At 62.7% G+C, this 53,300-nt stretch carries 56 protein-coding genes, 1 tRNA gene and 4 pseudogenes; 26 read left to right on the plus strand and 35 right to left on the minus strand.

The window, feature by feature from the left end; genetic code table 11:
• Positions 1–138: 138 nt before the first annotated feature.
• The gene (locus FHS81_RS15805) at positions 139–615 is read right to left on the minus strand and encodes a hypothetical protein (RefSeq protein ID WP_197057541.1); all 477 of its coding nucleotides are present in this window, start codon (positions 613–615) and stop codon (positions 139–141) included.
• On the opposite strand from FHS81_RS15805, the gene FHS81_RS15810 reads away from it, so the two are divergent.
• Entirely contained in the window at positions 614–1,075 is a 462-nt protein-coding gene (locus tag FHS81_RS15810) for a c-type cytochrome (RefSeq protein ID WP_028034407.1), read from the plus strand. The two genes, FHS81_RS15805 and FHS81_RS15810, sit on opposite strands and share 2 nt — an antisense overlap.
• A 106-nt stretch (positions 1,076–1,181) precedes the next feature.
• Here FHS81_RS15810 and FHS81_RS15815 read toward each other — a convergent pair whose 3' ends face one another.
• Genes FHS81_RS15815 through FHS81_RS15835 form a run of 5 tightly spaced genes read right to left on the minus strand, consistent with a single transcriptional unit; the run spans position 1,182 to position 5,829 of the window.
• Positions 1,182–1,388, minus strand: a complete 207-nt coding sequence (locus FHS81_RS15815) for a hypothetical protein (protein ID WP_028034408.1) — start codon at positions 1,386–1,388, stop codon at positions 1,182–1,184.
• 2 nt (positions 1,389–1,390) lie between these two features.
• Positions 1,391–1,906, minus strand: a complete 516-nt coding sequence (gene cueR / locus FHS81_RS15820; RefSeq protein WP_012092680.1) for a Cu(I)-responsive transcriptional regulator — start codon at positions 1,904–1,906, stop codon at positions 1,391–1,393.
• 20 nt (positions 1,907–1,926) lie between these two features.
• Positions 1,927–2,943 carry a 2Fe-2S iron-sulfur cluster-binding protein gene (locus FHS81_RS15825; RefSeq protein ID WP_012092681.1) on the minus strand — a complete coding sequence of 339 codons (1,017 nt, stop codon included), beginning with the start codon at positions 2,941–2,943 and terminating at the stop codon, positions 1,927–1,929.
• 11 nt (positions 2,944–2,954) lie between these two features.
• Complete coding sequence (locus tag FHS81_RS15830; protein ID WP_012092682.1) at positions 2,955–3,218, minus strand: glutaredoxin family protein; 264 nt, start codon at positions 3,216–3,218, stop codon at positions 2,955–2,957.
• A gap of 52 nt (positions 3,219–3,270) precedes the next feature.
• Complete coding sequence (locus FHS81_RS15835) at positions 3,271–5,829, minus strand: heavy metal translocating P-type ATPase (protein ID WP_028034409.1); 2,559 nt, start codon at positions 5,827–5,829, stop codon at positions 3,271–3,273.
• Between the two features lie 159 nt (positions 5,830–5,988).
• On the opposite strand from FHS81_RS15835, the gene FHS81_RS15840 reads away from it, so the two are divergent.
• Together FHS81_RS15840 and copM are read left to right on the plus strand one after the other, a co-directional pair.
• The gene (locus FHS81_RS15840; protein ID WP_012092684.1) at positions 5,989–6,183 is read left to right on the plus strand and encodes a heavy-metal-associated domain-containing protein; all 195 of its coding nucleotides are present in this window, start codon (positions 5,989–5,991) and stop codon (positions 6,181–6,183) included.
• A gap of 14 nt (positions 6,184–6,197) precedes the next feature.
• Positions 6,198–6,602, plus strand: a complete 405-nt coding sequence (gene copM, locus FHS81_RS15845; protein ID WP_012092685.1) for a CopM family metallochaperone — start codon at positions 6,198–6,200, stop codon at positions 6,600–6,602.
• A 104-nt stretch (positions 6,603–6,706) separates the two neighbouring features.
• Here the strand turns inward: copM and FHS81_RS15850 are convergent, their stop codons facing one another.
• Positions 6,707–6,883, minus strand: coding sequence for a hypothetical protein (locus tag FHS81_RS15850; protein WP_156122387.1), 177 nt, complete (start codon positions 6,881–6,883; stop codon positions 6,707–6,709).
• A 64-nt stretch (positions 6,884–6,947) separates the two neighbouring features.
• On the opposite strand from FHS81_RS15850, the gene FHS81_RS15855 reads away from it, so the two are divergent.
• From FHS81_RS15855 to FHS81_RS15865, 3 genes are read left to right on the plus strand one after another with little or no spacing between them, the layout of a single operon-like run.
• On the plus strand, positions 6,948–7,337 hold the full coding sequence (locus FHS81_RS15855) for a metal-sensitive transcriptional regulator (protein ID WP_012092686.1): 390 nt from the start codon (positions 6,948–6,950) through the stop codon (positions 7,335–7,337).
• Between the two features lie 18 nt (positions 7,338–7,355).
• A complete protein-coding gene (locus FHS81_RS15860) occupies positions 7,356–8,123 on the plus strand; it encodes a glutaredoxin family protein (protein WP_012092687.1) in 768 nt (255 codons plus the stop codon).
• A 22-nt stretch (positions 8,124–8,145) separates the two neighbouring features.
• Entirely contained in the window at positions 8,146–8,649 is a 504-nt protein-coding gene (locus FHS81_RS15865) for a DUF305 domain-containing protein (protein WP_012092688.1), read from the plus strand.
• A 131-nt stretch (positions 8,650–8,780) separates the two neighbouring features.
• Here the strand turns inward: FHS81_RS15865 and FHS81_RS15870 are convergent, their stop codons facing one another.
• The 4 genes from FHS81_RS15870 to FHS81_RS15885 all read right to left on the minus strand — a co-directional run bounded on the left by FHS81_RS15870 (position 8,781) and on the right by FHS81_RS15885 (position 12,767).
• Positions 8,781–9,581 carry a TlpA disulfide reductase family protein gene (locus FHS81_RS15870; protein ID WP_012092689.1) on the minus strand — a complete coding sequence of 267 codons (801 nt, stop codon included), beginning with the start codon at positions 9,579–9,581 and terminating at the stop codon, positions 8,781–8,783.
• Between the two features lies 1 nt (position 9,582).
• The gene (gene dsbD, locus FHS81_RS15875) at positions 9,583–11,391 is read right to left on the minus strand and encodes a protein-disulfide reductase DsbD (protein ID WP_049768453.1); all 1,809 of its coding nucleotides are present in this window, start codon (positions 11,389–11,391) and stop codon (positions 9,583–9,585) included.
• A 41-nt stretch (positions 11,392–11,432) separates the two neighbouring features.
• Positions 11,433–12,041, minus strand: coding sequence for a DsbA family protein (locus FHS81_RS15880; protein WP_037092232.1), 609 nt, complete (start codon positions 12,039–12,041; stop codon positions 11,433–11,435).
• 186 nt (positions 12,042–12,227) lie between these two features.
• On the minus strand, positions 12,228–12,767 hold the full coding sequence (locus FHS81_RS15885; RefSeq protein ID WP_012092692.1) for a thioredoxin family protein: 540 nt from the start codon (positions 12,765–12,767) through the stop codon (positions 12,228–12,230).
• Positions 12,768–13,102: 335 nt separating this feature from the next.
• On the opposite strand from FHS81_RS15885, the gene FHS81_RS15890 reads away from it, so the two are divergent.
• Positions 13,103–13,759, plus strand: a complete 657-nt coding sequence (locus FHS81_RS15890) for a L,D-transpeptidase (RefSeq protein ID WP_109707754.1) — start codon at positions 13,103–13,105, stop codon at positions 13,757–13,759.
• A 107-nt stretch (positions 13,760–13,866) separates the two neighbouring features.
• Here the strand turns inward: FHS81_RS15890 and FHS81_RS15895 are convergent, their stop codons facing one another.
• The 5 genes from FHS81_RS15895 to FHS81_RS15915 form a co-directional block, all read right to left on the minus strand.
• Complete coding sequence (locus tag FHS81_RS15895) at positions 13,867–15,207, minus strand: ATP-binding protein (protein ID WP_012092694.1); 1,341 nt, start codon at positions 15,205–15,207, stop codon at positions 13,867–13,869.
• A complete protein-coding gene (locus FHS81_RS15900; protein ID WP_012092695.1) occupies positions 15,207–15,869 on the minus strand; it encodes a response regulator in 663 nt (220 codons plus the stop codon). Before FHS81_RS15900 ends, FHS81_RS15895 begins: the two co-directional genes overlap by 1 nt.
• Positions 15,870–16,414: 545 nt before the next feature.
• A tRNA-OTHER gene (locus FHS81_RS15905) sits at positions 16,415–16,505 on the minus strand.
• Positions 16,462–16,746, minus strand: a complete 285-nt coding sequence (locus FHS81_RS15910) for a hypothetical protein (RefSeq protein ID WP_183754639.1) — start codon at positions 16,744–16,746, stop codon at positions 16,462–16,464. The genes FHS81_RS15905 and FHS81_RS15910 overlap by 44 nt, the downstream gene beginning before the upstream one ends.
• A gap of 436 nt (positions 16,747–17,182) precedes the next feature.
• Positions 17,183–18,055 carry a LysR family transcriptional regulator gene (locus FHS81_RS15915; protein ID WP_183754598.1) on the minus strand — a complete coding sequence of 291 codons (873 nt, stop codon included), beginning with the start codon at positions 18,053–18,055 and terminating at the stop codon, positions 17,183–17,185.
• Positions 18,056–18,215: 160 nt separating this feature from the next.
• On the opposite strand from FHS81_RS15915, the gene FHS81_RS15920 reads away from it, so the two are divergent.
• The gene (locus FHS81_RS15920; protein ID WP_108462684.1) at positions 18,216–18,935 is read left to right on the plus strand and encodes a hypothetical protein; all 720 of its coding nucleotides are present in this window, start codon (positions 18,216–18,218) and stop codon (positions 18,933–18,935) included.
• 388 nt (positions 18,936–19,323) lie between these two features.
• Here the strand turns inward: FHS81_RS15920 and FHS81_RS15925 are convergent, their stop codons facing one another.
• From FHS81_RS15925 to FHS81_RS15945, 5 genes are all read right to left on the minus strand, one after another.
• On the minus strand, positions 19,324–20,268 hold the full coding sequence (locus FHS81_RS15925; protein WP_036751092.1) for a zinc metalloprotease HtpX: 945 nt from the start codon (positions 20,266–20,268) through the stop codon (positions 19,324–19,326).
• Positions 20,265–20,696 (minus strand): phosphate-starvation-inducible PsiE family protein, encoded by a 432-nt coding sequence (locus FHS81_RS15930; protein WP_183754600.1) that lies wholly within the window; start codon positions 20,694–20,696, stop codon positions 20,265–20,267. The genes FHS81_RS15925 and FHS81_RS15930 overlap by 4 nt, the downstream gene beginning before the upstream one ends.
• Before the next feature lie 163 nt (positions 20,697–20,859).
• Entirely contained in the window at positions 20,860–21,351 is a 492-nt protein-coding gene (locus tag FHS81_RS15935) for an Hsp20/alpha crystallin family protein (RefSeq protein WP_086466662.1), read from the minus strand.
• 20 nt (positions 21,352–21,371) lie between these two features.
• Entirely contained in the window at positions 21,372–21,770 is a 399-nt protein-coding gene (locus FHS81_RS15940) for an Hsp20/alpha crystallin family protein (protein ID WP_183754602.1), read from the minus strand.
• Positions 21,771–21,784: 14 nt separating this feature from the next.
• Positions 21,785–22,210 carry an Hsp20/alpha crystallin family protein gene (locus tag FHS81_RS15945; RefSeq protein WP_183754604.1) on the minus strand — a complete coding sequence of 142 codons (426 nt, stop codon included), beginning with the start codon at positions 22,208–22,210 and terminating at the stop codon, positions 21,785–21,787.
• A gap of 202 nt (positions 22,211–22,412) precedes the next feature.
• On the opposite strand from FHS81_RS15945, the gene FHS81_RS15950 reads away from it, so the two are divergent.
• The 10 genes and pseudogenes from FHS81_RS15950 (at position 22,413) to FHS81_RS15995 (ending at position 33,088) form a co-directional block, all read left to right on the plus strand.
• On the plus strand, positions 22,413–22,844 hold the full coding sequence (locus FHS81_RS15950) for a MarR family winged helix-turn-helix transcriptional regulator (RefSeq protein ID WP_183754606.1): 432 nt from the start codon (positions 22,413–22,415) through the stop codon (positions 22,842–22,844).
• A gap of 14 nt (positions 22,845–22,858) precedes the next feature.
• Positions 22,859–24,691: an ATP-dependent zinc metalloprotease FtsH gene (gene ftsH / locus FHS81_RS15955; protein WP_183754608.1), complete on the plus strand. Its 1,833-nt coding sequence runs from the start codon at positions 22,859–22,861 to the stop codon at positions 24,689–24,691.
• 63 nt (positions 24,692–24,754) lie between these two features.
• Complete coding sequence (locus FHS81_RS15960) at positions 24,755–27,661, plus strand: ATP-dependent Clp protease ATP-binding subunit (RefSeq protein ID WP_183754610.1); 2,907 nt, start codon at positions 24,755–24,757, stop codon at positions 27,659–27,661.
• Positions 27,662–27,739: 78 nt separating this feature from the next.
• On the plus strand, positions 27,740–28,876 hold the full coding sequence (locus FHS81_RS15965; RefSeq protein WP_183754612.1) for an RNA polymerase sigma factor: 1,137 nt from the start codon (positions 27,740–27,742) through the stop codon (positions 28,874–28,876).
• A gap of 50 nt (positions 28,877–28,926) precedes the next feature.
• A complete protein-coding gene (locus FHS81_RS15970; RefSeq protein ID WP_183754614.1) occupies positions 28,927–29,448 on the plus strand; it encodes an NADH dehydrogenase ubiquinone Fe-S protein 4 in 522 nt (173 codons plus the stop codon).
• 36 nt (positions 29,449–29,484) lie between these two features.
• A complete protein-coding gene (locus FHS81_RS15975; RefSeq protein WP_183754616.1) occupies positions 29,485–30,237 on the plus strand; it encodes a rhomboid family intramembrane serine protease in 753 nt (250 codons plus the stop codon).
• Positions 30,228–31,070 (plus strand): SDH family Clp fold serine proteinase, encoded by an 843-nt coding sequence (locus FHS81_RS15980; RefSeq protein WP_028035865.1) that lies wholly within the window; start codon positions 30,228–30,230, stop codon positions 31,068–31,070. Before FHS81_RS15975 ends, FHS81_RS15980 begins: the two co-directional genes overlap by 10 nt.
• Before the next feature lie 52 nt (positions 31,071–31,122).
• A complete protein-coding gene (gene trxC, locus FHS81_RS15985; protein WP_183754619.1) occupies positions 31,123–31,545 on the plus strand; it encodes a thioredoxin TrxC in 423 nt (140 codons plus the stop codon).
• Positions 31,546–31,593: 48 nt separating this feature from the next.
• Positions 31,594–32,738, plus strand: a pseudogene (locus FHS81_RS15990) (cation:proton antiporter domain-containing protein).
• 188 nt (positions 32,739–32,926) lie between these two features.
• Positions 32,927–33,088: a hypothetical protein gene (locus FHS81_RS15995; protein ID WP_183754621.1), complete on the plus strand. Its 162-nt coding sequence runs from the start codon at positions 32,927–32,929 to the stop codon at positions 33,086–33,088.
• A gap of 93 nt (positions 33,089–33,181) precedes the next feature.
• Here the strand turns inward: FHS81_RS15995 and FHS81_RS16000 are convergent, their stop codons facing one another.
• The 7 genes and pseudogenes from FHS81_RS16000 to FHS81_RS16030 form a co-directional block, all read right to left on the minus strand.
• Entirely contained in the window at positions 33,182–33,730 is a 549-nt protein-coding gene (locus FHS81_RS16000) for a YcbK family protein (RefSeq protein ID WP_183754623.1), read from the minus strand.
• A gap of 49 nt (positions 33,731–33,779) precedes the next feature.
• Positions 33,780–33,992, minus strand: a pseudogene (locus FHS81_RS16005) (acetate/propionate family kinase); the annotation flags it as partial.
• A gap of 119 nt (positions 33,993–34,111) precedes the next feature.
• On the minus strand, positions 34,112–34,489 hold the full coding sequence (locus tag FHS81_RS16010) for a hypothetical protein (RefSeq protein ID WP_160787801.1): 378 nt from the start codon (positions 34,487–34,489) through the stop codon (positions 34,112–34,114).
• A 14-nt stretch (positions 34,490–34,503) separates the two neighbouring features.
• Positions 34,504–35,193 carry an ABC transporter ATP-binding protein gene (locus FHS81_RS16015; RefSeq protein ID WP_183754625.1) on the minus strand — a complete coding sequence of 230 codons (690 nt, stop codon included), beginning with the start codon at positions 35,191–35,193 and terminating at the stop codon, positions 34,504–34,506.
• A gap of 1 nt (position 35,194) precedes the next feature.
• Positions 35,195–36,328 carry an ABC transporter permease gene (locus FHS81_RS16020; protein ID WP_009450593.1) on the minus strand — a complete coding sequence of 378 codons (1,134 nt, stop codon included), beginning with the start codon at positions 36,326–36,328 and terminating at the stop codon, positions 35,195–35,197.
• The gene (locus FHS81_RS16025; protein WP_246375069.1) at positions 36,325–37,470 is read right to left on the minus strand and encodes an efflux RND transporter periplasmic adaptor subunit; all 1,146 of its coding nucleotides are present in this window, start codon (positions 37,468–37,470) and stop codon (positions 36,325–36,327) included. The genes FHS81_RS16020 and FHS81_RS16025 overlap by 4 nt, the downstream gene beginning before the upstream one ends.
• Before the next feature lie 3 nt (positions 37,471–37,473).
• The gene (locus FHS81_RS16030) at positions 37,474–38,070 is read right to left on the minus strand and encodes a TetR/AcrR family transcriptional regulator (protein ID WP_183754627.1); all 597 of its coding nucleotides are present in this window, start codon (positions 38,068–38,070) and stop codon (positions 37,474–37,476) included.
• A 150-nt stretch (positions 38,071–38,220) separates the two neighbouring features.
• On the opposite strand from FHS81_RS16030, the gene FHS81_RS16035 reads away from it, so the two are divergent.
• The 4 genes from FHS81_RS16035 (at position 38,221) to FHS81_RS16050 (ending at position 42,912) form a co-directional block, all read left to right on the plus strand.
• The gene (locus FHS81_RS16035; protein WP_183754629.1) at positions 38,221–39,144 is read left to right on the plus strand and encodes a LysR family transcriptional regulator; all 924 of its coding nucleotides are present in this window, start codon (positions 38,221–38,223) and stop codon (positions 39,142–39,144) included.
• Between the two features lie 185 nt (positions 39,145–39,329).
• On the plus strand, positions 39,330–40,565 hold the full coding sequence (gene chrA, locus FHS81_RS16040; protein ID WP_009450587.1) for a chromate efflux transporter: 1,236 nt from the start codon (positions 39,330–39,332) through the stop codon (positions 40,563–40,565).
• A 116-nt stretch (positions 40,566–40,681) separates the two neighbouring features.
• Complete coding sequence (locus FHS81_RS16045) at positions 40,682–42,643, plus strand: heavy metal translocating P-type ATPase (RefSeq protein WP_183754631.1); 1,962 nt, start codon at positions 40,682–40,684, stop codon at positions 42,641–42,643.
• Between the two features lie 35 nt (positions 42,644–42,678).
• Positions 42,679–42,912 (plus strand): hypothetical protein, encoded by a 234-nt coding sequence (locus tag FHS81_RS16050; protein WP_137390480.1) that lies wholly within the window; start codon positions 42,679–42,681, stop codon positions 42,910–42,912.
• Here FHS81_RS16050 and FHS81_RS16055 read toward each other — a convergent pair.
• Complete coding sequence (locus tag FHS81_RS16055; protein ID WP_137390479.1) at positions 42,903–43,682, minus strand: acetoin reductase; 780 nt, start codon at positions 43,680–43,682, stop codon at positions 42,903–42,905. The genes FHS81_RS16050 and FHS81_RS16055 overlap by 10 nt on opposite strands.
• Before the next feature lie 292 nt (positions 43,683–43,974).
• On the opposite strand from FHS81_RS16055, the gene FHS81_RS16060 reads away from it, so the two are divergent.
• On the plus strand, positions 43,975–45,363 hold the full coding sequence (locus FHS81_RS16060) for a mercuric reductase (protein ID WP_009450584.1): 1,389 nt from the start codon (positions 43,975–43,977) through the stop codon (positions 45,361–45,363).
• 35 nt (positions 45,364–45,398) lie between these two features.
• Entirely contained in the window at positions 45,399–47,750 is a 2,352-nt protein-coding gene (locus FHS81_RS16065; protein ID WP_183754633.1) for a heavy metal translocating P-type ATPase, read from the plus strand.
• Positions 47,751–47,800: 50 nt separating this feature from the next.
• Here FHS81_RS16065 and FHS81_RS16070 read toward each other — a convergent pair whose 3' ends face one another.
• From FHS81_RS16070 to FHS81_RS16085, 4 genes are all read right to left on the minus strand, one after another.
• Positions 47,801–48,031, minus strand: a complete 231-nt coding sequence (locus FHS81_RS16070; protein ID WP_024849396.1) for a hexameric tyrosine-coordinated heme protein — start codon at positions 48,029–48,031, stop codon at positions 47,801–47,803.
• Positions 48,032–48,128: 97 nt separating this feature from the next.
• A complete protein-coding gene (locus FHS81_RS16075) occupies positions 48,129–48,773 on the minus strand; it encodes a DUF924 family protein (protein WP_024849395.1) in 645 nt (214 codons plus the stop codon).
• Positions 48,774–48,865: 92 nt separating this feature from the next.
• The gene (locus FHS81_RS16080; protein ID WP_246375070.1) at positions 48,866–50,815 is read right to left on the minus strand and encodes a heavy metal translocating P-type ATPase; all 1,950 of its coding nucleotides are present in this window, start codon (positions 50,813–50,815) and stop codon (positions 48,866–48,868) included.
• An 86-nt stretch (positions 50,816–50,901) separates the two neighbouring features.
• Positions 50,902–51,123 (minus strand): heavy-metal-associated domain-containing protein, encoded by a 222-nt coding sequence (locus FHS81_RS16085; RefSeq protein ID WP_009450579.1) that lies wholly within the window; start codon positions 51,121–51,123, stop codon positions 50,902–50,904.
• 102 nt (positions 51,124–51,225) lie between these two features.
• Between FHS81_RS16085 and FHS81_RS16090 the strand changes: the two genes are divergently transcribed.
• Positions 51,226–51,501: a hypothetical protein gene (locus tag FHS81_RS16090; RefSeq protein WP_139208220.1), complete on the plus strand. Its 276-nt coding sequence runs from the start codon at positions 51,226–51,228 to the stop codon at positions 51,499–51,501.
• Here FHS81_RS16090 and FHS81_RS19370 read toward each other — a convergent pair.
• Both FHS81_RS19370 and FHS81_RS16100 read right to left on the minus strand, forming a co-directional pair.
• Positions 51,484–52,188 carry a hypothetical protein gene (locus FHS81_RS19370; protein WP_425287023.1) on the minus strand — a complete coding sequence of 235 codons (705 nt, stop codon included), beginning with the start codon at positions 52,186–52,188 and terminating at the stop codon, positions 51,484–51,486. The genes FHS81_RS16090 and FHS81_RS19370 overlap by 18 nt on opposite strands.
• A gap of 79 nt (positions 52,189–52,267) precedes the next feature.
• Positions 52,268–52,480 (minus strand): annotated as a pseudogene (locus tag FHS81_RS16100) (MucR family transcriptional regulator); the annotation flags it as partial.
• Between the two features lie 115 nt (positions 52,481–52,595).
• On the opposite strand from FHS81_RS16100, the pseudogene istA reads away from it, so the two are divergent.
• Positions 52,596–53,204, plus strand: a pseudogene (istA, locus tag FHS81_RS16105) (IS21 family transposase); the annotation flags it as partial.
• Between the last annotated feature and the right edge of the window lie 96 nt (positions 53,205–53,300).

Here is a 53,300-nt window from a genome sequence, read left to right on the forward strand (position 1 = left end):
TGAAACGCGCCCCTCGCAGCCTTCAACACCATGTTTTATATAGGAAATATAATGGTCAGGACAGCGAAATCAGCGCCTTACTTGGGAAATGTGGGCTCAAAGCTGTCGGAAGGCCGCGGGCCGAATGCCCGGGCGCGATCAGAGGAGACGGATCTTCGGAGGGCGTTCGTTCAGTCCGAGCGCCCGACCGGGAATGCTGGCATCAGGCGGCAGAACATAGGCGGTTGACGTGTATTGGTTTCCAGAACCACCGCTCGGTGATACGAGAAAGATTGAAAAACCTGCACAAACCAGTTCACAGGTTCCCGCATCCATGTCTGCCGATCCGCAGTGTTTGCTGGTGCATGCAGGCTCAATGCCGGCTGCAGAGTTTGTAATCTCGCCCACATGCACAGCCTGTTCCGGCGGTATGCTCATTCGTGCCGCGTGCGCGGAGAATGCCATCGTCATGACGGCGACGCCGATTATGGCAAGCATGGAGACAACGCGCGCAAACATACTGGAACGATAGGTACTACTCACCGGAATGTCTATTGCAAATGGTGTCGCACCACTGGCAAATCCTCCTTGCCATCTCGTGCGTTGCAATTCCTCGTTACTGAACATGCGTGCCATGCGAAAGAAGCTCCTAAATACATTCTGGGCAGGGTCGCTCCTCGCAGGTGCGATCGTGGCGACATTGGCTGGGTGGCATTACGCCCGTTCCGAATCCATCGCTGCGGCATCAGCGGAGGTCGTCGAGCAGGGCCGACAAGTCTATGCGGATCAATGCGCGTCTTGCCACGGTGCGAATCTCGAAGGGCAGCCGGACTGGCGCTCGCCGCCTCCCTCCGGTCGGCTGCCCGCACCGCCGCACGACGAGAGCGGCCACACCTGGCACCATGCCGATGAGATGCTGTTCCGCATCGTCAAGGAGGGTACAGCGGCCATCGTCGGAGGGAGCTATGAGAGCGACATGCCTGGTTTTGCCGATGCCCTGAGCGACGGCGAGATCCGGGCTGTCCTCGCTTTTATTAAGAGTACTTGGCCGGAACGAGAGCGCGGATATCAGGAGGAGGTCTCCCGCCGCCGCTGAGTTTCGGAGTCCCGCCTACGCGGGCAGTTGTTGACCTGCGAAGTCGGCATTGACCCGTCCCGTTTCCGGCTCATCCATCCTTGGGCCTCATTGAACGGATGATGTCCTAGTGATGCCGCTGACATTTTTTCGGAGGCACAGGAAGTTCTCCGATAGCCAGATAAGCTTGAGACAACGGCTTGTGCGAAGCTGCGACGCCGAGCCCTCGCGCATCAATCAGTTCAAGAGCCTGCAATAGCTTCTCGGCAACTTCCATGTCGCCGTCCGAACATGCCCGTTTGAACAGGTGCAGGATTTCGCCGGCAAGCGTCATGGCTATTGCTCCCTGGCACCGTGACCGCTTCTTTCCGCCTTCGCCGACACGACGGGCCTCGTGTGCTCGAACCTGTTCCCTGTCGCGCCGGAACGATCGCGGGTGTGTGTGGGGCTGGTCTCAGGGTCATCAGTCGTCGCCAACTCATCGATGATCGGGCAGTCCGGCCGGGCATTGCCCCGGCAGTTCTCGGCAAGGTGCTTGAGCGTCATGCTCATCTCCCTGAGTTCACGCGCCTTCCGTTCAAGTTCTTCGACATGCTCGAGCGCCACGCGCTTGACGTCCGCGCTCGCCCGGTCTCGGTCTCGCCAGAGCGCAAGCAGTTCCGTCATTTTCTCGACCGAGAAACCGAGATCGCGCGCACGCCTGATAAAACGCAACGTATGCACGTCCTTATCGGAGTAATCCCGGTATCCGCTATCCGTCCGCGACGCTTCCGCGATCAATCCGATCGATTCGTAGTAGCGGATCATCTTCGCCGAGACGCCTGATGCCGCCGCTGCTTTACCGATGTTCATCGCTGGTTCCTTTCTTCGACTTATGTAGGCGCTTCTTCGGGCGTAAAAAACACGTCCGCATGTATGTCCTCGCCGCGCAAGCCCAGTTCGCGAAGCATGATGCCGGAAGCATCGATCATGGCAGGCGGTCCGGCCATATATGCCTTCCAGCCATTGAGGTCCTGCACGTCACTCACGATCGCATCCGTTACCAGGCCGGTTCGGAAGTGATCGGATCGGCTCACCTCCGAAAGCACGGGCATGAAGGTGAGGTTGTCGTAGGTGCTCGCCAGAAGACTGAAATGATCGACGAGATAGAGATCACGTTCCGTCCGTGCCCCGAAATAGAGATGGATCGGCTGCCGCAGGCCGCTTGCCAGCGCCGTTTCGACAATCGACTTGATCGGCGCCAGTCCCGATCCGCCGGCGACCGCCAGAATTGGACCCGTATGCTGTTCGCGCAGAAACGAACTGCCGAGCGGCCCGCGAACCGAAACCTCGTCGCCGACCTTGAGTGACCTGGCGACGTGTTCGCTCGTCGCTCCACCGGGCACATGCCTGATGTGGAATTCGAGATGGTCTCGACCCGGCTGGTTCGCCATCGAATAGTCGCGCGCCGGAACGCCATCGAACGTCACCTGCGCATACTGGCCCGCCTTGAACGCGACGGCCTCTCCCGTTTCGACCTCCAGCCTGATTTGCCGGATGTCGTGGGTTGCGTCATCGATCGCGACAACCCGCGTGCGATAGGTGCGGACGGGAAGATCAAGCTGTTCTTCCTCCTCATCGAGCCATGCGACCGTGCAATCCGTGAGCGGCTGCGCGCGGCATGCAAGGATCAGTCCCTGAGACCGCTCATCGTCCGTCAGGGCAAAGCGCGTGTGCGGCAGAAGATCGACCTCGCCGCTGACCAGTCGGGACTTGCACGAGCCGCAGCGGCCCGAACGGCATCCATGAGGATATGCGATCCCTTCTTCTAGCGCTCTCTCCAGAATGGTTCGGCCATCCGGCACGTCGATGATGCGCCCCGCCTGCCGAATTTCGATTTGTCTTCCCATGACAATCTCCCTCAGGCGGCGCCCGATGACAGGGCTTCCGCCAGACGAGGTTTCTGGTCAGCAAAGGTGCCATAGAAGACCTGTTCGTTGACAATCGTGATCGGGGCAACGCGCACGCCGGTCCGCGCTTTCGCCTCTTCGGCGATCTGCGGATCTGACAGGTCACGCTCTTCGAATGGGACACCCTGGTCAGCAAGCCATCGCTTGACGGCATGGCAATCGGGGCAGGTTGGCGTGGTATACAGCACCACTGACGGAGTTCCCGTATTGGTCATCGCTTCATTCCTTTACATGTGGCGAGCCTGCCGAAGCAGGCTCGCCTGTTTCTCATTCCGCAGGCGCAAGTTCAGGCTGACGGGGCCGGACTGCGCCGCTTTCCGCCTGCGCGGGCGCGCGGAAGGTCTTGAGCCTCAGCGCGTTGCCGAGGACGAAGACGCTCGACAGGGCCATCGCGCCGGCGGCAAAGACCGGCGACAGCAGGATGCCGTAGGCCGGATAGAGCAGACCGGCGGCAACGGGGATCAGAGCCGTGTTGTAGGCAAAGGCCCAGAACAGGTTCTGCCGGATGTTGCCGATCGTCGCCTTGGACAGTGCGATCGCGTTCGGCACGCCTTGCAGGCTGCCCGACATCAGCACCACGTCGGCTGCCTCGATGGCAATGTCCGTACCCGTGCCGATGGCAAGGCCCACATCCGCTTCGGCCAGCGCCGGAGCGTCGTTGATGCCATCGCCGACGAAAGCGACCTTGCCATGCTGGGCTTTGAGGCGGCGTACAGCGTCGACCTTGCCGTCCGGCAGCACTTCCGCCACCACCTCGTCGATCCCCAGCCGAGCCGCGATGGCTTTTGCCGTGCGGGCATTGTCGCCGGTGATCATCGCGACCTTGAGGCCGAGATCGTGCAGCGCCTTGATCGCTGCGGGCGTCGTCTCCTTGATCGGATCGGCCACGGCGATAATCGCCGCGAGCTTGCCGTCGATGGCGGCATAGAGCGGTGACTTGCCCTCATTGCCGAGACGTTCGGCAATCTTGGCGAAGGCAGCTACGTCGTGGCCGAGGTCTGCCATGTAGCGGTCAGCGCCAATCTCGACTTGGCTGCCGCCGACCATGGCCTTGACGCCGAAACCCGTCACCGACTCGAAGTCCGACACGGCCGGCAGCGGGATGTCCTCCCCGGCGGCCGCATCCACGATCGCACGGGCGATCGGATGCTCCGACTTCGCTTCGACGGCCGCAACCAAACCGAGGACATTTGCCCGGTTGAATCCGATGGCCAGTTCCAGATCGGTGAGCGCAGGCTTGCCTTCGGTCAGTGTGCCCGTCTTGTCGACGGCGACGACCCTGGCGTCCTTGAGCAGCTGCAACGCTTCGCCCTTGCGGAAGAGCACGCCCAGTTCCGCACCGCGGCCCGTGCCCACCATGATCGAGGTCGGCGTCGCCAGACCCATGGCGCAGGGGCAGGCGATGATCAGGACGGCGACGGCATTGACCAGAGCGAAGGTCAGCGCGGGCGACGGGCCGAACCACATCCATGCGGCGAAGGTGAGGATCGCTACCGCAAACACCGCCGGCACAAAATACATCGTGACCTTGTCGACCAGCGCCTGGATCGGTAGCTTTGAGCCTTGCGCTTCCTCGACCATGCGGATGATCTGCGACAGCACCGTGTTGCCGCCGACCGCCGTCGCACGGATGGCAAAGGCGCCCTTCTGGTTCACCGTTCCGGCCACGACCTCGCTGCCATTCGTTTTGGACACCGGGATCGGTTCGCCCGTGATCATCGATTCGTCGACATAGCTCTGGCCTTCGATGACCTCGCCATCCACCGGGATGCGATCGCCGGGACGAACCTCGACGATGTCTCCCGACAGCACGGCGTCGATCGGCAGTTCGATCGTCTTGCCGTCCCTGCGCACGCGCGCCATCTTGGCCTGAAGGCCGACGAGACGCTTGATCGCCTCGGAGGTGCGTCCCTTGGCACGAGCCTCCAGCAAACGGCCGAGCAGGATCAGCGTCACGATGACGGCGGCAGCCTCGAAATAGACGTTCACCGTTCCGGCAGGCAGGAAACCGGGCGCGAAGGTCGCGACCAGCGAATAGCCATAGGCGGCGAGCGTGCCGACCGCGACCAGCGAGTTCATGTCGGGGGCGAGCCGCCACAGGGCGGGCAGCCCCTTGTCGTAAAAGCGGATACCCGGAACGAACAGGACGATGGTCGTCAACACGAACTGGATATACCAGTTCGTCTGCATGCCGATGGTTGAAGCGATCAGGTCATGCATGCCCGGAATGACGTGTGAGCCCATCTCCAGGATGAAGACAGGCACCGTCAGCACCGCCGCGATGGTGAAATCGCGGGTCAGTTCACGACGTTCCGCTTCCTTCTTTTCGGTACGATCATCCGTCTCGCCCTGGCTGGTTCCTGCCGCCGTGGCGATCACCCTGGCGTCGTATCCCGCGCCCTCGATGGCAGCCACCAAAGCCGCCGCATCGGCGCTGCCCTGGATCGTGGCCTTCTCGGTCGCGAGGTTGACGACGGCATTAGTGACGCCGGGTACGGCCTTGAGCGCCTTTTCGACGCGTCCCACGCAGGATGCGCAGGTCATGCCCTCGATCGCCACTTCAAGCGAGGCTGCCGTCGGCGCGGAGAAGCTTGCCGCAACCTCATAGCCTACATCCTCCACGGCCTTGACGAGAGTGGCAGGATCGACCGCAGCGTTCGTGGTGATGCTCGCCTTTTCGGTCGCCAGATTGACGACCGCATCGGCGACGCCAGGCACGGCCTTGAGGGCTCTTTCGACACGACCTACGCAGGATGCACAGGTCATCCCCTCAATGGGGAGTGATATCGTTCCAGACAGGTCTGTTGCTCGAACGGGGGCATTCATAGCCGCCTCCTTTTTTGTCCCGAAATTCCAGTTCGGACAGAAGATGGGGTTTCCAACCATGGGAAGGTCAAGAGGACAAACAGAGAAAAATCGCCATTGACCTTCCCATGGTTGGAAGCCCCACATTTGGCAACGTGAGACCAAACAAGGAGAATTCTCATGGAACTCAGAATCGAGAACATGACCTGCGGTGGCTGCGCAAAATCCGTCACCAAGGCGATCCAGTCAGTCGACCCCACCGCCAGGGTGGAGACGAATCCGGAGGCGCGGGCGGTCAAGGTTGAGACGACTGCTAGTGCGGGGGCTATTCAGCAGGTTCTCGAAGAAGCCGGCTATCCTGCAACTGTAAACTGACCAGGAGCTGTGTCATGAACAAGCTCACCCCGATCTTCATTGCCGGCGCGTTCGTCATTGCTGGCGGACTCGCCTACGCACAGTCTCAGATGGACGAGCAAGGCCAAGGAGCGACCATGAATCACGGCGAACATGCCGGACACGGCGCCACCGCGCCTTCGGATAACCCTGTCATTCGCGCCTACCAGCAAGTCAACGACAAGATGCATGCCGATATGGCGATCGAGTTTACGGGCGATGCGGATGAGGATTTCATGCGCGGCATGATCCCCCATCACCAGGGCGCCATCGACATGGCTCGTGTCGTTCTCGAACACGGATCAGACCCCGAGGTGCGAGCACTTGCTGAGGAGGTCATCTCCGCCCAGGAGGCGGAAATCGCGCAGATGCAGGAATGGCTGGCCAAGCGCAGCCAATGAGACGGTGAAGGGCGGATCAATTCCGCCCTTTTCCTTTGCCGGTCATCAGCACGAGGACGGTTGCCACCGCGAAGGCGACAAGCGCCCCATCGGTGCGCCTTCGGTCAAGGCAAACGGCTCGCGTGGACGCTGAACCACGTCTGGAACCCTGTTTCGAAAATGGTGATGCGTCCGCGGGCCTCGACCAGGGATAACAGCGTATCGGCCAGATCCCTGACCGCAAGCAACCCGACCCGAAGCTCTCCAACTGCGGCGATCAGATTCTCGGCTCTGATCTTCATGTCCATCTCCTTCGTTTGGCCCTCCAAGATGAGGGTTCCAACCATTGGAAGGTCAACCCCACTGATGATCGCGACAATGGTGCAAAGCAGACAGAAAGCGCCGGCGAGATTTTTTGATCGGAGGGAACCAAGATGGCTCTCGAACCTTAAATATACCCATACGGGGTATTTTACGGCCATGTGCCAGAAGGACAACAAAGCCCTCCGCGCGAGGCTCAAGCGAATCGAAGGACAGGTGCGAGGGGTCAGCCAGATGGTGGCCGATGACCGTTACTGCATCGATATCCTGCATCAGATCCACGCCATCAAGGCGGCGCTGGCCAAGGTCGAGACCGAAATCCTCAAGACCCACGCCGCTTGCTGTGTCGAGGAAGCGATAGCGGCAGGTGATGCGGACGCGCAACGCCGCAAATTCAGCGAGTTGGTCGAGGTGTTCGCAAAAGCAAAACTCTGAAATCGAAGGACTGACGACATGGCCACTTCCACCGCAAAACGCGCCGACCTGCACAGGATGGTGACCCACGAACATACCTGTCCCTACGGTCTCAAATCGCTCGACCTCCTGAAACGGCAGGGCTACGAGGTCAACGATCATGAGCTGACGTCGCGCGCCGAGATCGATGCTTTCAAGAAAACGCACGGCGTCGACACCACACCGCAGACCTTTATCGGCGGCAATCGCATCGGCGGCTACGACGATCTTCTCGCCTTCTTCGGCAAGGAGGTAAAGGACAAGGACGCCACCACCTATACGCCGGTGATCGCGTTGTTCGCGATGGCTGCGTTGATGGCGCTAGCGACGAGTTGGGCCGCGTTCGGTACCCTTGCGACCGTTGCGGCGGCAGAATGGTTCATTGCCATCGCCATGTGTCTGCTCGCCCTGCAGAAGCTCAAGGACGTGGAAAGCTTCGCTACCATGTTCCTCAACTACGATCTGTTCGCCCAGCGCTGGGTGCGCTACTCCTACGTCTATCCGTTCGCCGAAGCGCTGGCGGGCATCCTGATGATGGCCGGCGCGCTGATGTGGCTGTCGATCCCCGTTGCCCTCTTCATCGGCACTGTCGGAGCCGTATCGGTCTTCAAGGCGGTCTATATCGACAAGCGCGAACTCAAATGCGCCTGCGTTGGCGGTGACAGCAACGTTCCGCTCGGCTTCGTCTCGCTGACGGAGAACCTGATGATGGTCGGAATGGCGATCTGGATGCTACTCAAGCCCATGGGCATCGGTCTCGGACATTAAGCGAAAACCAAGGAGCCACGAGATGACCCAATCGTCCCATAATGGCAAGCACGAACACGCCGATCACGGCGAAGGACGTCCCTACCTGATGTTCTGGATCAACATGGCGCTCGGCCTGATCGTCATGTACGTCGTCATGTTCTCGATGATCGACGGATTTCAAGATTTCCGAAACAATCTCAACATGTTCTACATGGCCGTGACCATGTGGGCGCCGATGGGCATCTTCATGCTGGCAACGATGCCCGGCATGTTTCCGCGAAAAGGGCTCAATATCACCCTCTACGCCGTCTTCCTCGTCTTGACGATCGCCTCATTCGCAGCCACACGAAGCCAAACCCTGATCGGTGACGGGCAGTTCATCGATTCGATGATCCCGCACCACTCGGGCGCGATCCTCATGTGCCGGGAAGCAGACCTGCGCGATGCTGAATTGCTGACGCTTTGCGAAGAAATCATCGCAGCCCAGCGCAGCGAGATCGAGCAGATGGAGACAATTAAGGCTCGTCTCGATCAAAGGCCCTAAGACCTGTTGCCTTGCCCAATAGCGTCCGAGAATGGCAGGCTCAATGAGGATTGCATGACAAAACATCATGAGGATGGTCGCAGCTTCGTCACGGTCGTCAGCAAAAGCCAGCCGTGCCGGACCTGCGGCGGCTATTCGAGACCTTGAATGCCGCTCACGAGGGCTTCTCTTGAGATCTCGCCCATGTGTACCGATTGCAGCGTCCCGTCGCTCTTGAGGAACAACGTAGCCGGCAGGCCCGGTACCTCGTAATGACGACCGAACTCACCGAGTCCGTCGAGCACCACATGCTCAAGCTCAAGATTCTCGGCTGTGAGGTAGCGCTGAATGATCTCCTGGCCTTCACCTTGGTTGACGAAGACAAGTTCGGCAGCGTCCGTATTTGCGGCAACGTCCGCCATCATCGGCATTTCACGGCGGCAGGGCGGGCACCACGTCGCCCACAGGTTGATGACCACAGGTTGACCTTCGAGTTCACTTGGATTGAACCGTTCTCCGGCCAGCGTGCGGTAGATGTCTCCGGTCGGCAGCGGTGTCGCCGGCACGCCGGCGCTGAGCTGCAGTACGAAGAACGCGACATAGGCCGCAGCGGCGCTCGGCAGGGCCGTCCACAATGTGAGCCGCAATTCGCGCCGGAAGCGAAAGAACGTGTAGGCGAACGCCAGCGCAATGCCGGCTTCGATCATGAAGCCGCCCTGCCACATGTAGAATACGCGCAGCGGCTCGGCGAGGAAACTGCTCGCGTGCTGGATGACGTGCCCGACGCGCGCGCCGACCACGAAAGCGACGGTCGCGCCCCAGGCCCAGGACGAAAAGCGCTGATCGACCTTGCGGGCGAGGATCTCGCTCAGCAGGAGAAAGGCGGCGATGGCGAGGATCGCGGCGAAGCGGTCGGGTGCGAAGACGAAAGGCCCGATGGCGACTGCGTTCATCTCACTGCCTCGCCTGAGAGACCGATGTCAGCAACGTATCGGTTGTCACATCGCCGATGAGGCGGGAGCCGTTTGCCTCCGAGGCATTTCGGTTGAAGAAGATCATGGTCGGTGGGCCGACCACAGCAAGATCGCGCATCAGACCCTGACTGGCCTCATCCAGTCCGGTCAGATCCACCTTGACACGCTGGAAGTCGTTCAGTGCGGCAACGATTTCCGTGCTCGAAAAGACGTCGCGTTCGATCGTCTTGCAGATGACGCACCAGTCGGCCGTGAAATAGACCAATGTCGGACGTCCGTTGGCAGAGGCAATCGCTTGCTCGACCTGCGGCGTCGAGTTTGCCTCGATGAATGTCATCTCGGACTGGGCGATCTGCTGGCCCGAACCGGTCATGACGAAGTGGGCGAGCGGACGTAGCGGGTCGGTCCCGCCCGACGCCGCCCCGATCGCCAGGATGACGCCGCCGAGGGAAACCCCAAGTCCGGCGGCTTTGCGGAAACGTGGCCAGGCACCCGCATCGGCCAGGAGCCGATCAGCGACGCCGATGAAGACCGCAACAATCAAGAGGAGGCCCGCCCAAAGCGCCAGCGTCACTTGCGGCGGCAGGATTCGGGAGACCATCCAGATCGCCGCGCCGAGAAAGACGAAGCCGAACGCGTATTTGACCTGCACCATCCACGCCCCCGCACGCGGCAGAGCGCGGCTCCCCATCGTGCCAAAGGCGATCAGCGGAATGCCTTGGCCGAGCCCGAGGGCAAACAGCGCACTCGCGCCGATCCAGGCATCGCCCGTATGTGCGATATAGAGAAGTGCCGCGGCGAGCGGCGCGGTGACGCAGGGACCGACGATCAGCGCGGAAAGGAAGCCCATTCCGGCGGCTCCGCCCACCGAGCCGCGCGTGCCGGCCTGTACCCCTGCCATCCGGCTGACCCAGGTGGTCGGCAGTTGCAGTTCGAACAGGCCGAACATCGCCGTCGCCAGCACGACGAACAGCGCTGCGACGGCGCCAATGGCGTAGGGCGATTGCAGCACCATCTGGAGGTTTTGGCCGGACCACGCGGCAACCACGCCAAGCAGGCCAAACGCTGCGGCCATTGCCAGCACATAGGCCAAAGACAGGATGAAGCCGCGCCGGGCCGTCAATGCCTCGCCCTCGCGCGCCAGGGTCGCGCTCAGGATCGGATACATGGGCAGCACGCAGGGCGTGAAGGCGAGCAACAGCCCGAAGGCGAGGAAACTCACGATCACCCAGATCGCACCGCCGCTGGCGAGAAGCGAGCCGACCATGCCGCCGTCCTGCGTGTCCTCAGCCAGGCTGAAGCCGCCGTTTCCCGTCCCTCCGGCAGGGGCGGCCGGAGTTGGACCTATGCCAAAGCCGACAACGGGTTCGGAAACCTGAAGGTTTGCCGTGTTGACCGTCAGGGTCAGCGGCGGATAGCAGATCGAATCCTTCTTGCAGCCCTGATAGGTGACTGCGACCTGCCCGGGCGCTTCAGTGCCGAGACGTGCCACCGCTTCAAGATAATAGACCTCCGAAGGACCGAAGTTGGCATCCTCTGTCTCCACGACGCCCGGTCCAGTCGACAGCGGGATCGGCTCGCCGGTCGCGGCATCCTTCGCTTCCAGATGATCGCGATAGAGGTAATAGCCTTCCTCGATTTCCCACCGGAGTTGGATCTGCTGATCCGCATTCCGCTCAACCGAGAAACGGAAGGCTTCCTCGGCTTGCAGGAGATCCTCCTGTTGCGCCGCGGCGGGCAGCGACAGGAAGACGAAGAACAGGCCAGCAAGGAGGCGGAGTATGGGCATTGAGGACATGAAATTACTCGGATGATCGCGATCGGGATGCATCAAGACGCTTCGCGAGCGTCTGCGACAACCTGGCGGAAGCCGTCCTCGTCGAGGGCGGAGGCGACGAGAAACCGACCGATCAGAAACACGGGCGTGCCACGCAGACCGAGCCCCTCGGCCTGCGCGTTATTGCGCTGAAGCAAGGCGGTGATCTCGGCGTCGCGGCGGTTGGCTTCGGTCTCGAGACCCGCCGTGTCGAAGCCGGCACCTTCCAATGCCTGTCGCATCTGCTCTTCTGGCACCCGCGACCCTTCGATACCCATCAACGCCAGATAGGCTTCCTCGTAGCGGTTCTGATACCCGGCCGCCAACGCCAGCTTTGCGCCATAGACCGAAGACTGCGCGAGGATCGGCCAGTCCTTGTAGACGTGACGCACATTGCCGTCCGATTCCAGCACCGTATTCAGCGGCTCGACGGTGCGCTTGCAGAAAGGACAGTTATAGTCAAAGAACGAGACGATCGTCAGGTCGCCGTTCGGGTTGCCGCCGACCGGCGCCTCCGGGTCGTTCAGGATCATCTCGGCTGACATGTCGTCGGCACGCACGGGCATGGCAAAGCCGGCGGCAGCGAGCGCCGCCAGGCCCGAGAGCAAGGTCCGCCGACTCAATGCACCGCGGAACGGCGGCCTACCCATAGCGAAAGGATGAGGTCTACGTGTGCAGAGGCGCCGATCGTGCATGGTCTCAAAGCTCCAGATCATGGATATTGAAGCGAGCGCACTCTCCCGAGCTTAAGACAGTCTTAAGGACCGCATTGAGCCGAAGATGCGACGGCAGTTTATCCTGACTCCGGACTATCGGGTGAACGGCCGCAACCGCCGCATGAGATCGCGCCTGCTGAACGGTCCGACCGAACGGGTGCCGTTGTATTCCTGTCCGGTGGCTGCATCCACGACGAAGAATGTCGGCGGGCCGCTCGCTCGAAGGTGGGAGAGGAGCTGGCGGTTTCCCTCGTCCATCGCCGTGACGTCCACCTTGACGAGAGGGACAGCCTCAAGGTGTTGCAGCACAGCAGGGTGGGCGAGGATTTCCCGCTCAATGCGGTGGCACACCGCGCACCAATCCGCACGGATGTCGATGAGCGCGAAGCTATGTGTTCGTGCGATCTGCTCCAGTCTCTCCCGGTAGGAAGCGACGTCCGTGACCATTGCAGCCGGATTGGCGGCGGCCATCCCGCTGGGAGTCGCCAACAATCCTACCGGCACCACCAGGCCCCCGAGCAGAAGCTCGCGGCGGGTCCATTGGTCATTCTTGCGTCGAGCATCAGCATCGATGCCGCATCCAACACCTTCCGCGGACGCTACGGCGTTGTTTCTTAAAAGTCGCGTCCGCATCCTCGTCTCCTTCACAGGACCGGCGGCAAAGCGGGCGTTCCTTAAGGCCCGCTTAAGGGCGGAAAAGTGCTCCTCGCCTGCGACGCAAGCCCGCGTTTCCAACAAAGTGCCCCCACCCAATCGAAAACCTGTTCGGCCGGATCACTTGAGCCGCAGGCCGGCGCCTGAAGTCCCCGCCGCTTCGCTATCTTCGGCCGCGCTTACCTTAAGCTGCTCTTAAGATGGGCATCGTGCTGTGCGGCCTGATTGATCGCAAAGCAGAGAGCGTACGAAACGTGAGCAAGCTACCGACACCCGCAATCGCGCGACGCGCTTTCCTCATTGGCGCCAGCGCAATGACTCTCGCCGGATGCGTTTCCACGAGGCAAACACCGCAAGTCGCGCAGCCGGTCTCGATGCCTCCTCCGCCGCCGACGCCCCCGATGTACTACGCACTGCCGAACGAGCGCTTCCCGATCCCGGAAGTCGACGTTTCCAAGGTCGATCCGAAATGGTGGCGGACGGAAGTCGACTATCCAACCGATGAACGAGCCGGAATCGTCATCGTCGATACGCCAAACCGTTACCTCTACCACGTTCAGCCTCACGGCCGCGCAACCCGATACGGTGTGGGTGTCGGCAGGGACGGTTTTTCGTGGGCTGGTCGAGGGCGTCATATCGCATACAAGCGGGAATGGCCGCGCTGGACACCTCCCGATGAAATGGTTGCGCGCCAACCCGAGTTAGAGCCCTACTCAATCGCCAATGGCGGCATGGACCCGGGGCTGAAAAATCCACTTGGAGCACGCGCCCTCTACATTCATGAAGGAAACCGGGACACGATCTATCGCATCCACGGAAACCCGGAATTCTGGACCATCGGCCAGGCCGTTTCATCAGGATGCATCCGGATGATCAATCAGGATGTCATCCACCTCGCCGACAACGTTCGCGACGGGAGCCCGCTGGTTGTGATAGCAGATCCGGCTATGGGGCATCTTTTGGTGGGATAGCTTCGTCGCGCGGCGAGAAGATCACTCCCTGCGTTGGCGCATCCTGCTGGCACTCCATCTTCTTGAAGATGAGTTGGCTGCGCCCCGCACCATGTATGTGCAACGGGTCACGCGGCGTTCGCCATCACCGCTTGCAGCCCTCCGCAATCGCGATTCTGAAGTCGTAGGTGCCAACCACTCCGCCCGAGCGCCAGTTCGACGATCGCGAGACCGAGACCGCTGCCGACCGGTACTTTGTTGCGGCCGCGAAAGAAGCGTTCGGTGACGCGGGCCAACTCCTCCTCGGGGATACCGGGACCATCATCCTCGATGATCATCTGGCCCTCTTCGGCGGGGCCGGCCACACGACACCTGACGACGCCTCCGGGCGGCGAATGGTTCACAGCGTTCTCCATCAGATTCCGGGCAGCAAGAGCGAACAGATCCGGCTCGATGTCCAGCTCGATGCGGTCAAGATCAGGGGAAACCTCGACCGCAACGCCCCTGGTCGGATCTGCTAATTCGTCCGCGAGCGCTCTCAGTATACTCCCGGGCCATACCTTCCCACTACGCTCGCCCTGGTCGAGCGCCTCAACCGCCGACATATCCAGCAATTGCCGAACGAGCCGGCCGGTGCGGTCTACGCCAACCATGATCTGACGCAATGCCTGCTCGCGGATCGTGCCATCGCCGCTTGCAAGCGCGACCTGCGCCTGCGTCTTGAGGCCGGCCAACGGCGTGCGCAGTTCGTGGGCGGCAAAGGCGGTGAAGTTGCGCTCGCGTTCCCGAAGCCCGGCCACGCGTGCAAACAATCCGTTGAGCGACTGCAAGACCGGCGCAATCTCCTTCGCGGTCTGCACGTCCTCGATCGGGCTGAGGTCGGAGGCGGGTCGTGCTTCCAGGTCGCCTGCGATCTTCCTTAGCGGCTCAAGGCCGCGCCTGACGCTGAGCCAGATCAGGACAGCAAGAACCGGCAACATCAGCAGGACCGGCAGGAGAAGACCGCGGATGACGTCGTTCACCAACCCGTTACGGATACTCAGATTGTCGCCGACCAGAACGCGAACACCGCGCTCGGTATTGGTGATTGCATAAACCCGCCACCGCTCACCATTTATCACGGTTTCGGAGATCCCGTCGGTGTGCTCCGACATTGCTTGATCGGGCGCCGCATCCGATCGCCCGATCAATGTCCCCTGCAGCGACCAGATCTGGCACGAAAGCTGGCGGTCATAGGCGCTGTGGCCGCGCACCGGCAGATCGGACGTGATCGTTTGCGTCGGATCGATGGCGATCTCCTGGCTGACGATCAATGAGGAAACCATCCGGCCGGCTTCCATCAGCCGCGCGTCGAGAACCCGTTCCACCTCCGCGCGCGTGGAAAGGAAAATCCAGACGACCGCCGACAGCCAGACGAGACCGGTGGTCAGGGCGAGGATCAGGAACAGCCGTTTGGAGATCGACGGCATCACGGTTCGTCTCCGAGGCGATAGCCGATCCCACGGACGGTCTGGATCATGCCCGGTCCCAGCTTGCCGCGAAGATGATGGATGTGGACCTCGACAGCATTGCTCTCGACCTCCTCCTGCCAGCCGTAAAGCTTCTCCTCGATCTGGCTCCGCGACAGGATCCGGCCGGGATGGATCATGAGGGCATGCAAAATCGAGTATTCGCGCCGCGACAGGCGGATGGGTTCGCCTTGGTGTTCGACATTCTGGTTTGCAGGATCGAGCCGCAGGCCGCGCCATTCGATAAGCGCCTGCGGCCGGCCAGCGGCACGGCGGACGAGCGCGCGCAGCCGCGCCGCGACCTCGTCGAGGTCGAACGGCTTGCCGAGATAGTCGTCGGCCCCCGCATCCAGTCCGTGAATCCGGTCGGCGACCTGATCACGCGCAGTCAGGAGGAGGACGGGCGTGGCGTCCTGCCGTTCCCGCAGGGATTTCAGCACGTCGAGGCCGGAACCGTCGGGAAGCATCAGGTCAAGCACCAGCGCATCGAACTCATGGTTCGTGAGAGCTGCGCCGGCTTCTTCGCAGGTTTTGACCGCATCGGCGGTGAAGCCGCCAATCGAAAGGCCCACCGTCAATCCGTCTCTGAGGACGGCATCATCTTCGACTATCAGCACGCGCATGGTTATCACCCGAGGTTCCAGGTCGCATTTCTATACGAGGCTTAAGGCAGCCTTAAGGATCGAACTTGAGCGCGCTCGATATCGTTCGGGGATTGGGCGCCTGTGATGTACCTCATCTTACCTGAGCCAAGAGTCGGACGTCTTCGAGACTTGGAATCGCGCCGGCAAAAACGCCGTTCTCGCCCTGATCCTTATGGGCATCTCCAGCCCAGCGCCGAAACAAAACGCTGGCATGGCGGCAGTGTACCCGTCATTCCGGCCCTCCTGTCCATCGGGCTGTTGCTGGTCGCGGTGAAGGAACTCGCCCGGCCTGAAACGATACGCGGGTCCACTTGTCTGCCCGAGCCAGTTGGGCAATGCGCATTGGAGACGGACTCGAATCAGTTCGGCTCGCCGAGGCATCGTCCGGCTGGTGTTCAGGCGATCATCCCGTCCTGCCTGCTCAGGCGTCATTCGTGTTGACCAGGTGTTGGCCAAGCCCAAAAAGGGAAGGGCCACCCGAAGATGGCCCTTACTCAATCCTTTGATTTCCTTTAGAAATCTGAAGAGAGCGAAGGGATTCGAACCCTTGACTCCAACCTTGGCAAGGTTGCTATGCGGCGGCCCGAAACAGCAAGTTATGATGGGGGCGCCCTCCCGCAACCATCTTTACCGGCGTCGATTGCAAGTTGTGATCGATGCCGGTCCCCTTGTTGCGCGCCGTCGCACATCCGATCAGCGTCGCCGAAATCGCGGAATAGCCGCCACCACAGCAGGAACATTTGGTCAGTCCCGAGAAGAGGTATTTGGGGCGGCGGCGGGTACTGATATTTCCATTTCTTGCGCTCCATGTTGTTGGAGCGACAACCTTCACGACAAAGACATATCTTTCGACCATATTTTGCGACAGCTTCCGACCCCATTGTCGCCGTTCGGAGCGCCGCGTTCGGCGCCCGAAACCTGCCGTTCATTCACTTCCACCCGACGGCAAAGTCGGGGCCGTCTGCTGAAGAGGTCATCAGGGAAATCAAGCGGCTCTTCAAGATTGAAAAGAACCCACCCACTGTTACCCGCGCCGAAGGTCGCCTCACGCGGCGCGGTGGCTTCTTGAAGAGTACGGCCTCGTCACCGACGACTATCACCGCACACAATGGGTGTGGTTCGCTGTGACCTTCACCGCAATCTGGCGCAATTTCTCCAGCGCTAAGTGGCGGATTGCGGGCGAGATCTCGAAGAAAAGTAGAACGGACGTTCGAGCGTGATGCCGCGAAAGTCTGGTCTGAGCCCAAAGTGACGAATGCTGCACGATGGGCGAATGTCGATTACCGACCTCACTACGCCAGCGTGCGCGTCATCTCACGGATCAGATCATTTGTCTCTGGTCTCGTCGTTTGGTGCCGATATCGAAGGGCCAAAACAGTTCTTGATATTTCAAGGCCATCGATGGGTTTCGACACCAGGCCCATGTCCGAAGGAATAGCGGTGGCTGGCAGGATCACCGCACCTGACCCTTGCCGAGCAAGTTCAACTAACCAATCCACGCGATTTGACCGATAGGCCGCGTAGAGCTCGTGACCATGATCCGCGCAGGTCCCATGCAAAACATCCCGCATTTCGCAATTTAGGCGGTCAAGCATGTCAGTTTTAGCAAGAGCCGAAAGAGAGATCGCATTTAGTTCAGCCAACGGATGCGACTTTGACACCACGACCTTGTAGTCCTCTTCATAGAGATGGTCTATACGATAGAGGTCTTCACTGACCTTCTCTGCGGTGACTACAACGTCAAATTCACCATCTCGTAACCCGGCAAGAAGCTCGGAGGTTGACGCAACGATCAATTCGATTTCGGCTTGCGGCAATCGCGTACGAGTACGCTCCATAGCTGCCGAAATCCTGTTGTGGCCAATCGTTTCGCCGACACCGACAGAGATTGGAACCCGCTCCAAGCGCATATGACGGACCGCCTCTGCCTTAGCCTGTCGCGTCTCATCGTGAACCTTCTGCAACCTTGGCTGCATGAGTTTACCGAGGGACGTAGGCCTGCATCCCGCACGGTCCCTGACAAACAGGTCACCTCCAAGCTCGTCTTCAAGTTTCTTGATCGCAGTCGTCAAGGAAGGTTGGGAGACATTGGAGGCACTGGCTGCGTGGGTGAAGTTTCGGTGCTCGCAGACGGCGAGAAAATACCTGATCTGGTTCATTTCCATCGCCACATTCTCCGTCACATCTCATTTCAGGCCATCAAAACAAGTTCGATAGTCCACGTCTATCAAAGAATAGAATTTCGGAATTGGAGCCCGGCGCACCCAGCATGGGACAAGAGTGCATCGAAACCAAACACGATGCACTTCAAAGCAGGAGACGACCATGAAAGCGCAAATCCTTCAGACATTCGCCGCACTGGCTCTGTTCACAACTTCTGCAACTGCACAGGACAACGCAATGGAAAATCATACTGCCAGCTACATCGCCATGCCCGCCGCCGAAGGCCAGACCGGAGCCTTCGCGGAGTTTCTGGCAGGTGCCGCACCTATCGTGCGGGAAACAGAGACGGGAACTGTACTTTGGTTTGCTCTGCAAGCCGACGATATGCTCGCAATCTTTGACATCTTCGCAGATGAAGAAGCACGCGACGCTCACTTCTCAGGAGCGGTTGCTGCGGCTTTGAAGCAAAACGCCGACGCGCTGGTCGACGGAGGATGGGACGACGGTGTTGTCGCGAATATCAACAACTCCGATGTCCTGTCGGTAAAGGCGCCGGTTGATCTCTACACGGCAACGACCGCAACTTACATCAAGCTCGAAGCTGCTCCAGGTAAAGGCCCCGAATTGGCAGCCTTGCTGACCGCCGCCGGCCCCATCGTCGCAGAAACTGAACCCAAGACATTGTTCTGGGCGGCGCTGCAGATTGACGGGAACAACTTCGCCATCTTCGACATCTTTGCCGACAACTCTGGCCGCGAAGCGCACTTTGCCGGACAAGTCGCCGGACTCCTGAATGAAAAGGCTTCAGAATTGATCTCAGGTGGATGGGACGACGGTGTGGTGGCAAACGTCCACAATTTCGAAATCCTCGCTACCAAGTAATCTCGAGGTGACTTGAGAAAGAAGTGCCCGGTGCAATCCATCGGGCGCTTTGCTGTTTGAATTTAGATTCACGCCAAAGCGGCCGTGCCGGAACTGGCAAGCGAAGCTCGCACTCGCCTCCGGCTTGGAAAGGGCGGCTATCGGCGGGAACATGTCCGCGCCTTCGCCCAACACGCCGAGATCGCGGACGACGCGATCTACATCGAGGGCAGCAAAAAACACCCTATTGAGGACGCCGGTAGCCACCAAAGGAGGAAAGTCGGCGGGAATCGGCGTTCCCGGTTTTTACCAAAGTGGCGGAGGGGATGGGTCTGAAAGACAACCTTCTCCACTGATTTACTTTACAAAGCAATGACTTACGTGCGTTTCCGTCAGCCGTCCGGCTGCCTTACCAATAAAATCCGAAGGACCTGAACCGCGGTTGAGCCTGTGGCGACGTCAGTGCGGGCATCGCGTGCCCGGCCATCGGCGGGACGGAAAGCGTTCGGCTGGGGGCCAGCGCGCGGAGCCTCGCGATCCGGCTTTCCACCGGCGGATGCGTCCGCAGCAGCGAGGGTTCGGGGATGCGTCTGCCGGGCAGGAAGATGTCCTCCCAGAACCGGCCGACGCGGCGCTCGAGCTTGCCGAGCGCGCCGATCAACCCCTCGGGGTCGCCGGTCAGGTCCGCCGCCACCCGGTCTGCATCGTATTCGCGGGTGCGCGACAGCCCGAGCTGGATCAGCGCCATCAGCGTGGGCGCGAAGATCAGGAGCACCACGACCGACCAGGGCACATGGACCATGCCCGCCATCACGAGCGGCAGGTTCACCAGCACAAGCAACTGTCCCATCCAGCTTGCCAGCGACACCAGCCGCGACATCACATCTGCGAGCCCCATGATCCAGAGGTCGCGATGGGCGATGTGGCCGATCTCGTGCGCGAGGACGCTGGCAAGTTCGCGGCCGTCGAGGATCTCGAGCAGCCCGTCGGTGACGCAGATCGTGCTGTCCTCGGGGCTGCCCATGGCAAAGGCGTTCGGCAGCCGGCTCGGGACGCGATAAAGCGCCGGGGTGCGCGGCAGGCCGGCGCGGCGCGCGAGCTCGGCAAGTGCTGCGATGAGACCGGGGGCCTCGCGCCCCGTCAGACGCTGGGCGCGATAGGCCGACAGCAGCATTCGTCGGGACAGGTCGGGGGCCAGAAACAGGCCGGCGACCATGCCGAGCGCGACGAGCAGCCCCGTTCCGGGCCCCAGGATCACGGTGACCGAAACCCAGGCGAGCGCCGCCATGAGTCCGAGCAGCAGCGCCGATTGCACGAGATTGAGCAGACGGTGGCGGGCGGAGGTCGCGGTCATGTCGTCGTACGGTCTCCGAGTTCGCGCCGGTCCTGATCGCGCACCAGCCAGTGGACAGCGCCCAGTGCAAGCGCTGCGGCGGCGAGTGCGGCAATCTTTGCCGGCTCCGTCTCGCCGAGGTCCAGGATGATGAATTTGCGCGCGATGGCGAGGAGCGCGATCAGCACGACCGTGCGGACTTGGAGGATCCCGAAGCTGCGTTCGGTCGCAACAAGAAGGGAGCGCTTGAACTCGAGCGCGATCACCACGGTGAAGATCATGCCGAACACCACCTGGAAGGTGGCGTAATCGAGAGTGTCGAATGCCCCCAGAACCAGGCGGTTCACGACTTCGCGCATCAGCGCCCAGACCGACGCCACGACGATCGCCGCAATGATGACGCTGAGGACGAAGATGACAACTTGCTCGAACTTCTCGTAGAGCGTCATCGCCGACCATTGTTCACGGGTCAGCCCGGATCATTGCAAGTCTTTCATGATTGCCTCTCGAAGGCCGCCCCGGAGAGACAAGCTCCCCGGGGCTTCTCCAGACGGTGCGATATCGCAAGGAGCGGAGGGGACGCCGCAAACCGGCGACACCCAATGTGGCAAATCAGCCGTTCTTGACCTCGATGCGCTTGACCTTCGCCTGCGCCTCGGGAGTCTGGGGCAGCTTGATCGTCAGAACCCCGTTCTTGAAGGATGCCTGCGCCTTTTCGCCATCCACACCGGGAGGGAGCGGAATTGTCCGGTAGATCGCGCCGTAGCTGCGCTCGGACAGGTAATACCCCTTTTTCTCCTCCTGGCGCTCGATCTTCTTCTCCCCCTTCACAGTCAACATGTCATCGTTGACCGTCACCTCGATGTCCTTCATCTCCATGCCCGGCAGCTCGATCGATACTTCGATCGCCTTGTCGGTCTCGACCACGTCGGATTTCGCTTCGCCGCTGCCAAAGGGCCATTCGAAATGACCGACACGGTTCCAGAAGTTCTCGAACACATGGTTCATTTCGCGCTGGAGTGTCGCGATCGGGTTGTCTTCGCTGCTCTTGGCATCTGGCGCGCCGTCCTTGCGCGCCCAGGGGATGAGGTCTTTGATCTGCATGATATGGTCTCCTTCGGTTTTCAGGCGCCCTTGACGGCGATCTTTTTCGGCTGCGCTTCAGGGGCTCGGGGGAGCGTCAGGGTGAGGACACCTCCACGCATCTCGGCTTCGATCCTGTTGGGGTCGAAGTCCTCGGAAAGCGTGAAGGCACGCTCGAAATCGCCCTCGCTATATTCGGCATAGGCAAGTTCGAGGTTTTCCGGCCGCACCGGGTCAACTTTGCCGCGGATCGTCAACACACGATTTTCGAGCGTGATTTCGACCGCATCGGCGGCGACCCCAGGCATTTCAAGCATCATGGAGACACCCTGATCGGTCTCGACGATATCGGTCAACGGGCGGTAGATGCGTCCGCCGCCGGTGGTCTCGGGCGAGTCGGTCGGCGTCTTTTCGGCGGCTTGCGTGATGTCGGTGCTCATCGTTCCAGCTCCTCTCAGGCTGCCTTGATCTCGATTTTCTTCGGCTTTTCTTCCTCGGGCCGGGAGATGACGATCCGCAATACGCCGTTCGTCATCCTCGCCTCGACCTTGTCATCCGAGGCCGCGACCGGCAGGCGGATAGTGCGGGAAAACCTGCCGAAACCGCGTTCGTTGCGGTGCCAGCGCGCACCGTCGGGAACCTCGGGCGCCTTGCGTTCGCCCGAAAGCGTCAGGACGTTGTCCTTAACCGAAATCTCAATGTCGCCCGGTTCGATGCCGGGAAGTTCAGCGGCGATGGCAACGGCCTCAGGGCCTTGCCAGACATTCACCGCCGGGAACGCCGCGCGGGCCGGCGGCCAGAAACCGCGGTCGAGATCGCGCATCATGGAGCGCATCAGCGCAAAGGGATCGCTGCGGCGCAGATATGTCGGGTAGAGCATTACTGGCCTCCTGTTGCTGATCGATGCCCCCGAACCGTCGGCATGGAGGGACCGGGCAACGGTGCCGGCCGGATGTGGGTTCGGAGACCGCCCATCAAGATAGGCGGTTCCATTTATTATGCAAGCATATATGATGCGTGCATTGCACTTTGGATGGAGTGCGGTCTATCCTGTGTCTCATGCAACCGGAGGAAGGATACCTATGATCTCTACGGACATCGCGCTGATCGGGACGACGATCCACCGGGTCGCGCAGCTCATCCAGCAGCGGATCGACCAAGACATCCGCGACAGCGGCCTGACCCGCCTGTCCTGGATGGCGGCGGCGCATGTCGAGGATGCGCCCGGGCTGACCATCGGCGATCTGGCCGACCGACTTGATGTCGGCCCGGCCACTGCGGGCCAGCTCGTCGATCGCATGGTCCGGGGCGGCTGGGTCGAGCGGTCGCCCTCGCTCGACGACAGGCGGTCGCAGATCGTCACCGCAACGTCGAAGGCCCGGGCGATGCTGGAGGAACTCGCGCCGCGGCAATCGGCGCTCGAACATGAAATCCTGCAGGATCTGTCGGCAGACGAAAGGCGCATCCTGCTGGCGCTGCTCGAGCGGATCAGGGCGCGGCTCGGGCGCCAGTGAAAGGGACAAACAGCATGGAAAGGAAGACCGAATATAACATCTGGTACTGGGTGGTGGCTTTCATAGCCGTGCTTTTCATCCAGAACCTGATCGCCGGCTGGCAATCCGTCGCACCGATCAGCTACAGCCAGTTCGAGAGCTATCTCGAGGATGGCAGGGTCGCGTCCGTCGCGGTCGGCGCGGACACCATCACCGGCACCTTCACCGACCCCGTCGACGGCAAGAGCCAGTTCGTCACCACGGTCGTGGATCCCGCGATCCTGCAGCGGATCGACCGCTCCGGCGTCGAGATCACGGGCGTTCCTCAGAACACCTTTCTCGGCACGCTGATTTCCTGGGTGGCGCCAGCGCTTGTCTTCTTCGGAATCTGGATGCTGCTGTTCCGTAAGTTCGCCGACAAACAGGGTTTCGGCGGGTTCATGCAGGTCGGCCGCAGCAAGGCCAAAGTTTACATGGAAAAGGAAACCGGCGTCAGTTTCGCTGACGTGGCCGGCGTGGACGAGGCCAAGGCCGAGTTGGAGGAGGTCGTGGAGTTCCTCAAGAACCCGGCCGAATACGGAAAGCTGGGCGCACATATCCCCAAAGGCATATTGCTCGTTGGGCCGCCGGGCACCGGCAAGACGCTTCTGGCGCGCGCGGTGGCAGGCGAGGCCGGCGTGACCTTCTTTTCGATCTCGGGCTCAGAGTTCGTCGAGATGTTCGTGGGCGTCGGTGCCGCACGGGTGCGCGACCTCTTCGAGCAGGCCCGGAAATCCGCCCCGGCAATCATCTTCATCGACGAACTCGACGCTCTTGGGAGGGCGCGCTCCTCGGGCCAGATCGCCGGTGGCCATGATGAGCGTGAGCAGACGCTGAACCAGCTTCTGACCGAGCTCGACGGCTTCGACCCTTCAGTGGGCATCGTGCTCCTGGCCGCCACCAACCGACCCGAGATCCTCGACCCCGCGCTGCTGCGTGCGGGACGCTTCGACCGTCAGGTGCTGGTGGACCGGCCCGACAAGAGGGGGCGTGTGCAGATCTTGAACGTGCACATGAAGAAAGTGACGCTCGCCCCAGACGTCGATGCCGAGAAGGTCGCAGCGCTTACTCCCGGCTTTTCCGGCGCGGATCTTGCCAATCTCGTCAACGAGGCAGCATTGCTCGCCACGCGCCGCAAGGCTGATGCGGTGACGATGGACGACTTCAACAATGCCGTCGAGCGCATCATCGCGGGGTTGGAAAAGAAGAACCGCGTGCTCAATCCGCGCGAACGCGAGATCGTGGCGCACCACGAGATGGGGCACGCGCTGGTGGCGATGGCTCTGCCGGGGGTGGACCCGGTGCACAAGGTCTCGATCATACCGCGCGGGATTGGCGCGCTCGGTTACACCATCCAGCGCCCGACCGAGGACCGCTTCCTGATGACGCGGGAGGAACTCGAGAACAAGATCGCAGTCCTGCTTGGCGGGCGCGCGGCAGAGAAGATCATCTACGATCATGTCTCGACTGGGGCGGCGGACGATCTGGTCAAGGCGACCGACATCGCCCGCGCCATGGTCGCGCGGTACGGGATGGACGAAGACCTCGGGCATGTCAGCTACGACACCGATCGGCCCGGCTTTCTCGGCACCGGCGATCAGGCGTCCTGGCTCAACCGCCGCTACAGCGAGGCCACGGCCGAGCGAATGGACCTAAAGGTGCGCGACATCGTGGATGGCGTGTTCAAGCGCACCCTCACCCTTCTTGAAACCAATCTGGATCTTCTCGAGCAATCGGCGCAGGATCTCCTGCAACGAGAGACACTGGACGAGCCCGATCTTGTGGCAATTGGGTCCAAGGTGAAGAGAACGGAAGCGGTCGCTGCGTGACACTGTCACTGGCGCAGATGATCTGCGAACAACCCTGACTGGATAGAGAAACGGAGAAGACGAATGGCAAACGGAGCTTGCGATATTTGCGGTCGCCCGGCGACGGCGCGCGTGCGCGCCTCGGTGAACGGCAGGGTTCAGAACATAGAGCTGTGCGATCAGCACTACCGCGAAATGGCGCGCCGGTCGGGTCGCAGCGCCTCGCCGCTGGAGTCCCTGTTCGGACGGCGTTCCCTTCTTGACGAATTCTTCGGCGAGAGCGGTTTCGGCAGCCTCTTTGGTGACAGTCCGCTGCGAGGCGGCACGCTCGGCTCCATGGGTGATGGCGATGACGCTGTCGTCGACGCCACTTTCGGCGAGGGCGCGCCGCGGCGTGGATCGCGGCGCGGCGGCGGACGCACCATCGCCGACCGGCTGAGCGAACAGGGTAACAAGCTGCTGCAGGATGCCGCACAGAAGACCGGGGAGTTCGGGCGCAGCGAGGTCGATACCGAACATCTGCTTCTGGCACTGACCGCGTCTGACGTCGTCAAGACGATCCTGGAACAGTTCAAGGTCGATGTGGACGATCTGCGGCGCCAGATCGAGAAGGAAGCGAAGCGTGGAGACGCCAAGACGGAAGGCGAAATCGGCGTAAGTCCTCGCCTGAAGGACGCGCTGAACCGGGCCTTCATCGCCTCGAACGAACTCGGCCATTCCTATGTCGGTCCCGAGCACCTTCTGATCGGCCTTGCCGAGGAAGGTGAAGGCCTGGCCGCGTCGATCCTGCGCAAATACGGATTGACGCCGCAGGCGCTTCGCCAGCAGGTGACCAAGGTCGTGGGCAAGGGAGCCGAGGAAGGCCGCGTGGAGGCGCCTTCCAGCACGCCCGATCTCGACCAGTTCAGCCGTGACCTGACGAAGCTCGCCCGCGAGGGCAAGCTCGATCCCGTCATCGGCCGCGCCCGCGAGATCGAGACGACGATCGAAGTGCTGGCCCGCCGGAAAAAGAACAACCCGGTGCTGATCGGCGAGCCCGGCGTGGGCAAGACCGCCATCGTCGAGGGACTTGCACAACGGATCGTCGCGGGCGAAGTGCCCGAGGCGCTGCGCGACAAGCGGCTGGTCGAACTCAACATCAACTCGATGGTGGCCGGGTCGAAGTATCGCGGCGAGTTCGAGGAGCGAGTCCAGAAGATCCTCAAGGAGATCACCGAGGAGAAGGACAGCCTGATCCTGTTCATCGACGAGATCCACACCATCGTCGGCGCCGGCCAGGGCGGTGGCGAAGGTGGTCTCGACATCGCCAACACCTTCAAGCCGGCGCTGGCGCGGGGCGAGCTGAACCTGATCGGTGCGACGACGCTCAACGAGTACCAGAAATACATCGAGAAGGACGCGGCGCTCGAGCGACGGTTCCAGCCGGTTTATGTCGAGGAACCCACGATAGCTCAGGTCATCATGATCCTGCGCGGCCTGCGCGACACGCTGGAGGCGCACCACAAGGTGACGATCACCGACGAGGCCATCGTCGCGGCAGCCGAGCTTTCTGATCGCTACATCACTGGCCGCTTCATGCCCGACAAGGCGATCGACCTGATCGATCAGGCAGCCGCACGGGTGAAGATCAGCGCCACAGCGCGCCCCGTGGACGTCCAGGAGCTGGAGGCCGAAGCCGCGCAGATCAAGCGCGAGCAGGACTATGCCGCAGCCCGCAAGCAATTCGACCGGGCAGCAGAACTGAAGAAGGAGCTGGAGCAGAAGCAGAAGGAGCTGGACGAGCTTCTGGAAATCTGGAAGCGCGACCAGGCTTCGGCGACCGCCGAGGTGCGCGCCGATCACGTCGCGCAGATCGTCTCCAAGATCACCGGCGTTCCGGTCACGGAGCTGACCACCGAGGAGAAGGACAAGCTCCTCAAGCTCGAGGAGAAGCTGCACGAGCGTGTCATCGGCCAGGAAGAAGCGATCCGCGCCGTGGCCGATGCGGTGCGTCTGGCGCGTGCGGGTCTGCGCGAAGGTTCCGGTCCGACTGCGACCTTCCTGTTTCTCGGGCCAACCGGGGTTGGCAAGACGGAACTGGCCAAGACGCTCGCCGAGGTGATCTTCGGCGACCAGGATGCGATGATCCGTATCGACATGTCGGAGTATGGCGAGCGCCACTCGGTTGCCCGGCTGGTTGGCGCACCTCCGGGCTATGTCGGATACGACGAAGGCGGGCAGCTGACGGAGAAGGTGCGCCGTCGGCCCTACTCGGTCGTGCTCCTCGACGAGATCGAAAAGGCGCATCCGGATGTCTACAACATCCTGCTTCAGGTGTTCGACGATGGCCGCCTGACAGATGGCAAGGGCCGCGTGGTGGACTTCACTAACACCATCATCATCGCCACCTCGAACCTCGGTTCGGACATCATCCAGCGCAACCTCACGAAACGCGGCAGCAGGGAGTTCGACGAGGCCAAGCAGAAATCCGAACTGATGGAGGTGTTGCGCGGTCATTTCCGGCCAGAGTTCATCAACCGGATCGACGAGATCATCGTCTTCCATTCGCTGAATCAGTCGGAGATCCGCCAGATCGTCGAGTTGCAGCTCAACCGGGTGAAGCGGACCGCCCTTACCCAGGGCGTCGAACTCGAACTCGATGTGAGCGTCGTGGATCACTTCGGCGCGGTCGGCTTCCGTCCCGAATTCGGTGCCCGCGAGCTACGCCGGCTGATCCGGTCGGAGCTGGAGACCGAGTTGGCTCGCGAACTGCTCTCGGGGCGGATCGAGGATGGCGACAAGGTCCGCGTCGCCTGGTCAGCGGACGAACAGAAGGTCGTGTTCGAAAAGATCGCAAGGGACACCGGTGACGACAGCCCGGACGATCCGGCCCAAGCCGGGATCGGCGAGTCCAGCGCAGTTGCCGAAAACAAGGCGGACGCTCCGACGCCCGATGTCCCAGTCGACGCCAATGATAAGGGGCAGTCCAAGGGCGATAAGTCTACCGGATGACGTCGTGAAGGACTGGCCGGCGCGATGACGGTCGCGCCGGCTCATTTCGTCAAAAAGCGACAAGCAAGGTCATACGGCATGGAAGTCATCAGAGCATTTCGCAATCTCGACCGGCACGGCCAACAGCGCGCGCCTGAGGTCATCGAGGAAGAGGTGCGGCAACTTGAACCGCATCTTGTACGCTTCCGCGAGGATCTCGTCCGGCTCGAAGTCGTCGCCTCCCAGACGAGCGGCAAGACGCGCATCCAGGTCAGCCTGCGCCTGCAACTGCCCTCGGGCGTGATCGCGGCACAGGAAGAGGGGTTCGTGATCGAGCCTGTCCTGCGCAAGGCCTTTGCCGACCTGCGCCAGCGGGTTGACCGGCATGTGGCGCGCCTCAAGCACGAGTCTGAATACAAACGTCCCGCCCGCCGGCGCCGGATCGGCGCCCCGCTGCCGTCCGCGCGGGATGCGGCGGAAGCGGACCGGCGCCAACTCTTCTTCGACCTGATCGAGGATCATCTCGATACGGTCTACGATACCGTCAGGCGCGAGTTGACCTATCTCGAGTGTAGCGGGTCTGTGCCGGCTGGCTACCTGAGCGTTGGCGATATCGTCGATGCGACGATCCTCAACGGGCTCAACCGCTTCGAGCGGCGGCCGACCGAATTCTCCGTCCGGGACTGGCTGACGCAACTGGCCTTCGAGACCATCGAGGCCGAGGCGCAGGCTGCGCGCCGCGCGGTGCCCGAGGATGCCGCCTCGATCGACGCGGCGCCCGAGGCGGCGGCCGGGGAGCCTACCGAGTCGGATGAGGAGATGTTCGAGTTCTACCAGCCCGACGACGTGCTGCTGCTCGAGGAACTCGTCGCCGACGACGGTGGGGACGACCCCGAAACGGCGGTCGCTAAACGGCAGGACGCACTGCTCTTGCACCGGGCGATCGCCGGTCTTCCGGCGCTATGGCGCAGGGTCCTGTTTCTTGTCGATCTGAACGACACCCCGCTTGAAAAGGCCTCCTCGGTTCTCGGCATTCCCGAAGACGACGTGACCCGGATCGTGCAGTCGGCGCGCGATTATCTTCGCGATAAACTGCGTGACTCAGGTCAGTCCGATACCGCACATGCATTTTTTGAGAGTGCTCATCAGAGAAGGTTACGAATTCCACAGCCCCTGCGGGATCGCGCTCGGCTGGAACGCGCTTTTCTGGGGGACAACCGAGGGGAAGCACCATGATGCGCGGACACAATCGTCCACCCTTTCCGCCGACGATACCCGGGACCACCATGAGGTCTTGGGACGTTCCGACCGCGATCATTTACCGGCCGGCTCGTTCCGCGATGACGTCGGCGCCGCGGCCCAACTACTGGATACTGGAATTCGAGCCGTCTCGGCCCCTGCAGGTCGAGCCGCTGATGGGATATACCTCCAGCAACGATCCCTACCGTTCGATCCGGCTGAAATTTCCCGACCGCGAAAGCGCCGTGGAATTCGCGGAGCGGCAGGACTGGCGCTATTTCGTGCGTGAGGACGTGGCTCACCGGCATGCGCCTGACCGCTGGCGGGGAGAGGAGCGGCATCGCCTCTACAAGGGAGCCGACGCCCCGAACGCCTTTCGCATACCGTCCCGCCTGGATCGGGGTCGCACGGACCGCCGACTCCGGCGCGCAGTCGATCAGGAAGGCTCGGTGGACCTGTCGTCGCAAGAACAGGCGGAATTCGATCCAGTTATCGAAGCCAGTCTTGAATCCTTCCCGGCCTCCGATCCCCCAGCCTGGACGGGCGTGACGATCGCCGGGAAAAAATAATGAACGGAATGGCCAGCGCGAGCGAGGATCTGCCGCTTGTTTCCCTACCTTGACAGCGTCGCGCGCCGCTACCCGCCCGTCATCGTATGGGCGGTCATCGGCATGAACGTCCTCGCGTTCCTCTATCAGATCAGCCTGCCTCCGCGCGTGCTGGACCGGTTCCTGTTCGAGTTCGCGCTGGTGCCCTCGCGCTTCTTCGGGCAACTGAGCCTCGTCGCCCCGTCCGACTGGACCCCGTTCCTGACCAACATCTTCCTGCACGGGGGCTGGCTGCACCTCATCTTGAACATGTGGACGCTCTGGATCTTCGGCCCCGCCGTCGAAGATCGGCTCGGACCGGGTAGATTCACGCTGTTCTATCTGTTCTGTGGTGTGGCGGCCGGACTGGCTCACGCGCTGGCGAACCCCGACTCAGTCGTTCCCGCGCTTGGCGCATCGGGGGCGATCGCGGGCGTGATCGGTTGCTACGCACGCATGTTTCCGGCGGCTCGGCTGGTGGTGATCGTGCCGATTCTGTTCATTCCCCTCTTCTTCGAAGTGCGCGCGGTCATTTTCGCGATGATCTGGTTCTTCATGCAGGTCGTTCCCGGTTTCCTATCGCTCGGCAGCGATCCGGCCACGGGCGGGGTTGCCTGGTGGGCGCATATCGGCGGGTTTCTCGCCGGTTGGCTTGTAACGCCACTCCTGCGAAGGCGCGCCGACGTCTATCGCCACTATTATCGCGACGAGGGCATCTATGGCTTTCTGCCGGATGGCCGACGGGAAGGAGGACAAGGTCCATGGACATAATGCAGCTTTTCTGGCTGTTCTTCATCATTTCGGCGCTGCAGCCGGTTCTGCAGCGCAGATATCTTGAGGCGATGCGCGCACGCAAGATCGCCAGTATCGAGAAGAAGCGTGCCAGTCGCGTCATCCTGCTGATCCATCGGCAGGAGACGATGAACCTGCTGGGATTCCCCCTGATGCGCTACATCGACGTCAATGACTCGGAGGAAGTCCTGCGCGCGATCCAGATGACCGACGATGAAGTGCCACTCGACATCGTGCTGCATACACCGGGCGGCCTTGTGCTGGCGGCAACCCAGATCGCTCGGGCCATTCAGGGCCACAAGGGCAAGGTCACCGTGTTCGTGCCGCATTACGCGATGTCGGGCGGCACGTTGATCGCGCTTGCCGCCGACGAGATCGTGATGTGCGAGCATTCCGTGCTGGGACCCGTCGATCCGCAACTTGGCCAGTTGCCTGCTGCCTCGCTCCTCAAGGTCGTCGCCGAGAAGCCCATCGCCGAGATCGACGACCAGACCCTGATCATGGCCGATGTCGGTCGCAAGGCCATTGCGCAGATCGAGGCATTCGCGAAACGTCTGCTGTCCGACAAGATGGACGAGAACCGCGCGGCGGCGCTGGCGGCGAAGCTGGCGACGGGCACCTGGACCCACGACTATCCCATCTCTGCCGATGAGGCCCGCGACATGGGCCTGCCCGTTGGAACGGACATGCCCAAGGAAATACTGGAGCTGATGACGCTCTATCCGCAGCCGGTTCGGCGCCAGGGCGGTGGCGTGGAATACCTGCCCGAGCCGCGGCAGCGAGAGGCGCGCCGCGCCATATCCACGCGCTGAACGCTTGCATCATTCGGCCGCCGAGCCCGGCTCGTCAACGAAAGGATACAGGATGCCCACGGTCGCTTGCCTGCAGTGCAATTCCACCAACAGGGTGCCGCAAGAGCGCCTGAGCGACAACCCCAATTGCGGACGCTGCGGCGCGCCTCTCTTTCAAGGCATGCCCGTCACGCTCACCGCGGCTAATTTTGACCGCCATGCGAATGCCGAACTGCCAATGCTGGTCGATTTCTGGGCCGAGTGGTGCGGGCCGTGCAAGATGATGGCGCCCCAGTTCGAGGCGGCGGCGCGCTCGCTCGAACCCCATGTCCGCCTGGGCAAGCTCGACACCGAGGCCGAACAGCAGATTGCCGGCCGCTACGGGATCCGCGGCATTCCCACCATGATCCTGTTCAGGAGCGGCAAGGAAATCGCGAGGACGAGCGGTGCAATGCCTGCCGCGCAGATAGCGCAGTGGGCGCGCTCGCACGTCTAGAGGTTACAGGTAGCGGCCTTCCCTGCGCCATGCCATCAGGAGAAGAACATGCATGGCGTGACCGGATTTGTCGAGAGTGCGGCCTTGTTGGTCTTTGCCGCGTTCGTGCTCGTGACGATATGTTCACGGATTGGCGTGCCCAGCATTGTCGGTTACATTCTTGCCGGTATAGTCATTGGACCCGCCGGCCTCGGCCTGATCGCCGAAAACGCTGCCCTTAGCAGCATTGGCGAGATCGGAGTGGTGCTGCTGCTGTTCGCGCTTGGCCTGGAATTCTCGTTCGAGAAGCTCGTAAGGCTCAGGAAGCATGTCTTCGGTCTTGGAGCCGTGCAGGTTGCAGTCACGACGATAACGGTGTCGTTGATAGCGAGTCTGATCTTCGATCTCGCGCCCGTCCCCGCAATCCTCATCGGCGGGGCCGTTGCCATGTCATCCACGGCCATGTGCCTCAAGGTGCTCGCAAGCGCGAACGCTCTGGGATCGGCCCAAGGACGCCTGGCCATTGCGGTGCTTCTGTTTCAAGACTTGGCAGCTGTCGCATTCCTTCTTCTGCACGATTCGATGAGTGGAGCCGCCGAAGGGTATGGCGTGATAACGGTCGTCGCCAGTGCAACGGCATTGGTTGCAGCTCTGTTCATTGCCCGTGGCCCGTTGCAGTTGCTGGCCCGTTGGGTAGCGTCGCGTGGCGATCCGGAACTTGCCCAGCTTCTCGCGCTCACCATTGCACTAGGGTCTGCGATTGTCGCGGCCACCGCCGGCCTTTCTCCGGCACTCGCCGCATTCGCGCCGGCATGATCATCGGCGAGGGCGACGCGCGCCATGCTGTCGAGAACGAGATTCAGCCCTTCCGCGATTTGTTTGTCGGGATATTCTTCGTCGGCATCGGAACGCAATTGCCACTTTGGATCATTCCATCTGCATGGCCTGTCGTACTGACTTGGCTCGCGATCACGTTCGCGGGCAAGACGCTGATCGTTTTGGTCGTCGCCCGAATATTCGGCGAGTCGCTTCAGACCTCATGGCGGACTGGGATCATCCTGGCCCATGGAGGAGAATTCAGCCTGATGCTGCTGTCGGTTTCCTCGACATCGGGCATTGTTGCAGAGGAATTCGCTGGTCCTTTACTCCTCGCGATTGGCATGAGCATGCTGGCCGGGAGTGTTATGGTCAGATGGGCGGGGCTAAAGGTTTAGTGTGGTCAACATCAAGACAACTATATTTCTCAGATTACTGAGAGCACGCCCGAGCCTGATCCCGCATGACGCTGTAGTCGGAGAGCATTTCGGCGATTGCCGACCCATCCGGCAGCAGATCGAGCTCGTCGGCTGCGCGCGCCTGGAGCTCTCGGCTATACTCAACAACCGGCGGACAGACGGTAGCCGTGCGAGGTTCAGAAGTGGCCGTCGCGCAGGCGGTCAGCGAGATCGCTGCGATCACGAGGACGGCGAACTGCCGCGTCGAGCATCTGGCGTTGGATGTCATTGACCTTCTCCGAGGTTTCGAGGCGTTCGGCGAGCCGGCCAGCACGCTCGCCGGAGCGTGAGCAGGAACAGGAGCACCGCGAGTGCGATGGCGCCGTAGCGCAGGGCCGCCCGCATCCACGGGGCGGCGGCGATCCCGGTGAACAGAGCGGCGATCATCGACCCCCCCGCTTCCAGTCGTCGATGCGGGCGTAGATCGTCACGGCAAGACCCGCGAGCGCCGCAGCGATGAACACCCAGCGCAGGGTGTCGAGATAGGGGACGAGCGGCAGGATCGCGGTCTGGGTTTCCGCCAGGACGTTCTGCGCCACCTCGACGCCAGCCGCACCCAGCGTCGCCACACCGGCGGCACCGCTGGCCTTCATTGTCCGGCTTTCGGCCAGCACTTCCCTTGCGGGCGGCGTTTCCGCTGCGAATGCCACCGTTCGCACCGGGAAGCGCTCGCCCCACTGACGCGCCGGGCCGAGGTCGACGTGGATGAAGCCCGAGCGCGGGTAGAAGCCGAAACCGAGGAACCCGACCTCCCGCGCCGCGGCCTCGAACGCCACCGGGTCGTGGTTCGTCATGGCGATGTCGAAGGCGGCGCCGTCCATGTGCTTCGACCGGGTCGCGCCGCCGACAGCGCGGTTGTGCTCGGGGCTGCGATAGGCGGAGCGGACGATCAGCGGCTTGCCAAGCCGGTCGCGCAGCACCCGCGCCGCCATGGACGATCCTGTGCCCGACAGCGTCGATTGCGTCGAGCCCGAAACGCTTCAGCGCGGCCGGAACCCCTTTCAGCGCTTCGCTGGGACTATCGAATTCGACCGCACCCCGCTCGTCGGTTTCTCCATGCCGAAAACGGCATTCGCATCCTCCGGCCCGAAAGCGCTCATAAGAACCCTTGAACACTTCGTGTGTTTCAGTCGTCACGCTGAAGATGCCGAACTTGAGGCTGGAACTGCCGGCGTTAAAAACAAGTACCTGCATAGTTGCCCTGTCATTTAGTGGTTAGGTTTGCCAAAGGTTAGTTCGATCTAACTTCGCCATATCGCGATACTGGACGTAGCGAATGCCTGTCGACTCGCCAGCACAGTCGTCGCGCACCACTATCGTGGCCATCGGATCTTTACCGCAACTGTCGAAATGGCAACCCAGATGCCGAGCCGCAGGACCATCGCGGCCATCGTGCGGCTCTCGTAGGCCCCGCCGCGCCAGACGTGCCAAAGGAAGAAAACGAAGACCACGGCCGTTGCCGCCGCGATACCGATGGACAGGGCAGGCGCCCAGGCCGTGCCGCGCCATAGTCCGATCCCTGCCAGCAGATAGGCGAAGCCCGCCACGAAATTGAACCACAGCACGAAGGGAACCACCGCTCCCATATCAGCGCCGCCGAAGAGCGCGCGGCCGCCCGAAATGACGGTAGCCAGGCCAAACACGATCGCCACAACTGCGGTGATAGAATGGGAAAGTGGCCTTGCGGTCATGGTGTCCTCCGGTGTCACGCGTCGGCCAGCCTGCCGTCGCGCAGGTGGACCAGGCGGTCGAAACGGTCAAAAATCTTCTCGTCATGGGTGACGGTGACGATGCAGGCTTCCTGCTCGACGGCAAGCTTGCGCAGAAGGTCCATCACCAGTCCGGCCCGCTTGCCGTCGAGCGCGGCGGTCGGTTCGTCGGCCAGGATGATGCGGGGACGGTTGGCCAGCGCCCGCGCAATGGCCACTCGCTGCGCCTCGCCACCCGACAGGAGCGCTGGCTTGGCCGCGGCGCGGTGGTCGACCTCGAGATAACCGAGCAGATCGCCGGCACGCGCGCGACCCTTCTCAACCGACCAGCCGGCGAGGTCGAGGACCACGGCGACGTTCTCCTCCGCAGTCAGGAAAGGCAAAAGGTTATGGGTCTGGAAGATGAAGCCGATCTTGTCGAGCCTGAGCCTCCTCAGGTCGCGCCGCAGCCATTGCCCGTCGAACACCGTCTCGCCGTCCAGCGTCACCTTGCCCGCCGATGGCGCCAGGATGCAGCCGATGACGTTGAGCAGCGTGGTCTTGCCCGAGCCGGAGGGGCCAAGAAGAGCGATCACCTCGCCGGCGCGAACCTGAAGGTCGACGTCGCGCAGCGCATCGACACGGGTTTCGCCGTCCCCAAAATGCTTGGCCACCTTCACGTCGATCAGGATTTCGCCGTCCGTCATGTCAGCTCCCCAGAGCCGTGGCCGGATCGACCTTCATTGCCGCCCGTACGCCAAGACCCGAGGCGGCGATGCAGACGGCGAAGATGATCCCGGCCAGCACCATCACGTTGAACGGCTCCAGCACCACCCGGCGTGGGAAATAGTCCTTCACCGTCAGGATCAGCACGAGCCCGATCCCCCAGCCTGAAGCGCCGAGGATCAGCGCCTGCTGCACGATCAGCCCGATGATGGTGCGGTCGGGCGCGCCGATCAGCTTCAGTGTAGCGATCTGCTTCAGCTTCTCCATCGTCATCGTGTAGATGATGAGCGCGATCACCACCGCTGAAACACTGAGCAGGATGCCGAGAAACAGGCCGATTTGCCGCCGCGCCAGATCGACCACCGAGGAGACCAGAATGTCCTCTTGCTCGGCTTGCGTCAGGGCCGCCAGATGTTTCCACTGCCGCACGGTCGCGGTCAGCAATTCGACATCCGCGCCCGGCGCTAACCGTGCGATCACGGCCGCGACCGAAGCGGACTTGACCGAAACGGTACCCCGCGCCGCCTGAACGCGCTGCGCTGCCGGGTCAAGCTCTGTCTGTAGCGCCATCGCGTCCGCCAGCGTGATATAGACCGCCGGATCGCCGCCCGCGTTCATTGCCCCTTCGACCAGCCCGACCACGATGAAGCGGTTGCGTCCGAGACGGATCGTCTCGCCGGTCAGAAGACCAGTCTTGCGGTCTGCCACCAGTTCGAAATGGCTTGTGCCGATGCCGCGCCCCTCGGCGATGCGCTGCGGGCCGCCGGGATGTCCCGGTTCGTAGCCGATGACGTAGAGCCGCAGCGAAGCGCCGGCATGGGCAGCCTCGATGTTCTGGAAATTGATCGCGCCGGCCTCAGTCACGCCGGGCATCCGCGCCACGGCGTCGCGCGTGGTCAGCGGGATGTTCGAGGCTTCGGCGAACGGCCCTTTAGTGCCGCTCTCGACCACCCAGACATCTGCTGCCGGCGCCTTCACCACCGCCAGCGCATCGGCGACAAGGCCGTTATAGATGCCGATCATCGACAGCACGACTGTCATCAAGAGCCCCAGCCCGAAACAGGTGAGGACGAAGCGGAACAGTCCGTGGCGTATATCCTTGAGGGCAAGGTTCATGGCGTGGTCCTGGTCCGCGCCCGCCGCCCCTCGGTCGCGCCTTGCGGTATCCGGGCGACGATGGCGGCATCGTCCGGCAGGCTGCCCGTGACTTCGACCCGGCCCCGATCGTCGCGCGCGCCGAAGGACAGTTCGACCTGCTCCAGCCGTCCGTCCCGCACCAGCCAGACCCGGCCGCGATGCCCGTCGAAACCGGTGATCGCCACCTCCGGCACCATCAGCGCACTGTTGCGGTTGCCGGTGGTGATGCGCACCTCGGCCTGCTCGCCGAGATACAGCGGTTGGGGGCAGTCTGTGCAGGTCAGCCAGATTCGGCGTTCCTCATTCACCCGGTCGCTTTCAAGCCCGATGCGGGCGATACTGCCTTGGAACTCAGCCTGCGGCTGCGAGCGCAGCCGGATCGTGCCGGGCTGGCCAAGCGCAAGCTGGCCGGCGCGCTCCTCATCGACATAGGCCTGTATCCAGACGGTTTCCGGGGCGATCAGGGTGAAGATCGGATCGCCGGCCCGTACCACCGTTCCCGCTTCGGCATGGCGCGTGACGATCACCGCGTCATAGGGTGCGCTCAGCCGATGACGGGCGAGAAGGACATTCTCCTGTTGCAGGGCTGCCGCAGCGTCCGCGCCCTGAGCACGGATCACTGCCACATCCGCCTCGGCAACCGCAAGATCGGCACGGGCCACATCCTCGTCGCGCTGCGCTTCCTCGGCGCGCTGGATCGAGGTCACATCGCGCTGCGCCAATCCCTGCTGACGCTGATTTGCCGCCTGGCGCTGCGCCAGAACGGTACTGGCACGCGCCACCGTTGCCTCGGCGCGGGCGAGGGCGGCGACATTGGCCTCGACCGCGGCGCGGGCGCGGGCGGTGCGCGCTTCCTGCTCGGCTGGATCGAGGGTCGCCAGTTCCTGCCCCCTGACTACCCGGTCCCCGACGTCGGCGGCCAGCCCGGTCAGGGCAGCCCCGACCTCGAATCCCACCCGGCTGAGAATCCGCGCCTCGACCGAACCGAGGCCGTAGATGCGCAGGGCCACATCCTGCTCGGCCTGCACCACGTTGACCGTGAGCGGCCGCTCGGTGAGGAACAGCACCCCCGCGCCCAGCACCAGAACCGCCGCCGCACCGAACATCCACCGACGCCCCATGGCCTAATCCTCCTTCGCGGCCAGAAGCCGCAATTGCACGTCAAGGAGTCGGGTCCCTTCCTCGATCAGGGAAAAGTTGCGCGCGCCGAGCGACCAGCGGATCGCCATGCCTTGCACCAGCGAGGTCAGAAGCACGGCGGCGTCCTCAGGGGCGACTTCCCGGCGCAGGGAACCGGCTGCTTGACCGCGCGCCAGTTCGGCCACGATCAGCCCCTGAAACTTCATCAGCAGGCCTCGAAAGGCCGCGCGCAAATCCTCATTGCCGACATTCAGCTCGCGCGAGAACAGCAGCATCGGCAGCGCCGGTGTGGAAACAATCTGCCCCAGTTGCGCGCCCACCAGCGCCGTGACCCGGTCGATGGGGCCATCAGTCCCAGTCATGGCCCGTTGCCAGGCTATTGCCAGTTCCCCGGCCACATGATCCGCCACGGCAAGCCACATCGCGGCCTTGGTGGGGAAATGCCGGAACAGGGCCGCCTGACTGACGCCCACGGCCGCTGCGGCAGCACCTGTCGTCACCCGATCCGGCCCGATCCGATCGGCCAGGTCGAGGACGGCCGCGACGATTTCGGCCTTGCGCAATTCCGCGGATTTTCGCATAAGGTACCTAGTAAGTGAGCAATCACATACTTAAGTGGAGCAATGATCGTGGTCAAGCTTTTCTGACGGGCAAAGCGAACGCGCGGTGTTGCAGGCAAGATGGCGACAAGCTGCCGGCAATGGGAGCAGGCTTGGAAGGGGTGATCCTTCATGGATGCACAGAACCAGAACTGGGACGATCTGCGCTTCTTTCTCGCTGTGGCCCGGGCGGGCACGCTGTCTGGCGCAGCGCGCAGCCTTGGCGTAACGCACTCGACCGTGTTTCGCCGTCTCGGCGCCTTCGAGGAACGTCTGGGCGTTCGGCTCTTCGAGCGGTTGCCGGACGGCTATGCGCTGACGGGCGCCGGAGAGGCCATGCAGGAGACCGCCGTCCGGATCGACGAGGAAATTATCGCCCTGTCGCGTCAGGTGACCGGACAGGACCAGCGCCTGAGCGGGCTTATCCGCATCACAGCTATCGATATGCTGGCGATCGGGTTATTGCCGCCGCATCTGGCGGCCTTCCATGCAGCGCAGCCAGGGATCGAATTGGAAGTGATCGTTTCGGACACTCCCCTGGACCTGACCCGACGCGAGGCCGATGTCGCACTGCGCATCGGCAACACGCCGCAGGAAACATTGGTCGGCCGGCGCGTCGGCCGACTGGCATTCGGAGCCTATGTCTCGGCGGAACGCGCCGCTCACGGACTCGATGACGATCTTGCCGGCAATGACTGGATCGGCTTCGGCCGGTCACATGGAGCGATTGGCCATCAGTTGGCGGATTGGCTGCCGACGGTGCGGCCGATTTACCGGACCAATTCGATCTCGGCTGCGATTGCCGCGGCAAGGGCCGGAATCGGCCTTGCGCCACTGCCTTGCGCCGTGGCCGACCGCACGCCCGACCTCGTCCGCATCGCCATGTTTCCGGAAGATTTCCGGCTCGATCTGTGGCTGCTGACCCATGAGGATCTGCGCAACACTGCCCGTATCCGCGCCTTCATGGATTTCATGGCCGACGCGCTCGCTGCTGACGCCGATCTTCTGGAGGGTCGCCGGCCACAGGCGGGTCCTCCCCGGACAACCACGGCATGATTCATCCGTTATCTCTCTTGCGGGGCGCGGTCCTGTGGACACCGCTTGCGATGCTGATGGAGCAACAAGGCGCGCGCTTCGGCAGTCACCAGTCTGTTCCATTGCTCCAATACAGGGACAATGTCGGATGCGTCTTCTCATAGCGCCTGGCAGGCCCCTGAAATCGCGAGCATCACGGAGACATCATGCCCGCCAATGACACGCTGAATGTTATGCCTCAGCGCCAACGACAAGGAACGCCCGGCGAGGTTCTGGCCGCCTTCCTGAAACTGGGCCTCACCTCCTTCGGTGGACCGATCGCGCATCTGGGCTATTTCCGCGAGGAATTCGTCGCCCGGCGCGGCTGGATCGAGGATCGTGGCTATGCCGATCTGGTCGCGCTATGCCAATTCCTTCCGGGACCAGCATCCAGCCAGGTCGGCTTTGCATTGGGCTTGCAGCGTGCCGGACCGGTGGGTGCGCTGGCTGCCTGGGTGGCGTTTACCTTGCCTTCCGCCCTGCTGCTGCTGTTGTTCGCGCTCGGAGCGGGGGCGTTTTCAGGCCCGCTTGGCATCGGGGTGCTCCACGGGTTGAAACTGGTGGCGGTGGCCATCGTGGCGCAGGCGGTCTGGGGGATGGCGCGCACGCTCTGCCCCGACCGCTCACGCCAGACGATCGCGCTCGCCGCCGTCCTGATGGTGGTGCTGATCGGGGGCGCGACGGGCCAGGTGGGTGCAATTCTGCTCGGTGGACTTGCCGGGCTCTGGCTTTGCCGGGACACGGCGGGAGAGACGGGTGAAGCGCTGCCCTTCCCGGTCTCGCGACAGGCGGGGATAGTCGCGCTGGCCCTGTTCTTCATCCTGATCTTCGGCCTACCGCTGGCGGCGGCGCTGTTTCCCGCGCAGGGATTGGCGGTGATCGACGCGTTCTATCGCGCCGGTGCTCTGGTATTCGGTGGCGGCCATGTGGTCCTGCCTTTGCTGGAAGCCGAAGTGGTTCGCCCGGGCTGGGTCACGCCCGATGCGTTCCTGGCCGGCTATGGCGCGGCCCAGGCGGTGCCGGGGCCGCTATTCACCTTCGCCGCCTATCTCGGCATGCTGCTCGAACCCGGCCCGAACGGGATCGCCGGCGCGACGCTCGCCCTTCTTGCGATCTTCCTGCCGGGCTTCCTGCTGCTTGTCGGCGCGCTGCCGTTCTGGAACACACTGCGCGCACGCTCCGGCGTGCGGGCGCCGATGGCAGGCGCGAACGCTGCGGTGGTCGGCATTCTGGGCGCTGCGCTCTACGATCCGCTCTGGATCAGCGCGATCGGTTCGCCCCGCGACTTTGCGCTGGCGCTGACCTGTTTCGTGGCCTTGATGAGCTGGAGATTCCCGCCCTGGCTCGTGGTGCTGATCGCGGCTGCCGGCGGCGCGATTCTGGAGGTAAGCTCAATGTCATAATGGAAAGGAATAGCGACCAGGAACCTGATCGACCGGACAGATCGCCAGCCCATCCGGCGCATCATCGCCGGTCTCCCCAGCCACTGCCGCCGTCGCGGCACAGCCAGGAACACAAATTGCAAATCGATCTTTCTTCCGACCGCTTCATGACAGCATTGACCGGCATCACGCTTGCCGGGATGGCGCTTGCAACTGTCGATGCCTTTTTGAGCCCCGGTCTATGGGGACCGGTCGGCCTCGTGCTGGTCTATCTGGCCGGTGGTGTGCCGACGGCGGTTCGGGCCCTGACCACGCTCTGGCGTGAGCGGATCCTCGACATCGATCTTTTGATGATCGTGGCAGCCCTTGCTGCCGCTGCGGTCGGCGCCGCGCTTGAAGGGGCAGTGCTGCTGACGCTGTTCAGTCTCTCAACCACGTTGGAGCAGCGGGCGATGGGCCGGGCGCGCCATGCGGTCGAGGCGCTGATGGCGCTGCGCCCCGACACCGCGCTGAGACGCGACCCAGAGGGCGCCGTCACGGAAGTTCCGGTGGGCGATCTCGTGGCCGGCGATCTGGTGGTGCTGCGGCCCGGCGCGCGGGTGCCGGCCGATGGCGAGGTGGCGGAAGGGGAAGGCTCGCTCGATGAGGCGACGATCACAGGCGAATCGATGCCGGTCGGCAAAAGCCCGGGTGCTAAGGTGTTTGAGGCCACGGTGAACCTCAACGCCGTGCTGGTGGTCCGCGTCACCCGCCCGGTCGCGGAAAGCACGGTGGCGCGGATGATCGAACTGGTGACAGAGGCACAGGCCGCACGCGCTCCGTCCGAACGGTTCAGCGCCTGGTTCGGCCAGCGCTACACCATCGCGGTGCTGGTGGGTGCGGTGCTTGCTTTGGCGATATTCCTCGCGCTTGGCTGGACGATGCAGGATGCGCTTTATCGCGCCGCGACGCTGCTTGTCGCGGCCAGCCCCTGCGCGGTGGTGATATCGGTCCCGGCCGCGATCCTCTCGGCATTGGCGGCGGCCGCGCGCGGCGGCGTGCTGTTCAAGGGCGGCGCGGCGCTGGAGACGCTGGCCGATGTCGATATCTTCGCCTTCGACAAGACCGGTACGCTGACAACAGGCAAGGCCGAGGTGACACAGGTGGTGGCGTCGGAAACGGGAGCACAGGCCGAAGAGCGGTTCCTGTCATTGATCGCGGGTCTCGAGGCGCATTCCGAACATCCAATTGCCGATGCGATCCGCCGCCACATCGACGAAAAAGGCATAACCGCCGCCGTGGTGCGCGATGTGGAAACCGTGCCCAGTGAGGGGATTACGGGGGAGGATGCCGTGGGCCCGCTCTGGGCCGGCAATCCGCGCATGGCCGCGCGCATGGGCGCATCGCTCGACGCACCCGAATTTGCGCAGCTGACGGACGGCAGCCAGACCGTGGTGTGGCTGGGGCGGGGAGATCGGGTCTATGGCGCGCTCACCGTCGCCGACCGTCCGCGCGCGACCTCGGCCGCGGGGTTGGCTGCGCTCAGAGCGGCTGGGGTGGGCACCATCGCCATGATGACCGGCGACCGGCGCTCTGTCGGCTTGCGGATCGCCGCGGAGCTCGGACTGGAAGCAAAACATGTCCATGCCGATCTGCTGCCTGAAGACAAGGTCCGGCTGGTGGGCGAACTGGCGAGGAATGGGAAAGTCGCCTTTGTCGGCGACGGGGTGAACGACGCCGCCGCGCTGGCGCGCGCCGATGTCGGCATCGCCATGGGCGCGGCGGGCAGCGATGTCGCGTTGCAGGCGGCCGATGTCGCGCTGTTGTCGGAGGACATGGCCCGGCTTGCCGCCGCGCATCGGCTGGCGCGGCGCACCCACCGGATTATCCGCCAGAATCTGATTTTCGCCATCGGCATGATGCTGCTTCTGGTCGCCTCGAGCCTGTTCTTCGCCCTGCCTCTGCCGCTCGCGGTCGTCGGACACGAAGGCGGCACGGTGCTGGTGGTGCTGAACGGCCTCAGGCTACTCGCCGACCCGATCCGGGCGCGCAGTGCGGCCTCACTGCGACGCCAATCCAACGCCGGCCCTGTAGAGCCTTCATACCAGTCAGGGGTTTGACCGGATGACGGCAATCCCGCTCGAAACGCGCGTAGATGAGGAAACCGATCGATCTTCAGCAGGTGTCGATTGCCGGTCAAGAACCTGTAGTGCGAATGGCGACCGAAGGCGGCGATGACCATGCCAAGCAACAAGAGAACAATTCTCTCCGACAAAACGCGGTTCTTCCAGACGGAACCATTCCGCTGGAGAGAAAAATTCTCACAAGGCCGTTTCCCGGTGTGGGCGCTTCTGAACGTTCGCGATTTGGCAGGCGGCTTTATCGATAGACGATACCGCCATCGGTCAGGATCGACTGTCCCGTGATGTAGTCGGAATCGGCGCCCGCGAGGAAGGCGACCAACGCTGCCACGTCCTCCGGTGTCTGCGCGCGGCCCAAAGCGATGCCCTCGACGTATTTCTTGTAGGTTTCGCCCTTCGGCGTTCCGGTGATCTCGGAAAAGCGCTCGTCGATCTCCACCCACATGTCGGTGCCGACGATGCCGGGGCAGTAGGCGTTCACCGTGATGCCCGCGCTGGCATATTCCTTGGCGGCGGCTTGCGTCAGCGCACGCACGGCGAACTTGGTTGCCGAATAGACGCCGAGCATGGCGAAGCCGTCATGTCCGGCAATCGAGCAGGCATTGATGATCTTGCCCTTCTGACCTCGATCCTTGAATTTCTGCGAAGCCGCCTGGATGCCCCAGAGCACGCCGTCGACATTGATCCGGAAGATCAGGTCCATGTCCTCGGGCGTGACGTCGGCGATCGGCTTGACCTGGGCGATGCCGGCATTGTTGACCATGACGTCGAACCCGCCGAGTTGCTTCTCTGCATGGTCGATGGCGGCGTAGACTTCGTCGCGCTTGCTGACATCGGCGACGACGGTGGCGGCCTTGCGTCCGAGCGCTTCGACTTCCTTGCGAACGGAGTCGAGCTTATCGGCCTTGACGTCGGCCAGCGCGAGATCAGCGCCTTCCTTTGCAAGCCGCAGCGCAATACCGCGTCCGATCCCTTGGCCAGCGCCGGTTACCAAAATGACTTTGCCATTCAACGACATGATTTTCTCCTACAGAAAGTCGGCCAATCCTGTGCAGCCAGCATGTTCCCTTTCCGGGCAATACAGCCGGAGCAGAACCCACTCCACTCCATGATCCCGGCCCATTTTAAGGCCGTGGCCTGGAAATGATGCGACGGCACGGATACTGGCAGTAAGGCCACCTCAAGGGGCCGCCCGCAAAAGCAACAGTAATTGTTCGACCCCGCAAGAGTATGACATGATTCCGCATATATGTCCGAGCGCCATATTTTCATCGTGCGGTGAGTCGCTGTTGCAGAAGGATACGTAGTTGATGACGGAAGCGGAGCGCTACGACGCTGTCGTGATCGGCAGTGGCGAGGGCGGCAAATACCTCGCCTGGGATATGGCGCAAGCCGGCCAGAAGGTAGCCGTCATGGAGCGGCGCTGGATCGGCGGTTCGTGTCCCAACATCAACTGCCTGCCCAGCAAGAACGAGATCTGGAGCGCGGGTGTCGCTCATACCGTTGCCCATGCCGGGGAGTATGGCGTTGTCGCCGGCCCCGTCTCGGTCGACATGAAGACGGTTGTGGCGCGCAAGCGCGCCATGGTCGAGAGCCTCGTGGCGTTTCATCTCGAGCGCTACGAGGCGACCGGCGCGGAACTCGTCATGGGCAATGCACGCCTCGTCGCGCCTGGGACGATTCAAGTTGCCTTGAACGACGGCGGGATGCGGCGGCTCGCCACTGAAAAGCTGTTCCTCAATCTTGGGACGCATGCAACCATTCCGCCTGTTCCCGGCCTCGCCGAGACCAGGCCGCTCACTCATATCGAGGCGCTCGAACTGGACCGGTTGCCGGCACATCTGATTGTTCTCGGCGGAGGCTATGTCGGCCTTGAACTTGCCCAGGCGTATCGACGTTTCGGCAGTCGCGTCACAGTTGTGGACCGTGGCCCGCGGCTGCTGAAGCGCGAGGATGAGGATGTTTCCGACGAGGTCCGACTGATCCTGGAGGCGGAGGGCGTCGAGGTGCTTTTGTCGGCTGAAGTTGCGAACGTGGAGGGCCGATCAGCCGGAAGCGTGCGCGTCACCGTTCGGACGCCGGATGGTTCGAGAATGATCGAAGGCACAGACATTCTGGTTGCAGCCGGCCGCACGCCCAACACGCGAGGCATCGGCCTTGAAGAGGCAGGGGTTGCGCTGACGGATCCCGGCACCATCAAGGTGAACGATCGCCTGGAGACGACCGCAAAGGACGTTTGGGCCATCGGCGAATGCGCGGGAAGTCCGCAATTCACCCACGCTTCGCTCGATGATTTCCGAATAATCCGGGACAATCTCGACGGTGGAGACAGAACGACCACCGGGCGGCTGATGCCCTATTGCATGTTCATCGACCCGCCGCTGGCCCGCATCGGCATGAGCGAGGCGCAAGCGCGGGCCAATGGAATGGATTTGCGCGTCGTCAAACTGCCGATGAAGGCGGTGCTGCGGACACGGACGACATCGCAGACCGCGGGCTTCATGAAGGCGCTGGTCGATCCGCAGGATCGGATCGCAGGCTTTACCATGATCGGCTCGGAGGCCGGGGAAGTGATGGCCGTGGTGCAGGCGGCCATGCTTGGCGGTCTGTCCTACAGTGTCCTGCGCGATGCGGTTCTTGCGCACCCGACAATGGCCGAGGGGCTGAACGCGCTATTTGGCAACGTAGCGAAACGATGAGTTTTCCAAGTTCCATTGAGGCGGCGGGTTAGAGAATGAACGGACACGATGAGCATCGGCACCATTCGAATGATCATGACCATTCGGGTCATGCGCATCTTGTGACGGACCCGGTCTGCGGGATGGAGGTCGACCCGCAAACCGCAGAACATCGCCTGACCCATGGGGGCCACACTCACTATTTCTGCTCGGCGTCCTGCAATGCGAAATTCGAGGCGGACCCGGCGCGATATCTTGCAGGGGAAGCGTCGCCCATACCGGAAGCGCCCGAGGGCGCGATCTGGACCTGCCCGATGCATCCCGAGATCCGGCAGGACGGGCCGGGAAGCTGCCCGATCTGCGGCATGGCGCTGGAGCCGCTGGTGGTGACGGCCGACAGCGGCCCCAGCCCCGAACTCGCCGACATGACACGGCGTTTCTGGATCGGGCTGGTTCTCGCCGCTCCGGTCTTCGTGCTCGAAATGGGCGGTCATCTTTTCCCGGCCCTGCACCATCTGGTGCCAATGCGGATATCGATCTGGATTCAGCTCGTTCTGGCGACGCCGGTGGTTTTGTGGTGCGGATGGCCGTTTTTCGAGCGCGCCTGGGCCTCGCTGATCAATCGCAGCCTCAACATGTTCACTTTGATCGCCATGGGCACCGGCGTCGCCTGGGCCTACAGCATCGTCGCCGCCCTTGCGCCGGGAGTTTTCCCCGCCGCTTTCCGCGCGGAAGATGGCACGGTCGCGGTCTATTTCGAGGCGGCGGCGGTCATCACCGTTCTGGTGCTGCTTGGCCAAGTGCTGGAACTGCGCGCCCGCGAACAGACCTCGGGCGCGATCAGGGCGCTGCTTGATCTGGCGCCGAAGACGGCGCGGCGCATCGGCGATGACGGCACAGAGGAAGACGTGCCGGTCGAGCACGTTATTCTCGGCGACAGGCTGCGCGTGCGGCCCGGCGAGACCGTGCCGGTCGATGGCGTGGTGGAGGACGGACGCTCATCGCTCGACGAGGCGATGGTTACCGGCGAATCCATGCCTGTCACCCGCACTGTGGGCGATCAGGTCATCGGCGGTACGCTGAACCAGACCGGGGCGCTGGTGATCCGTGCGGAAAAGGTCGGCCGCGATACGATGCTGTCGCGGATCGTCCAGATGGTCGCCGATGCGCAGCGTTCGCGTGCGCCGATCCAGCGCATGGCCGACCACGTCTCGGGCTGGTTCGTACCGCTGGTCATCGTCATCGCAATTCTCGCCTTCATTGTCTGGGGCATCTGGGGGCCGGAGCCGCGCTTTGCCTATGGGCTGGTCGTGGCCGTTTCGGTGCTGATCATCGCGTGTCCCTGCGCACTTGGGCTGGCGACGCCAATGTCGATCATGGTTGGCGTCGGCAAGGGCGCTAGTGCCGGCGTCCTGATCAAGAACGCCGAGGCGCTCGAGCATATGGAAAAGGTCGACACGCTGGTGGTCGACAAGACCGGCACGCTCACCGAGGGCAAGCCGTCGGTGACGGCGGTCGTTGCGGCGGCCGGCTTCGACGAAACGGAAATCCTGCGGCTTGCCGCCGGCGTCGAGAAGGCGTCGGAACATCCGCTGGCGCTGGCGATCGTGGAAGCGGCAGAGAAGAAGGGTATCGAAGTCCCGCCCGTGGTGGATTTCGACTCTCCGCTCGGCAAGGGCGCCCTCGGCACCGTCGAGGGCAAGGCGATCGTGCTCGGCAATGCGGCGTTCCTCAAGGAGCATGGTGTCGATGCGTCGGCCCTTGCCGAACGGGCGGACGCCTTGCGCCACGATGGCGCGACGGCGATCTATATCGGAATCGAGGGTAAAGCGGGCGGCATCTTCGCCATTGCCGATCCGGTCAAGGCGACGACGCAGGAGGCGTTGAACGCGCTGCATGGCGAAGGCATCCGCATCGTCATGCTGACCGGCGACAATAAAACCACTGCCGAAGCCGTCGCGCGTCAACTGGGCATCGACGAGGTCGAGGCCGACGTGCTGCCGGATGCAAAGAGCGCCGTGGTGAGCCGGCTCAAGGCGGAAGGTCGAGTGGTGGCGATGGCGGGCGACGGCGTCAATGACGCGCCGGCGCTGGCGGCCGCCGATGTCGGCATCGCCATGGGCTCGGGCACCGATGTCGCCATCGAAAGCGCCGGCGTCACCCTGCTCAAGGGCGATCTGATGGGGATCGTCAAGGCGCGGCGGTTATCCGAGGCGACGATGGCGAATATCCGCCAGAACCTGTTCTTCGCCTTCATCTACAATGCCGCCGGTATCCCGGTTGCCGCAGGCGTGCTTTACCCTTCTTTCGGCCTGCTCCTGTCACCGATCATCGCGGCTGCCGCCATGTCGCTGTCGTCGGTCAGCGTCATTGCCAACGCGCTGCGGTTGCGGGGACTGAAACTGTGACTGAAACGCTGACGCGACTGACGCCCTGGCGTCAATCGTAGGCGAGGGCGTCAGTCGCGCCAGTAATTGTTGGCGGCCGCCACCGTCTGGAAATGGATGGCGATCACCTGTGAGGAGGCGATCAGCTGCGTGGTGTCCTGATCGTAGGCCGCGCGCAGCTTGTCGCGAATCTCGGCGGACGGCTGGGTCACCTTGACGCCGACCCGCGCCATTTTGGTGGCAGGGTCGAACCCCTCCTGCGGGGTTGCTGTCTTGAGTGAGGGAAGCCAGGTGTCAGCCATGATGTTTTCCTTCCAGAGAATATGAATACGCAACAACCGTAATCTACCCGAGCAGCCGACGAAAGCATCAACCCGCGATGCGTTTCGCCTCCAGGCGTCACGCCTGAAACGCCCTGTCGTGCGGGAAATCGCCTCCGGCGATGTAAGCGTCTTCCGCCTGCGTCGATTCTCGGCCGAGGACCTGATTGCGGTGCGGGTGACGGCCGAAAGCGGCGATGACCTTGCGCACATCACCGGCCTGGTTCACCAGCGACTGGTATATCGGTTGAAGGGAAGCGGACGCTTCCGCCGCGATCTCTTCGCGAAGCCCGATGAGCAGATCGATGCGCTCAAGGTGATCCGGGCCTTCGCAATGGCCAAGGGGCTGACTGTAGACGATCCTGAACCAGGGCATGCCCAGCGATGCATAGTGGCCGTTCGAGAAACCCTCCATCGCCAGCGACAGTGCGGCAGGGTCCTGCGCGAAAGCCCGCGGCGTGCCGCGCCACAGCGAGCGTGAGAACTGGTCGAGCACAATGATGAGCGCCAGCCTGCCTTCGGGTTCGTCGGCCCAGTCGTCGAGATCGCCTGAGGCTGCGCTCCTCGTGAGGTCGGCGAAGCGCTCGACGATCGCGTCATCCGCTCCGCCGTGCAACCGCCACGACCAGTGATCGCGATGAGTTTCAGCCTTTATCTGTGAGGAGCGGCCTTCGGGAAACCAGAAGTCGAGAACGTCGTTCCACGGGGCGGTCCTGGTATTCATTTCGATCCTTTCTGGCGGTTGCGAGCAATGAGACAGGGTTGGCGCCGCAAAAACAACAGACCCCGCATCGCTGCGGGGTCTGCGAGGAGGCTTCAGCCTCGCGCGGCCACAGTTGCAGGCCGGGCGGTGGCTGTTTTTGAGGTCCGCCCGCCGGGTGCGGTGGCCTTTGGCACGCGCAGCAGGCGCATGCCGTTGGCGATGACGATCAGCACCGAAAGCTGGTGGACCAGCATGCCGCCGGCCATATGGACATTGCCGGAGAACACGCCTGCCAGCAGTCCGGCCACCGTCACCAGTGCGATGACGAGGTTCTGGCGCATATTGCCCAGCGTTGCGCGCGAGATCGCCATCGCTTCGGGGATCTTGCCAAGATCGTCCTTCAGGAGCGCGATGTCGGCGGTCTCGATGGCGACGTCGCTGCCGGCCGCGCCCATGGCGATCGAGGTGTCGGCGGCGGCAAGAGCCGGCGCATCGTTGATGCCGTCGCCGACCATGGCGACATGCGCGCCATCCGCCTTCATCTTCCGGATCAGTTCCAGCTTGTCCTCGGGCATCAACCCGGCATGGACCTCGTCGATGCCGACCTCGCGGGCGATGGCCTCGGCCGCACCATGCTGGTCGCCGGTCAGCATGACCACACGGCCTATGCCGATGTCACGCAGGCGGGCGATGGCTTCCGCCGCGCCTTCACGAGCCATGTCAGACATGCCCAGCATCCCGATCAACTGCCCGTCACGCGCCACCAGGATCGGCGTCTGGCCATTGGACAGCAGACGGTCCAGGGCGGCTTCGCCCTCCTGACCCAGCGCAATGCCGAGCGTGTCCATGAGGCGCCGGTTACCGGCGGCGATGATGCGGCCGTCGATGCGGGCGCTCAGGCCCATGCCGGCATGTTCCTCCAGCGATTCGAGCGTGGAAAGCGGCCCCTGCTTGCGGCCAGCCTCGACGATGGGACGGCCGAGCGGATGGGTCGATCCGGTCTCGGCGGTCGCAGCCAGATGCAGCAACTCGGCCTCGGCAATGTCGCCGAGCGCGACGATAGAGGCGAGCTGCGGCTTGCCTTCCGTCAGCGTGCCGGTCTTGTCGAGCGCCAGCGTATCGATGCGGCCCGCACTTTCCAGATGCTGGCCGCCCTTGATCAGGATGCCGCTGCGCGCCGCGCGGCCGATGCCGGCGACGATGGAGACCGGCGTCGAGATGACGAGCGCGCCGGGGCAGCCGACGACAAGCAGCGTCAACGCAAGACGGATGTCCTGCGTCACGGCGAAGGCGACGACCGCAAGTCCGATGATCGAGGGCGTGTACCATTGCGCAAAGCGCTCGATCATACGCTGGCTCGGGGCCTTTTCCTCCTGCGCCTCCTCGACGCGCTGAATGATGCGGGCAAGGGTGGTGTCGGCGCCGACATTGGTGGCGCGGATGCGCAGCAACCCGTTCTCGGCGATCGTTCCTGCATGAACGTGGCTGCCCGGTGCTTTCTCGGCTGGCATCGGCTCACCGGTAATCGCCGCCTCGCTGACGGCGGCGGCGCCTTCGGTTACCTCTCCATCCACCGGGATGCGTTGACCGGCCCTGACCAGCACGGTCTCGCCAAGCTGGACCATATGCGCCGGCACCTCGACGGGATCGCCGTCGCGCAGCACGGTCGCGGTGGCGGGCGCGGCATCGAGCAATGCCTTCAGCGCGCCACGGGTCTGCCCCATGGTGCGCGCCTCCAGCCAGCCACCGAAAATGAAGAGGAAAGTGACGGCCGCCGACTCCCAGACCTCGCCGATAAACAACGCGCCGACCGCCGCGACGGTGACGAGCAGTTCGATGCTGAAATGCTTTACACGCAGCGAGCGCCAGGCGCGGATGGCGATGTCGGAACCGGCAAGAAAAGCTGCCGCGACCATCAGCGCGGTCCATGCCTCGACCATGCCGAAGCCGTAGCGCGCCAGAAGACCGGCCGCGATCAACCCGCCGCTGCCGACCGTCAGCCAGAAACGCCGCCGTGCCGGATGCACGAAGGCGCTCTTGATCCTGCTGACAAGATTGCTCATCTCCTCGCTCCTTTCATCTTCATCCATGTCGGAAAAGCGTGCCTGCCGCGCCGGCACGCGGCGCGGCGAAAAAGGCGGAGTGCCGATCAAAAGGCGGCAGGCCGCGCCTCGTAGCCGGTTCCACGCACTGCCTCGACCAGCGCTTCAACGCTCGATTGCGCGGGGTCGTGCTCGACCTCGATCTTGCCGGTGTTGAAGCGCACCTCGGCCTTTGCCACACCGGGAAGGGCGTTGAGCGCCTTCTCGATCTTGGGTACGCAGGAGGGGCAGGAAAGCTCATCGCTGCGAAGGATGGTTTTCTGGGTCATGATCGGGTTCCTTTCGATAGTGGGGAAGGGGTGTCCCCTGCCTCATTGATCTAAGGGTTTGACCCCGCATTGCGATTGGTGAAACCGGCAAGCCAGGCTTGCATGAATGCACAGGCCGCTGCCTTGGTTCTGGTTCGTCGGGCGACCACATGGGGAGCTGTGGTGGAATTGCCGCCTAAACCAAAGGGATTTCCGTGCGTAAATGCACAGGTTGACAAGTCTCGATTCCCTGGCGGATGCTTTGATGTGGACGCGCCGCTGCTGGAAGGACAGCTTGAGGATACTCTCACCAAAGTCGCATCGGCGACACGACCATATGCGAAAGTCTTATGGGGAGACTTGAGTGAGATCAACGACGAGCTAACATTTTTGCAATAAACCAATGAAATGGAGCATATCATGCGTGGATTTGTTGATGACATCGAGGAACTGACCGAAGGAAACACGGATTTTCGCCGTGTTCTTTATACGGCAAGAAATATGCAGCTCGTGCTGATGGCGCTTCAGCCCGGCGAGGAGATCGGCGAAGAGGTTCACGACGACGGCGATCAGTTCTTCCGTGTCGAGGACGGCGAAGGCGAAATCCTGATCGACGGCAATGTGAGCAGGATCAGGGCCGATATGGCCATGATCGTACCGGCCGGTGCGCGGCATAACGTCAAAAACACCGGGAATGAGCCGCTGAAGCTTTATACGATCTACAGCCCTCCCGAGCACGTCGACGGTGTCGTTCATCCAACCAAGGCTGAAGCCGACGCCGCGCATGAACACTTCGACGGCAAGACCACCGAATAACGCCGTTGCGCAAGCAGTGACTTGCGGCGACAACATCCATGAACGGTGTTCCTGCTTGCCCTCCCGCACCGAACCGCGAGAGGGCAGCTCTTTACTAGGAGATGACGTGAAGACCCCGATGCGCACCGGCCTTCCTGCCGCACGGCTGGGATTGCCCTTCAGAATCTGACATTCGTCATCGGTGCCGTAGTGGTGCGGGTCATCGGTGGTCTGTTCTTCGAACTGCCGTTGACCCTGCTCACCGTTCGCGATGGAGAAGCGCCGGTGCATTCAGGACGGCATCTATTGAATCGCGCAAATGGGGCGGCGAGTTGTTCCGGTGCAACCTGGGGAACGGTCGAAAGAGGCCCTATGAGAATTTGAGGCCGAGTCTCTTTCGTCTGGCAGGAGCCGCTGGCGGTTCTTCGACGGGCTTTGGCTTGCGTCCTAATCCCATCGATTTTGCCAGTGCGGAACGCGCTGCGGCGTAGTTTGGCGCGACCAGCGGATAGTCTGCCGGCAGGCCCCATTTCGCACGATATTCGTCCGGGGTGAGGCCATGGTGGGTCGACAAGTGAGAACGGCGGTGCAAAATTAGACCACGGTAGCGGCGGCGAAGTGCTGCTGCGGGCGGCGTAAAAGTCGTCCACTTTTTCCCTTTTCGCGATGCTGGCGAGGAGGGATGAGGGATTTACACCGTGGAACTTTACCTGAAGGTTCGTCTTGCCTGCGCGGGCGGCATGAGCGCCCGGGCGGCAGCGAAGCATTTCAACATATCGCGCGACACGGTCCGCAAGATGCTGTCGTATTCCGAGCCGCCCGGCTACCGGCGCACCGCTGCGGTGCGGCGGCCGAAGCTGGAAGCGTTCATTCCGGTCATCGATGGCTGGCTGGATGAGGACCGGTCTGTTCCGCGCAAGCAGCGCCATACGGCGAAGCGTGTGTTCGATCGCCTTCGCGAAGAGCATGGCTTCACCGGAGGCTACACGATCATCAAGGATTACATCCGGGATCGGGATCAGCGCAGCCGGGAGATGTTCGTGCCGCTGGCACACGCACCCGGCCATGGGCAGGCAGATTTTGGAGAAGCTCTGGTCGAGATCGGCGGGGTGGAGCAGAAGGCGCACTTCTTCGTGCTCGATCTGCCGCACAGCGACGCCTGCTACGTACGCGCCTATCCGGCTGCCGTTGCCGAGGCCTGGATGGACGGCCATGTTCACGCCTTTGCGTTCTTCGGCGTGGTGCCGCTGTCGATCGTCTACGACAACGACCGCTGCCTGGTCTCGAAGATCCTGCCTGACGGGACGCTGTTGGTTTCCGCGCAGAACTGAGCCGGTTAGGCGCATAATTTCCATTGAGAATTGAGCCATGTGAACCTTCCCCCAACGCGAAGAGCGACGGGG

The organism is Pseudochelatococcus contaminans, from assembly GCF_014195635.1.
In the GTDB taxonomy this organism is placed as follows: domain Bacteria; phylum Pseudomonadota; class Alphaproteobacteria; order Rhizobiales; family Beijerinckiaceae; genus Pseudochelatococcus; species Pseudochelatococcus contaminans.

Excerpts from the sequence above, each read along its gene's own strand:
- FHS81_RS15810 (WP_028034407.1), top strand. The coding sequence starts at position 614 with ATGCGAAAGAAGCTCCTAAATACATTCTGGGCAGGGTCGCTCCTCGCA.
- FHS81_RS15805 (WP_197057541.1), bottom strand. The coding sequence starts at position 615 with ATGGCACGCATGTTCAGTAACGAGGAATTGCAACGCACGAGATGGCAA.
- FHS81_RS15815 (WP_028034408.1), bottom strand. The coding sequence starts at position 1,388 with ATGACGCTTGCCGGCGAAATCCTGCACCTGTTCAAACGGGCATGTTCG.
- cueR (WP_012092680.1), bottom strand. The coding sequence starts at position 1,906 with ATGAACATCGGTAAAGCAGCGGCGGCATCAGGCGTCTCGGCGAAGATG.
- FHS81_RS15825 (WP_012092681.1), bottom strand. The coding sequence starts at position 2,943 with ATGGGAAGACAAATCGAAATTCGGCAGGCGGGGCGCATCATCGACGTG.
- FHS81_RS15830 (WP_012092682.1), bottom strand. The coding sequence starts at position 3,218 with ATGACCAATACGGGAACTCCGTCAGTGGTGCTGTATACCACGCCAACC.
- FHS81_RS15835 (WP_028034409.1), bottom strand. The coding sequence starts at position 5,829 with ATGAATGCCCCCGTTCGAGCAACAGACCTGTCTGGAACGATATCACTC.
- FHS81_RS15840 (WP_012092684.1), top strand. The coding sequence starts at position 5,989 with ATGGAACTCAGAATCGAGAACATGACCTGCGGTGGCTGCGCAAAATCC.
- copM (WP_012092685.1), top strand. The coding sequence starts at position 6,198 with ATGAACAAGCTCACCCCGATCTTCATTGCCGGCGCGTTCGTCATTGCT.
- FHS81_RS15850 (WP_156122387.1), bottom strand. The coding sequence starts at position 6,883 with ATGAAGATCAGAGCCGAGAATCTGATCGCCGCAGTTGGAGAGCTTCGG.
- FHS81_RS15855 (WP_012092686.1), top strand. The coding sequence starts at position 6,948 with ATGATCGCGACAATGGTGCAAAGCAGACAGAAAGCGCCGGCGAGATTT.
- FHS81_RS15860 (WP_012092687.1), top strand. The coding sequence starts at position 7,356 with ATGGCCACTTCCACCGCAAAACGCGCCGACCTGCACAGGATGGTGACC.
- FHS81_RS15865 (WP_012092688.1), top strand. The coding sequence starts at position 8,146 with ATGACCCAATCGTCCCATAATGGCAAGCACGAACACGCCGATCACGGC.
- FHS81_RS15870 (WP_012092689.1), bottom strand. The coding sequence starts at position 9,581 with ATGAACGCAGTCGCCATCGGGCCTTTCGTCTTCGCACCCGACCGCTTC.
- dsbD (WP_049768453.1), bottom strand. The coding sequence starts at position 11,391 with ATGCCCATACTCCGCCTCCTTGCTGGCCTGTTCTTCGTCTTCCTGTCG.
- FHS81_RS15885 (WP_012092692.1), bottom strand. The coding sequence starts at position 12,767 with ATGCGGACGCGACTTTTAAGAAACAACGCCGTAGCGTCCGCGGAAGGT.
- FHS81_RS15890 (WP_109707754.1), top strand. The coding sequence starts at position 13,103 with ATGACTCTCGCCGGATGCGTTTCCACGAGGCAAACACCGCAAGTCGCG.
- FHS81_RS15895 (WP_012092694.1), bottom strand. The coding sequence starts at position 15,207 with ATGCCGTCGATCTCCAAACGGCTGTTCCTGATCCTCGCCCTGACCACC.
- FHS81_RS15900 (WP_012092695.1), bottom strand. The coding sequence starts at position 15,869 with ATGCGCGTGCTGATAGTCGAAGATGATGCCGTCCTCAGAGACGGATTG.
- FHS81_RS15910 (WP_183754639.1), bottom strand. The coding sequence starts at position 16,746 with ATGGTCGAAAGATATGTCTTTGTCGTGAAGGTTGTCGCTCCAACAACA.
- FHS81_RS15915 (WP_183754598.1), bottom strand. The coding sequence starts at position 18,055 with ATGGAAATGAACCAGATCAGGTATTTTCTCGCCGTCTGCGAGCACCGA.
- FHS81_RS15920 (WP_108462684.1), top strand. The coding sequence starts at position 18,216 with ATGAAAGCGCAAATCCTTCAGACATTCGCCGCACTGGCTCTGTTCACA.
- FHS81_RS15925 (WP_036751092.1), bottom strand. The coding sequence starts at position 20,268 with ATGACCGCGACCTCCGCCCGCCACCGTCTGCTCAATCTCGTGCAATCG.
- FHS81_RS15930 (WP_183754600.1), bottom strand. The coding sequence starts at position 20,696 with ATGACGCTCTACGAGAAGTTCGAGCAAGTTGTCATCTTCGTCCTCAGC.
- FHS81_RS15935 (WP_086466662.1), bottom strand. The coding sequence starts at position 21,351 with ATGCAGATCAAAGACCTCATCCCCTGGGCGCGCAAGGACGGCGCGCCA.
- FHS81_RS15940 (WP_183754602.1), bottom strand. The coding sequence starts at position 21,770 with ATGAGCACCGACATCACGCAAGCCGCCGAAAAGACGCCGACCGACTCG.
- FHS81_RS15945 (WP_183754604.1), bottom strand. The coding sequence starts at position 22,210 with ATGCTCTACCCGACATATCTGCGCCGCAGCGATCCCTTTGCGCTGATG.
- FHS81_RS15950 (WP_183754606.1), top strand. The coding sequence starts at position 22,413 with ATGATCTCTACGGACATCGCGCTGATCGGGACGACGATCCACCGGGTC.
- ftsH (WP_183754608.1), top strand. The coding sequence starts at position 22,859 with ATGGAAAGGAAGACCGAATATAACATCTGGTACTGGGTGGTGGCTTTC.
- FHS81_RS15960 (WP_183754610.1), top strand. The coding sequence starts at position 24,755 with ATGGCAAACGGAGCTTGCGATATTTGCGGTCGCCCGGCGACGGCGCGC.
- FHS81_RS15965 (WP_183754612.1), top strand. The coding sequence starts at position 27,740 with ATGGAAGTCATCAGAGCATTTCGCAATCTCGACCGGCACGGCCAACAG.
- FHS81_RS15970 (WP_183754614.1), top strand. The coding sequence starts at position 28,927 with ATGAGGTCTTGGGACGTTCCGACCGCGATCATTTACCGGCCGGCTCGT.
- FHS81_RS15980 (WP_028035865.1), top strand. The coding sequence starts at position 30,228 with ATGGACATAATGCAGCTTTTCTGGCTGTTCTTCATCATTTCGGCGCTG.
- trxC (WP_183754619.1), top strand. The coding sequence starts at position 31,123 with ATGCCCACGGTCGCTTGCCTGCAGTGCAATTCCACCAACAGGGTGCCG.
- FHS81_RS16000 (WP_183754623.1), bottom strand. The coding sequence starts at position 33,730 with ATGGCGGCGCGGGTGCTGCGCGACCGGCTTGGCAAGCCGCTGATCGTC.
- FHS81_RS16010 (WP_160787801.1), bottom strand. The coding sequence starts at position 34,489 with ATGACCGCAAGGCCACTTTCCCATTCTATCACCGCAGTTGTGGCGATC.
- FHS81_RS16015 (WP_183754625.1), bottom strand. The coding sequence starts at position 35,193 with ATGACGGACGGCGAAATCCTGATCGACGTGAAGGTGGCCAAGCATTTT.
- FHS81_RS16020 (WP_009450593.1), bottom strand. The coding sequence starts at position 36,328 with ATGAACCTTGCCCTCAAGGATATACGCCACGGACTGTTCCGCTTCGTC.
- FHS81_RS16025 (WP_246375069.1), bottom strand. The coding sequence starts at position 37,470 with ATGGGGCGTCGGTGGATGTTCGGTGCGGCGGCGGTTCTGGTGCTGGGC.
- FHS81_RS16030 (WP_183754627.1), bottom strand. The coding sequence starts at position 38,070 with ATGCGAAAATCCGCGGAATTGCGCAAGGCCGAAATCGTCGCGGCCGTC.
- FHS81_RS16035 (WP_183754629.1), top strand. The coding sequence starts at position 38,221 with ATGGATGCACAGAACCAGAACTGGGACGATCTGCGCTTCTTTCTCGCT.
- chrA (WP_009450587.1), top strand. The coding sequence starts at position 39,330 with ATGCCCGCCAATGACACGCTGAATGTTATGCCTCAGCGCCAACGACAA.
- FHS81_RS16050 (WP_137390480.1), top strand. The coding sequence starts at position 42,679 with ATGAGGAAACCGATCGATCTTCAGCAGGTGTCGATTGCCGGTCAAGAA.
- FHS81_RS16055 (WP_137390479.1), bottom strand. The coding sequence starts at position 43,682 with ATGTCGTTGAATGGCAAAGTCATTTTGGTAACCGGCGCTGGCCAAGGG.
- FHS81_RS16060 (WP_009450584.1), top strand. The coding sequence starts at position 43,975 with ATGACGGAAGCGGAGCGCTACGACGCTGTCGTGATCGGCAGTGGCGAG.
- FHS81_RS16065 (WP_183754633.1), top strand. The coding sequence starts at position 45,399 with ATGAACGGACACGATGAGCATCGGCACCATTCGAATGATCATGACCAT.
- FHS81_RS16070 (WP_024849396.1), bottom strand. The coding sequence starts at position 48,031 with ATGGCTGACACCTGGCTTCCCTCACTCAAGACAGCAACCCCGCAGGAG.
- FHS81_RS16075 (WP_024849395.1), bottom strand. The coding sequence starts at position 48,773 with ATGAATACCAGGACCGCCCCGTGGAACGACGTTCTCGACTTCTGGTTT.
- FHS81_RS16080 (WP_246375070.1), bottom strand. The coding sequence starts at position 50,815 with ATGAGCAATCTTGTCAGCAGGATCAAGAGCGCCTTCGTGCATCCGGCA.
- FHS81_RS16085 (WP_009450579.1), bottom strand. The coding sequence starts at position 51,123 with ATGACCCAGAAAACCATCCTTCGCAGCGATGAGCTTTCCTGCCCCTCC.
- FHS81_RS16090 (WP_139208220.1), top strand. The coding sequence starts at position 51,226 with ATGAATGCACAGGCCGCTGCCTTGGTTCTGGTTCGTCGGGCGACCACA.
- FHS81_RS19370 (WP_425287023.1), bottom strand. The coding sequence starts at position 52,188 with ATGCACCGGCGCTTCTCCATCGCGAACGGTGAGCAGGGTCAACGGCAG.